The organism is Hydrogenophaga sp., assembly GCF_025699295.1.
Classification (GTDB): Bacteria; Pseudomonadota; Gammaproteobacteria; order Burkholderiales; family Burkholderiaceae_C; genus Hydrogenophaga.
Genome location: NZ_JAILWB010000016.1, coordinates 1 through 55,034, shown reverse-complemented (window position 1 = coordinate 55,034; position 55,034 = coordinate 1). Strand labels below are relative to the sequence as shown.

Here is a 55,034-nt window from a genome sequence, read left to right as displayed (position 1 = left end):
GCCAGCGTGCTGCCACCGTGGGTGTCGATGTCCGCGTCGATGTGGCTGCCCAGCTGCCCGATCACGGCGCGCGTGAAACGTACCCAGTCCACCGCCGGGTTCATCCGCGGGCGCCCGGGGTCGAGCAGGTCGCGGTTCTCGATGAAGAGCAGGGCCTGGACCACCACCGGCGGCACGCTGTCGAAGCTGTCAAAGCGGCGAAACGGGTAGCGGAAGGCGTGCAGCGGTTCGCGGCTGCAGTCGTACACCGTCAGGCCGGTGTGGGTTTTCTCCACATACGGCGCGAACCACCCGCGCGCCAGGTGGGCGCGCAGGGCATCGTTGTGGCGCGCCTGGGCCGAGACTTCGAAGCCGCGCGCCCGCAGCCGCTCGGTGAACCCGGGGATCTCGGTGTAGCCCATGCGCTCGTCGAAAGGGCCGTGCAGCGGGAACCGGAGGGAGTCGGACGGACCCGGGGCGACGTGGTGGTGCAGGGTGGCCGCGTGGCGGCTGAGTTCGCGGGCCTGCCAGTGCGAGGTCTGCGCCTCGTGACGCAGCAGCAGGGCCGTCACCGCGCCCAGCATGGCCAGGACCAGCAGCGCCCATTGCCACCAGGGCAGGCGCAGGCCCGTCGAACGCTGGTAGCCCGGCGGATCGCCGAGGCGCACCGTGTGCGGTTCGTTCCCGAAGCGTGGCTCGGACATGACAGACCCCCTTGCGGCAAGCCGGCCCGACGGGTCAGGGCGTCGTGATCCTGACTTGCGCTGGGGCCCATCTTGTTCCTCTCCGGCACCGATGTCACGCGCGCATTGCACGTTCGCGGGCTGCGGATCGGGCAGAAACGACGTAACGTGATGGCTGTCACAAAATCGGGTGGCGCCACGTCTACAACCCATGAGCCCTTCCGCCGACGACACCTTCCGCCGCCTTCGCCCGCGTCTGCAAGGCATTGCCTACCGCATGCTGGGTTCGTCCGCCGAGGCCGAGGAGGTGGTGCAGGACGCCTGGCTGCGCTGGCACGAGAGCGCGCACGACGGCCTGCAGAGCGCCGACGCCTGGCTGGTCACCATCACCACCCGCCTGTCCATCGACCGCCTGCGCAGCGCCCGGGTGCAGCGCGAGCACTACGTGGGCACCTGGCTGCCCGAGCCGCTGCTGAGCGCCGCCGCGCCCTCACCCGAACAGATGCTCGAACGCGCCGACGATGTGTCGGTGGCCTTTCTCGCGCTGCTGGAGCGGCTGGCGCCCGAGGCGCGCGCGGCCTACCTGATGCGCGAGGTGTTCGACGCCGACTACGGTGAAGTGGCCGAGGCCCTGGGCAAGACCGAGAGCGCGTGCCGCCAGATCGTGCACCGCGCGAAAGCACAGCTGCAGGACGAACGGCCGCGCCACGTGGTGCCGCGCGAGGCGCAGCTGCGCCTGCTGCGCGGCTTTGCCGAGGCAGCGGCCAGCGGCCGGTTCGCCGCGCTCCAGGGCCTGCTGGCCGAGGACGCGCAGCTCATCGGCGACGGCGGCGGCATCGTGCCCAGCTTCGGCGTTCCGCTGGTGGGCAGCCGGCGCATCGCGCAGCTGTTCTACGCCACGCACCGGCGGTTCGGTGACGCGGTGCGCTACGAGGTGGTGGTGCTCAACGGGCAATGGGGTTTGCTGCGCTTCATCGGCAACACGCTGGAATCGGCGCAGTCGTTCGAGACCGACGGCGAGCGCATCCTGACCCTGCACGTGCAGCGCAACCCGGACAAGCTCGCGCGCATGGCCGCCGCGCTGGGCCGCGACACCGGGCCGGTGGACAAGATTTGAAGTCGCCGCGCCGGCGGCTGTCACAAACCCGCGGGCTGCGGCGTCTTGTGTGTGTATCTCAACCACTTCAAGGACACACATGCACAACGCTCCCCGACTCCCCTGGACCCAGATCGCCCCCAAGGCCTACCAGGCCATGGCCGCCGTGAGCGCCACCACCGCCGCTTCCTCGCTCGGTCTCATCCTCATGGAACTCGTGAAGACGCGCGTCTCGCAGCTCAACAGCTGCGCCTTCTGCGTCGACATGCACGTGCGCGACCTGCGCAAGCACGGTGAAACCTGGCAGCGCATCAACAGTCTGTGCACCTGGCGCGAGGTCGGCCTGTACAGCGCGCGCGAACGCGCCGCCTTCGGCTGGGCCGAGAGTCTGGCGCGCACGGTGGAAGACCACAGCGACCGCGACGCCGAATTCAACACCCTCAAGGACCAGTTCAGCGACCAGGAAATCGTCGAGCTGACCTGGGTCATCGCCCAGATCGGCGTCTGGAACCGCATGTGCGTCGGCATGCGCGCGCCGGTGCCGGAAAAAGAGATCGCCTGAACCCCCGTCACCCTCCAGCATGCAAGGAACTCCCATGAACATCGTCATCCTCGGCGGCAGCGGCCTCATCGGAAAACAGCTCGCCGTCCGGCTCCAGCAAGCCGGCCACACGGTCACGCCCGCGTCCCCCTCCACCGGTGTCGACGCCGTCACCGGTGAAGGCCTGGACAAGGTCCTCGCGGGTGCGGACGTGGTGGTCGACGTGACCAATTCGCCCTCGTTCGAGGACGAGGCGGTGATGCACTTCTTCCGCGCTTCGACGCAGAACCTGCTGGCCGCCAGCGCACGCGCCGGCCTGGGGCATTACGTGGCGCTGTCGGTGGTCGGCTCCGAGCGCGTGCCCGACAGCGGTTACTTCCGCGCCAAGATCGCGCAGGAAGCGCTGATCAAGGCCGGCCCGGTGCCTTACACCATCGTGCGGGCCACGCAGTTCTTCGAGTTCCTGCCCGCCATCGCGCACGCCAACACCGAAGGCCGCACGGTGCGCCTGCCCTCGGCCCCGCTGCAACCCATGGCCTCGGCTGACGTGGCCGCCGAACTCGCCAGCGTGGCGCAGCGGGCGCCCCTGAATGGCACCTGTGAGGTGGCCGGGCCAAAGGCCATGGCGCTCGACGCCCTGATCCGCCAGCTGTTCGAGGCGCGCCGCGATGAGCGCGAGGTGGTGTCCGACCCCGCCGCGCGCTACTTCGGTTCGACACTGGACGCAAACTCCCTGGTGCCGGGGCATGGCGCCACCATCGTCCCGACATCGCTGGCGCAGTGGCTGGCCAGCGCGCCGGCAGCGCACTGAGCCACCGGTCTTCCCCGGTGGCGCCGGTCGGTGCGTGGCGTGTACGCTTGTGGGCCGCGCACTGCGCGCCCGTGGAAACCTGCCATGCACCTGATTCAGACCCGCGACGACGATGGCGTGCTCGAACTGCGCCTGAACCGGCCCGAACGCCTCAATGCGCTCTCGCTCGCACTGGCCCGTGACCTGCTCGCGGCGGTGCGCGAGGGCGTGGCCGACCCCGCCGTGCGCGCGATCCTGCTCAGCGGCGAGGGCCGCGCCTTCTGTGCCGGCAAGGACCGCGACGACCTGCCCACGCCGGCCTTTGTCGACACGCTGCAGGCGCTGGCGTCTGCCCTGGTGCACGCGCCCCAACCCGTGGTGACGGCGGCGCAGGGTTGGGTGGTGGGCGCGGGCTTCGAAATCATGCTCAACGGCGACCTCGTCGTGGCCGCGCGTGGCGCACGTTTCATGCTGCCCGAGGTGCAGGTGGGCCTGTTCGGCACAGGCGGCGTGGCTGCCCTGCTGCCGCGCCTGGTGGGCCTGCAGAAGGCCAAGGGCCTGCTGATGCTGGGGCAGGAGCTGAGTGCCACCGACGCGGAGCGCTGGGGCCTGGTGTGGCAGGTGGTCGAGGACGACGCCTTGCCTGCCCACGCGCTCGCCCTGGCGCGGCAGCTGGCGCGCGGCAGTCCGGCCCTGCTGGCCGAGGTCAAGCGGCTGGTGCATCGCGAACAGCTGGGCGATTTCGACGCCACGCTGGCGCGCGAAGCGCAGGTGCACGCGCGCCTTCAAGGGGCCGTGGCGGCGATCCGTCCGCGCGAGATCGACCACATCGTGCTGCGCGTGACCGACCTCGATCGCATGCTGCGCTTCTACTGCGATGCGCTGGGCTGCTCCGTGGAGAAGCGGCAGGAGAAGATCGGCCTGGTGCAGTTGCGCGCGGGGCGTTCACTGATCGATCTCGTGCCTGTGGACGGTGAACTGGGCCGCACCGGCGGGGCAGCCCCGGGGCGCGAAGGCCGCAATCTGGACCACTTCTGCCTGCGCGTGGAGCCGTTCGACGAGGCCACGATCCGCCAGCGCCTGCAGGCTCACGGCGCCGAACCCGGGCCGGTGGAGCAGCGCAACGGCGCCGAGGGCGAAGGCCCGTCGATCTATGTGAGCGACCCCGAAGGCAACGTGGTCGAACTCAAGGGGCCGCCGCAGGGTTGAAGCGGGCGGAGCGGGACGTGCGCAGGGGGGTGGCGCTGTCGTCGTCACGCCGTCGGCAGGCACCCGCCAGCTCCCGGCCCGGGATGCCGCCTAGCTCCCCACCAACCTGAAGGCAGGCAGGAGGCTCTCGCTCTCGTTGCGGTGTTCCAGGGCCTGCCGCAGGTTGTACTGCGCCACTTCGACGTGCTCGGCCGCGAGTGCCTGCGCACGCGTGCCCTCCCCGCGTTCGAGGGCGTCGAACAGCATGTGATGCTGCCGGTGCGCGTAGGTCATGGAGTCGCGGTCCAGGGCGAAGGCGCCCTGCGTGGGCAGCAGGGCGCTGGCGGCTGCAAAAGGCAGCTTGTTGTTGAGCTCGATGGCGCGCTGCAGCGCACGGTTGCCGCAGGCCTCGACGAGAAGCCCGTGGAAGCGGTCGTTCATGGCCGCATAGCGCGCGTATTCCTCCACCATCAGCGAGTGGGCGGCCACCACGCTGTCGCCTTCGTCCAGGCAGGACCGCAGCTCCCGCGCCAGCTGCCGGCCGAGCCCGTGCTCGGCCACCAGCCGGGCCACCATGCCTTCCAGGTGCCCGCGCACGGCGATGGCGTCCGCGATCTCTTGCGCAGTGTATTGGCGCACCACGTAGCCCACCGTCCCGTTCGCTTCGACCAGACCCTCCTGCTCCAGGCTCACGAGGGCAGCCCGCACCGGCGTGCGCGAGACGCCCAGCCGCTCGGCAAGGTGTTGCTCGCCCAGGCGCGCCCCGGGCGCGAATTCACCGCGCAGGACCAGGTCCCGCAGTTGCATGAGAACGGTCTTGTGGCGGTTCATGGAAGAAATGTACACAAATTTTTTAGAACGGTATACATTTGCCCTCTGAAAGGATTTGCAATGCGCGCTGTGCAGGACGAGTCGATCACCCAACCACGGGGCCACGTGGACAGCCCGGCCTGCCTGACCCTCTCGGGCGTCGGCAAGACCTTCGGCAGCGGCGCAGGGCAGACCGAGGCACTGGGGCACATCGATCTGGCGGTGCGCGAAGGCGAGTTCCTGGCCATCGTCGGGCCCTCCGGTTGCGGCAAGTCCACGCTGCTGCAGATCGCGGCCGGGCTGGCGCGGCCCACGCAGGGCGCCGTGCATTTCCATGGGGATGAGGTCACGGCACCGCCGCCCGGCATCGTTTACCTGTTCCAGCAGTACGGCAAATCGCTGTTCCCCTGGCGCACCGTGATCGACAACGTCGCGTTCGCGGTGGAGCACCTCGCGGGCATGGGCCGCGCCGAGGCGCGCGCCAGCAGCCGCCGCTACCTGGACATGGTGGGGCTGGCCGATTTCGCCGGGCATTACCCCGCGCAGCTCTCGGGCGGCATGCAACAGCGGGTGACGATCGCCCGTGCCCTCGCCGCGCAGCCCCGGGTGCTGTTGATGGACGAGCCCTTCAGTTCCGTCGACGCGCTCACACGGCTCGAACTGCACGCCATCGTGCAGGACCTCTGGCAGAAACACGGATTCACCGCGGTGCTGGTCACGCACGACGCGGACGAGGCCGTGTTCCTCGCCGACCGCATCGCGGTGCTCTCGGCCCGGCCCTCGCGCGTGGTCCAGGTGCTGGAGACCGGGCTGCCACGGCCGCGCGACCGCCTCGAGACGCCGCAGATGCCGCGCTACCTGGAACTGCGGCACGAGTTGCTGGCCATGCTGCTGGGGAAGCGGCCATGAGTGGGGGGCTGGCTTCCCGGCGGCTGCAGGGCTGGCTCGGCCCCGCGGTGCTGGTGTCGCTCGTGCTGCTGCTGGAACTCGCCACGCGCGCCGGCTGGGTCAATGCCGTGCTGGTGCCGCCGCCCACGGCCGTGGCGCAACGCGTCTTTGCGGTCGTGGCCGCCGGCAGCTTTCTTGCACCGCTGGGCAGCACCATGTACCTGCTGGCGGCGGCCTATGCGATCGGCTGCGTGCTGGCCATCGCGCTCGGCGTCTTCATGGGGCGGTTTCGCCCCGTGCACGGGCTGCTGGAACCGCTGGTGGAAGTCCTTCGCCCGCTGCCCAAGCCCGCCTTGCTGCCGCCGCTGATGCTGTTCCTGGGCCTGGGCGACACCATGAAGATCACGGCGGTCGCGCTGGGCGTTTTCTTCCCGGTGCTGATCAACACCGTCCAGGGTGTGCGCGGCGTTGATCCCGTGCTGGTGGACGTGGCACGCACCTTCCAGCATTCGCGCGCGGCGCTGCTGTGGAAGGTGGTGCTGCCTTCGGCCATGCCCCTCATCCTCGCGGGGATGCGCATCGCCCTGGGCATCGCACTGGTGCTGGTGGTGATCGCCGAGATGATGGCCGGCACCGGAGGCATCGGCTACCTGATCATCGACTTGCAGCGCTCGTTCCGCATCGTCGACATGTACGCGTGGGTCGTGATCCTCGCGGTGCTGGGCTATGCGCTCAACGAGGTGTTCGTGCGCATCGAGCGGCGCGCCATCCACTGGTCGGGTACGCGCACCGGCTGAACCCGTCATTCGAAATTCCCTTGCCCCCAACCCACCAGGAGAAGACGTGATGAGCCACCTCCCACTGCGCCGGCGGACCGTCGCCGCCACCCTCGCCGCCACCGCCCTCGGCCTGGCCACGCCGCTGGTGCGCGCCCAGACCACCAGAATCCGGGTCAGCACCATTCCCATCATCGACATCGCCCCGCTGCAGGTCGCGATCGCCAAGGGCTACTTCACCGCCGAAGGCATCGAGGTGGACACGACGCCGACGCAGGGGGGCGCCGCCGGCATTCCCGCGCTGGCCGCAGGGCAGGTACAGGTCGTGTTCAGCAACGTCGTCTCGATCATCCAGGCCGCCAAACAGGGCCTGGGCGTTCAGATCATCGCGCCGGCCAGCACCACGGGCGACGCGCCGCCGGACCAGGCGGCGCTGATCGCCAAAAAAAGCGCCACCTTCAAGACCGGCAAGGACCTCGAGGGCAAGCGCATCGCGGTGAACACCCGCAACAACATCATCTGGCTGTATGCGCGCGCCTGGGTGCGCGCCACCGGCGGCAACCCCGATGCCGTGACCTACCTCGAGGTGCCGTTCCCGCAGATGGTGGACGCCGTGCGCGGGGACCGCGTCGATGCGGCGTTCGCCGTCGAGCCGTTCGTCTCGGGCGGCGTCGCTGCCGACATGCAGGTGATCGGCTACCCCTACACCCAGGTGCAGAAGCACCTGCCGGCCGCGCAGTACGCGGCGAGCAAGACCTTCATCGAGCAGAACCCGAAGGTGATCGACGGCTGGGTGCGCGCCTACCAGAAGGGGGTGGACTGGGTGAACCAGAACCTGAAGTCCGAAGAGCTCTTCAACATCATCTCCGGCTACACCCGCATGCCCCCGCAGCTGATCGCCAAGCTGGGGGTGACTGCGTACGAGAAGGCCGTGGACCCCGCGGCACTGGTGCCGGTGGTGGACCAGATGCGGCGCAACGGCCTGCTGGAGGGCGAGTTCGACCCGAAGTCCATCCTCCACCGCACGGCCCTCAAGGCTTGAGGCCGAATCGCCCATGACGACGACAGAACAGGTGCTGGTCACCGGCGACATCGTGACGATGGACCCGGCGCGCCCGCGCGCGCAGGCCTTCGCGGTCCACGGCGGCCGCATCGTGGCTGTGGGGACGCGCGACGAAGCGCTCGCCGCGCTGGGCCCCATGCCGCGCGAGGTGCACTACCGCGACGGCACGGTGGTGCCCGGGCTGATCGACACGCACAACCACATGCAGTGGACCGCGATCCAGACGCGGCTGGTGGACCTGGCGCCAGCCCGCTCGATCGCCGACGTGCAGGAGGCGGTCCGGGCCTATGCGCAGCGCCACCCGCACAAGCCCTGGATCATGAGCGGCAGCGGCTGGCATGTGGTGAGCCTGCGCGAGGGCCGCTACCCCACGCGGCACGAACTGGACGCCGTGTGCGCGGACCGGCCCGTGTACCTGCCCCGCATCGGGCACGCGGGGGTGGCCAACACGCTGGCATTGCAGTTGGCCGGCATCGGTGCCGACACGCCCGATCCGCCCGGCGGACGTTTTGAACGCGAAGCGGATGGCCACCCCAACGGTGTGCTGCTCGAGCCGACGGCTTTCGAGCAGGTGGCGCGCCTCGTTCCACTGCCCGCCGTGGAGGAGCAGGCCGATGCCCTGCGCGACATGCAGCGCGCCTACCACGCCGCGGGCCTCACGGGCATCATGGACCCAGGCGTCACGCCGGAGATGTTGCGCCTGTACCAGATGCTGTGGCAGCGCGGCGAGCTCACGATGCGCACCGTGGCGATGCCGCTGGCGGATTCCAGCCTGCCCTTGCAGGAGAACCTGGACCGCATCGCGCATGCCGGGGTGGGCACGGGCTTTGGCGACGCGCGCCTGAAGCTGGGCGGGGTGAAACTGTTCCTGGACGGCGGCGCGTCACTGGGCACGGCGCTGATGCGGGAGCCCTACCCCGACGAGCGCTGCAACTGCGGCATCCAGGTGACGCCGACGGAGTCGTTCCGGCAGATCGCCTGGGCCTGCGCCCGGCAAGGCTGGTCGATGGGCGTGCACGTCGTTGGCGGCAAGGCGATCGACATCGCACTGGAGGTGTTCGCCGAGATCGACAAGGAGATCCCGCTGCGTCCGCTGCGTTTCAGCCTGATTCACGCCTACCTCTGGCCGGAGCAGCGCAACATCCGCGAAGCGGCGCGCATGGGCATCACGGTGGCGACGCAGTGCTCCATGCAGTACACCTTCGGGCCGCTGCTGGTGAAACGCTTCGGCACGGTGCTGATGTCGATGGCCACGCCCGTGCGCAGCTGGATCGACGGGGGCGTGGTGGTGGGCGGTGGTTCCGACTCGCCCGTCACGCCCTACCAGCCGCTGCTGGGGCTGTGGCAGGCGCGCACGCGCCACATCGCGGGAACGGACGAACCGGTGGGCCGCCTGCAGGCCGTGAGCGGTGAAGAGGCACTGGCCCTCTACACACGCGATGCCGCCTATGTGAGTTTCAGCGAGCACGAGCGCGGCATGTTGCGCCCCGGGCTGCTGGCCGACTGGACGGTGCTGTCGGTCGACCCCGTCACCTGCGACCCCGAGGCCTTGCGGGGCGCGCGCGTGCTGGCGACCGCCGTGGATGGCCAGCTGGTGCACGAGGCCTGACGCATGGACGCGCGCTGGTACCGGCTCTGGGGTGTGCTGCTGCTCGTGCTGCTGCTGGTGCTCTGGCAGGTGTCCGCGCTGTGCTGCGTGTCGAGCACCAACTGGCCGCCCGTGACCGAGATTCTGAAAGCGATCGTGACCGGGCTCGGCAGCGGGGAACTGGCGCAGGTGTTCGGCTCCACCTTGTGGCGCATGGCGGCGGGCTTCGCCATCGGATCGGCCGCGGGCGTGCTGCTCGGCGTGGTCATGGCGAGCTTCCCGGTCGCGAACGCCGCGCTGCGTTCCCTGGTGGAGCTGCTGCGCCCCATACCCATGCCAGCCATCGTGCCGCCGCTCATTCTGCTGCTGGGCATCGATGACGCGATGAAGGTGTTCGCGGTCTCGTTCGCGTGCTTCTTCCCGGTGCTGGTCAACACCATGGCGGGCGTGCGCGCGGTGGACCCGATTGCCCTGGACGTGGCGCGCACCTTCCAGGTGGGCCGGTTGCGAACGCTGGCCATGGTCGTGCTCCCGGCCAGCCTGCCCTTCATCCTGGCGGGACTGCGCACCAGCCTGGCGCTGGCGCTCATCGTGAGCGTGGTCGCGGAGATGATCGCCGGTTCCCAGGGGATCGGCTACTACATCATGACCATGCAGTACGCCATGCGGCCCAGCGACATGTACGCCGCGATCTTCCTGCTCGCGGCGCTCGGCTACGGCCTGAACCTCGCATTGCTCGCGATCGAACGCCGTCTGTTGCACTGGTGGCAGCGCTCGGGCGACTGAACCCAGGCGCCACGCAGGTGTGCGTCACCGCTTCAGTTCCGACAACTTCGACGTGACCTTGCTCCACGCGTCGGCGTCCGGCAGCGGCAGCTTGGTGCGCACGATCGGCTTCCATTCGCGCGCCAGCTCGGCGTTCAGGGCCGTGAAGTGCAACTGGTCGGGCGGCACATCCTCTTCGGCGTAGATGGCGTTGACCGGGCATTCCGGCACGCACACCGCGCAGTCGATGCAGTCGGCGGGATCGATGGCGAGGAAGTTCGGCCCTTCGCGAAAGGCGTCGACCGGGCAGACGTCCACGCAGTCGGTGTATTTGCAGCGTATGCAGGCTTCGGTGACAACGAAGGTCATGGATGTTCCCAGCCGGAATGGGCTGCTGCGGATGCAGCCAGTGGAGAGAGGTGGGTCATCTGCTCAGCCGTCCTTTCCGTCGAGGCGGGCCGTGACCAGCCAGGGCGAGAACACCATGAGGTACAGGGCAAACGCGAAGCCCCAGGCGGTTGCCGCGGCCACCAGCCAGATGACGAGATGCTGCGGCGCCAGCAGCGGCAGCAGGACCCTTGCCACAGCAGCGCAGGCCACCAGCAGGTACGCGGCTGTCTCGAGCCTTGAGGCCTGCAGTGGCCGCCCGGTGTGGCCGCGTGCGGTGCGGGTGATCATGCCGAGGATGAGCCCGCCGGTGGCGCCCACCGCCAGGGCGTGGATGCCGGAGGACACGCCCACCACGCCGAGCTGGGACAGCGCGAGCAGCGCAAGGCCGATGGGCAGCCACGCATAGGCGAGGTGCAGCACCCACAGAATGGGGCGCGAGCGTGTGCGCAACGGTTTCCAGCGCAGCAGGCGAAGGACATGCAGCAAGGCCGCGGCACCCAACGCCACGGCGCCGAAGACATGGGCCGGTGCCAGCACCCACAAAGCCAGCGCGATGGCCGTGGTGCCGAGCGTGGCCTGTTCCAGAACGGGTGGCACCTTCAGCCGCATGCCGGGCAACGCCGACTGGGTGAACGCCGGGATCACCCGCACGGCGATCACGCACTCGATCATCACGATCATCGCCAGCCCCGCGTGCAGGGCGCGAACCGGATCCACGTCGATCAGCCCGCTCACGGCGCCGTGAAACACCGCGTTGGCCAGGGTCAGCAACACGAGGATGAAGCCCAGTGGCAGGTTGCGCCCGCCGCCCGCGCGCAGGAGCAACGCGATGAAGATGCCGGCCACCAGCGGCAACAGCAGCAGGTCCAGCAGCGCATAGACCCCATACGGTGCGAAGACGGCTGCCAGCCGGGCCGCCAGCCACAAGCCCGCAAGCGCTGCCAGCACGGCGCCTCGTGGCGTTTCCAGGCCGGTCCAGGCTTTGCCCGCCGTCAGCAGAAAACCCACGATGACGGCAACCGCAAAACCGAACAGCATTTCATGGGCGTGCCAGAGCACCGGCGAGAGCGTCAGGTTCAAGGACACCTGACCCAGCAGGACGGCGATCCACAGCGGGATGGCGAGCATGCCGTATGCGGCGGCTCCCAGGTAGAACGGGCGAAAGCCGAGCCGCAGCAACGGCCAGCCTTGCGGCGATGGCAGGCGGGCCGAATCGGTGGCTATGGCTGTGGGCATGGGCAAGGGACGCATTCAATGGGGATCGGGGCCTGGAGCACATCCAGCTCAGGCGACGAGGTTAAATATTCATTTTGAATGCATCTTATAGGGGTCTGCTGACCAGGGCAAGGCAATACCCGCCAGGCCGGCATCAAAAAAGCACGCGGGTGCGCAAGGTACCGTCCACACCGGCCAGCCCGGACAGGGCGGTGTCGGCATGCGCGGCGTCGACATCGATCACCACATAGCCCACGTCGTCGCGGGTCTGCAGGTACTGCGCGGCGATGTTGATGCCGTTGTCGGCGAACACCCGGTTGATGGCCGAGAGCACGCCGGGCATGTTGTGGTGCACGTGCAGCAGGCGGCGCTTGCCGGGGTGGGCGGGCAGCGCCACCTCGGGGAAGTTGACCGACGAGGTGGTGGTGCCGTTGTCGCTGTACCGCACGAGCTTCTCCGCCACCTCATTGCCGATGTTGGTCTGTGCCTCCAGCGTGGAGCCGCCGATGTGCGGCGTCAGGATCACGTTGTCCAGGCCGCGCAAGGGCGAATCGAAGACGTCGGCGTTGCTCTGCGGCTCCTGGGGAAAGACGTCGATGGCGGCGCCGGCCAGGCGGTGCTCGCGCAGCGCGGCGGCCAGGGGCTCGATCTCGACCACGCGGCCGCGCGAGGCGTTGATGAGCACCGCGCCGGGCTTCATCTGCGCGATCTCGCGCTCGCCGATCAGCCATTCGGTGCTGGCGTTCTCGGGCACGTGCAGGCTGACCACGTCGGCGGTGCCCAGCAGTTCGGGCAGGGTGACCAGCTGGCGGGCATTGCCCAGCGGCAGCTTGCTGAGCACGTCGACGAAGACCACCTGCATGCCCAGCGCTTCGGCCAGCACCGAGAGTTGCGAGCCGATGGCGCCGTAGCCGATGATGCCCAGCGTCTTGCCGCGGATCTCGTGCGCGTTGCGGGCCGTCTTGAGCCAGCCGCCGCGGTGTGCCACCGTGCTCTTTTCGGGCACGCCGCGCAGCAGCAGGATGGCTTCGCCCAGCACCAGCTCGGCCACCGAGCGGGTGTTGGAAAACGGTGCGTTGAACACCGCGATGCCGCGCTGTCGTGCGGCCACCAGGTCGACCTGGTTGGTGCCGATGCAGAAGCAGCCGATGGCGATCAGCTTGGGCGCGTGGGCCAGCACCTCGGCGGTGAGCTGGGTGCGCGAGCGGATGCCGACGAAGTGCACATCGGCGATCTTGCGCCGCAGCTCGTCGTCGGGCGGCGAGCCCGCCATGGTTTCGATCTGGCTGTAGCCGGCCGCTTGCAGCGTGGCGGTGGCCGAGGGGTCGATGCCTTCGAGCAGCAGGAAACGGATCTTGCGCTTGTCGACCGAGGTCGTGGCGGCTTGGGGGCTGGAGGGGGGCGGGGCATTGCTCATGTCCGACCAATGTAGTCGGGATCAAGCGTCCTTGCGCAGAGCATCCCTATCCACCAACGGGGTCTGCGGATCCCGTCTCAGTAATGCGGCGGCAGCTCGTCGCGCGGGTCGCGCGCCGCGGGTGCGGCCTCGGGCTCGCCGCGCTGGCGCAGGCGGCTCACCTCGCGCAATAGCAGGTCGATCTGTTCCTGCTGGCGTGCCACCAGCTGGTTGAGCGTGTCGAGCAGATCGTCGGCATAGCTGGCCTTGATCTCGAGTTCGGTCAGGCGGTGTTCGGTGGCGTCGGGGTGGGAAGGGGTGGTGGCCGTCATGCCCTGTATTGGACGCGATGTCGGTCCGCGTTGCGAAGGCCTGTGCTAAAACCCGCGGCACCATGCGCCCTGCACACGTCCTCGCCGTCCACCTGAGCCCGGTGCACGCGTTCTCCAAGTCGATGGCCACGGCCATCACGCTGCTCGCCGGCCTGGGCGTGCAGGGCGACGCGCATTGCGGCGAAACCGTGCAGCACCGCTCGCGCGTGGCGCGCGACCCGACGCAACCCAACCTGCGCCAGGTGCACCTGCTGCAGGCCGAGCTGTTCGAAGAACTGGCGGGGCAGGGCCATACCGTGCGGCCCGGCGACATGGGCGAGAACATCACCACGCGCGGCATCGACCTGCTGGCCCTGCCCACGGGCACCGAGCTGCGCCTGGGTGCCGCAGCCGTGGTGCGCATCACGGGTTTGCGCAACCCCTGCGCGCAGATTGACCGCTTCCAGCCCGGCCTGATGGCCGCGGTGCTGGACCGCGCGCCCGGCGGTGCGCTGGTGCGCAAGGCCGGTGTGATGGCGGTGGTGTTGCGCGGCGGCGTGGTGGCCGAGCGCGATGGCATCGGCGTGCGGCTGCCCGCGGGGCCGCGCCTGCCGCTCAGCCCGGTGTAGCGCCGGGGCCACCCGTGGCCAGCGCCGCGGTCCACTTGGCCACTGCCGCCTCCAGGTCGTCGGCCGCCATCAGCGCGCGCACCACGCCGACGTTGCGCACACCCGCGGCCAGCACCTCGGGCAGGTTGCGCAGGTCGATGCCGCCGATCGCCATGTGCTGCACGTCGCGCAGCAGGCGCGCATACACGCGCAGGCGGCCCGTGCCCTGGGGCGCGGTGGCCATCTGCTTGAGCGTGGTGGGGTAGACCGCGCCCATGGCGATGTAGCTGGGGCTGTGGCGCTCGGCGATCAGCATCTCGGCATAGCCGTGCGTGCTCAGGCCCAGGCGCAGGCCGGCGTCGCGGATGGCGGCCAGGCCTTCGGGCGTCATGGCCTGCAGGTCTTCCTGCCCCAGGTGCACACCATGGGCATCGGCCTCGATCGCCGCTTCCCAGTGGTCGTTGATGTACAGGCAGGCGCCGGTGCCGCGCACGCCTTCGACGGCGGCGCGCACTTCGGCGCTGATCACCCGCGCGTCGCCGGACTTGAAGCGCAGCTGCACCGTGGGCACGCCCGCGCGCGCCATGCGCACCGTCCAGGCCGCATCGGGCATCACGGCGTACAGGCCGATGGCGCGGGGGCAGGGCGCGTAGGCCCGCTCGCGTGGGTGGGGCGCGATGTGGAAGTCGGCTGGCTCGTCAGGCCAGGCAGTCGGGTCGAACTGCCCGGTGCGTCGCGAGCGCGTGGCCCATGCGCGCGCGACGCACAGTGCGTCGGCGGGAATGAAACCGAGCGCGTGGCAGGCTTGCAGCGCGGCGGTGAACACCGGGTCATCCGACGCCGAGGTGGCGGGCTCCGCGCCCGCTGCCACGGGCAGGGCGAGCGTGGCCCGGTGCGCGTCGACGATGTCGCGCGCCATCTGCTCGGTGGTGCTGGAGAGGTTCATGCGTGGTGCCAGAACGGGGTGCCCAGCACCGGCGTGCTGGGCTGGGCGCTGGCCTGGGGCTGCATCGCGCCCGAGCGGTGCGCGGCGCGCCCGGCGCGCACCGCGTCGGCGAAGGCGCCGGCCATGTCCACCGGCGACTGCGCGAGCGCCACGGCGGTGTTGAGCAGCACGGCGTCATAGCCCCACTCCATCACGGTGCAGGCGTGCGAGGGCAGGCCCAGGCCGGCGTCGACAATCAGCGGCACGTTCAATCGCTCGCGCAGCAGGCGCATGGCATACGGGTTCACGGGGCCCTGGCCGGTGCCGATGGGCGCGGCCCAGGGCATCACCGCCTGGCAGCCCACGTCCACCAGGCGCTGGCACAGCACCAGGTCTTCGGTGCAGTAAGGCAGCACCTTGAAGCCGTCGTTGATGAGCTGGCGCGCGCAGTCCACCAGGTTGAGCGTGTCGGGCTGCAGGCTGTAGTCGTCGCCGATGAGTTCGAGCTTGATCCACGGTGTGTTGAACACCTCGCGCGCCATCTGCGCCGTGGTGATCACTTCCTGCGCGGTGTGGCAGCCTGCGGTGTTGGGCAGCACCGGCACGGCGAGCTCCTGCAGCAGCTTCCAGAATGCCGCACCGGCCTCCGGCTGCGCCGCGCCCTGGCGCCGCAGCGAAGCGGTGAGCATGGCGGGTTGCGCGCGTTTCACGGCGGCCTCGAGCGTGGCGGGCGAGGGGTAGCGCGAGGTGCCCAGCAGCAGGCGGCTGGTGAAGGTCTCGCCGTAGAGCATCAAAGGGTCGTCGTGGGTGAGTGGGGTCGTCATGTCCATGGTGTTGTCGGCCTCTCAGCCTCCCGTGATCGGGGCAATGATTTCGATGCGGTCGCCTTCCCCCAGCGCATGCTGCGCGTAGGCGGTGCGCGGCACGAACTGCAGGTTGACGGCGGCGGCAAACACGGCGGGGGTTTCCCATGCGCGCAGGGCGTCGGCCAGCGTGGCGCCTTCGGGCAGCTCGCGGGGTTCGTGGTTGATGAGCACGTTCATTCGGGCATTCTTTCAGCGGATCAGCGCCAGGCCAAGTTGTTCGGCCAGCGGTGAGTGGTCCTGGTCCACCAGTTCGAGCGCCGCGTCCAGCAGGGCGGGCGCAATCATGAACCCGTGGCGGTACAGGCCGTTGATCGCCATTCTGCGCGGTGCCGTCAGGCGCAGCGCGGGCAGGTTGTCGGCGAGGGTGGGACGCAGCTGCACGCCCAGTTCGATGATGCGCGCCTCGCCGAAACCCGGGTGCACGGTGTAGGCCGCGCTCAGCAGTTCCAGCGTGGAACGCACGCTGGCGGGCGAGAGGTCGTCGGACTCGATCTCGGTGGCGCCGATCACGAACAGGCCCCCGGGCTTGGGGGCGATGTAGAGCGGGTAGCGCGGGTGCACCAGGCGCGTGGGGCGCAACAGGCTCACGCCCGGCGCGTGCACACGCGCGACCTCGCCGCGCACGCCACGCAAGGCGTTCCACTGCGGCTGGGCCCCCAGACCGCGGCAGTCGAACAGCCAGGCACCGGGGCTCGCGTCCACCTCGGTGGGTGTGCGCGGTGTGTGCCAGTGCACCACCACGCCAAGCTCCTGCATCTGGTGCGCGAGCGCGGCCAGCAGCTCGCGGTTGTCGAGCTGGCCTTCATCGGGCAGGTACAGGCCTTGTGAAAATCGGTGCTCCAGCGCAGGCTCCAAGTCGGTGAGCCCGATAGCGTTCAGGCGCTGCGCCTGTGGCAGCGAGGGCAGGGCGGCACTGGTGCGCGCGAGCTGGCCGGCCAGGCGCTCGGCTTCGGCGGCGTCCTGCCGGTGCCACAGCACCAGCGTGCCCTGCTGCTGGAAGAACACCGGGCGTTCCAGCGTGGCCAGCAGTTGCGGCCAGCGGGAGAGCGCGTACTGGCCCATGCGCACCACGTTGAGTTCGGTCACGGCCGATTCGGCCAGGGGTGCGAGCATGGCGGCGGCCACGCGCGCGGCCGCGTGTTCCGCCTCGGGGCCACCCGCGTCGAACACCTCCACGCGCAGCCCGCGCCGTGCCAGCGCGCAGGCCAGCAGCCGGCCCATGAGGCCGGCGCCGAGCACCACCGCGTCCGGCTTCAGCATCGCCGGCCTCTGGCGCTGCAACAATGCGGGGCATGACGAACGAATCCCAACGCTACACCCGTATCCTGTCCATCGCCGGTTCCGACAGCGGTGGCGGCGCAGGCATCCAGGCCGACCTGAAGACCTTTGCGGCGCTGGGCTGCTATGGCATGACCGCCATCACCGCGCTGACGGCGCAGAACACGCTGGGCGTGAGCGCCATCCACGGCGTGCCGCCCGAGATGCTCAAGGCGCAGCTGTGCGCGGTGTTCGACGACATCGGCGTGGACGCGGTGAAGATCGGCATGCTGCACGCGCCCGACATCGTGCGCACCGTGGCCTGGGCGCTGAAGCACTACAAGGTGCAGCGCGTGGTGCTCGACCCGGTGATGGTCGCCACCAGTGGCGACCAGCTGATCACCCCCATGACCGTGCAGGTGCTGGTGGACGAACTGTTCCCGCTGGCCACGGTGGTCACGCCCAACCTGGACGAGGCTGCGCTTCTGCTCAGCCGTCCGATCGAGGCGGCGCACGAGCTCGAAACCGCCGCGCGCGACCTGCTCGCGATGGGCGCGCCCGGCGTGCTGCTCAAGGGCGGGCACCTGCCGGGGGATGAGGTGGCCGACCTGCTGGTGACCGGCTCCGGGCTGTCGCGGCGCCTCGCTTCGCCGCGCATCGCCAGCCGCAACACGCACGGCACGGGTTGCACGCTCTCGTCGGCCATCGCCGCGCACCTGGCCCTGGGCGAACGCCTGGAGCAGGCCGTGGTGCTCGCGCGCGACTACATCCTGCGCGCCATTGCCGAAGGCGCCGACGTGTACACCGGCGGCGGTCACGGCCCGCTCAACCACGGCTTTGCGCCCGTGGCGCAGATCAAAAAACCCCCCGTGTCGCCTTCGGCGCCACCCCCCTGAAGGGGGGCGACACCTGAGGCCCGGCAAAGCCGTTTCCTCGGTGTCCCTGGACGGCGTTGCAGCATGCATGCGCGTCAAGCCTGGGCCGGGGTGAGGCCACCGGCGCCGCGCGGCCGCGAGAGCGCGGCCAGCACGAAGGTGATGGCCAGCGTGGGCAGCGCGGAGCCGAACTCGGGTGCGAATTTCGCCAGCAGGTGGTAGCTTGCAATGCCCAGCAACCACAGCGCCGCGGCGCTCCAGTCCACCGTACGGGTCGCGCCGGTCACGGCCACGCCACTGCCCAGCCGGCCCAGGATCACGCCGTACAGCGGCACGAACACCGAGCTCAGCAGCAGCAGGAAGGGCTCCAGTGTGTGGATCGGCAGCACCAGCGCGAACGCGGTGCAGACCACGGCGAAGCCCAGGCCGGCGGCACGGATGCTCCAGCGCGGGCGCAGGCTGTGCACCGAGACCGCGCCCGAGTGCGCGTCGCCGTAGGCGTTGTCCATCTCGTCGAGCAGGATCAGGCCGAGCGCGATCAGGCCACCCTGCGCCAGCAGCAAGGCGGCCACGAGGTTGGTGCCCGGCTCCACCGTGCTCACCACCAGCACACCCAGCGCGTAGCACCAGATGTTGGCCAGCGCGTAACCGAGCCAGGTGCCGCCCAGCGTGCTGGCGGCGCGCTTGCCGTGGCGGGCGTAGTCCGCCACCAGCGGCAGCCAGGAGACCGGCATCGCGATCACCAGGTCCATGGCGGAGAACAGGCCCATGCCGCCGGTGCCGGGGCGGTTCCAGAACGCATCGAAACCCTGCGCGTGCATGCGCGTGCCGAACTGCCAGGTCAACCAGGCCAGCGAGGCGACCACCAGCGGCAGGCCGAAGCGGCTGACGAAACGGCGCACCAGCGTGAGCATGGAACCCGTCATGAGCGCGATCAGCACGCCCCCCCAGAGCAGCGTGGCCAGCAGCTTGCCGGACATGCCGTCGAGCAGGCCACCCGGTGCGGCGCCCAGCGCCTGCTGGAGGATGGCGACCGTGCCCTCCTGCATGATGACCAGCTCGAAGGTGGTCCAGCCGAGCAGCTGCGCGATGTTGAGCAGCACCGGCAGGCGGGCGAAGGCGCTGCCGTAGGTGGCATGCATCAGGCCCGCGCTGGACAGGCCGGTCTGGCAGCCCAGCCGCGCGGTCCAGGCCAGCAGGCCGGCACCGACCAGCGAACCCAGCACGATGGCCACGAGCGCGTCGCGCGTGCCCACGGCCGGCACCAGGTAGGCACCGATCTGCATGACCAGCAGGCCCGTGCCCAGGCTGAACCAGAGCGCCGCGTGCTCATGGAAGTGGAAGACCCGGTTGCCCTGCGGCACGGGGGTGAGGGCCTGGTTGGCCGGGGACGAAGAAGGGTCGGATGCCATCAATTTGCTCCATGCAATTTGAGGCAGGTGGGCTGGGCCGGAAGGCGCACCCGGGGCGCGTGATGAAGGCGGTGGGTGGTATCGGCCTGCTTCCCTGCGCGAGGATTACCTCAATCAGGTTCAAAGGGACTTTCTCAGTCGCGACCGGGGCAGAAACCCCGGTGCAACACCCCTAGCGGATATGCCTTGCGGCACGGGTGGGAGTATACGTTCGTGCCTGCCGGCAAGCCGTGCGCACCATGAAAAACGCCCCGCTGCCAGCGGGGCGTTGCGCGGTGCGGGCCGGGCGCCGTTCAGGCCAGCGAATCGGCCCAGATGTTGCGCGCCCAGGCCATGGCGTACTGGCCTTCGAGTTCGCTCGCGGCGGTGGAGACGCCACCCGATCCCGGCACCGGCAGCATCGTCTTCTTCTCGGCGTCGTAGCGGTGCACGCTGGCCACGTGCACCACGTCGCTGGCCGTGACGAAGCTGTAGCAGGTGTTGGCGTAGATCGGCAGCGACGGGGGTTCCTTGCCCTGCAGCAGCGAGACCACGGCGGCCGCGCAGGTCTTGCCGTGCTGGTTGGCCATGTGGCCCGATTTGGGCATGGCCGGCGCCCCCTGGATCGCGTCGCCCAGCACATGGATGTTCTTCGCCGCCTTCGATTCGAAGGTCAGGAAGTCCACCTCGCACCAGCGCGCGTTGGCGGTGGCCAGACCGGTCTTCACCGCGATGTCGCCCGCGCGCATGTTCGGGATCACGTTGGCCACGCCGGCCTTGAAGTCGTCGTTGAAGTCGAACTTCAGGGTGTTGGTGGCGGCGTCCACGTCGACCAGCCTGTGCTTGGGGCGGTAGTCGATCATGCCGTCGTAGTGGTCCTTCCAGGCCTTCATGAACAGGCCCTTCTTGGAGGTGATGTCGTCGTTGGCATCAAACACGACGACCTTGCTCTTTGGCTTGGCCTTCTTGAAGTAGCTCGCGACCATGCAGGCGCGCTCGTAGGGGCCGGGTGGGCAGCGGTACGGTGCCAGCGGAATGGAGAGCGCGTACACGCCGCCATCGGGCAGGGCCTCCAGTTGCCGGCGCAGCGCGACGGTCTGGGGGCCGGCCTTCCAGGCGTGCAGCACCTTGTCGGCGGCGCCGGGCTTGGCCATGCCGGGCAGGGTGTTCCACATGAAGTCGATCCCGGGCGAGAGGATCAGGCGGTCGTAGGACAGCTCGCCACCGCTGGCCAGCTTCACGGTGCGCTTGTCCGGGTCGATGCTGGCCACCATGTCGCGCACCACCTTCACGCCGTGGCGCTTGCCCAGGTTGTCGTAGGGCGTGGTGATCTCGGCCATGGTCTTGTGGCCGCCGAGCACGAGGTTGGAGATTGGGCACGAGACAAATGCCGCATTGGGTTCGACCAGCGTCACGTCGATGCTGTGGTCGGAGAAGAGTCGCACGTACTTGGCGGCGGTAGCGCCACCGTAGCCACCCCCGACCACCACGACCTTGCCACCGCTGCCCATGGTGGCGCAGCCGCTGAGCAGACCGAGGCTGGCGACGGCGGAGCCCGCGCCCAGCGTTTGAACGAATTGACGGCGTTGCATGGTATGGACTCCTTATTTCTTCTGGGCGGCGAAATAGCCGGCGATCTGGGCCAGTTGCTCGTCGGAGTAGCCCTTGGAGAGCTGGTGCATCACGGTCGCGGGCCGCTTGCCGTTCTTGAAGTCGAGCAGCTTTTGCAGCAGGTCGTCCTTGCTCTGGCCGGCCAGCGAGATGGTGCCCGGTTGCGCCCGGCCATCGGTGCCGTGGCAGTTGGCGCAGGCCGCGGCCCACACCTTGATCTGGTTGACCTGGGCGTGCGCGCCTGCCGCAGCGGCGCAGAACACGCCCGCCAGCAGCCAGTTCTTCGTTCTCTTCATCGTGGTCTCCTGAACGTTGTGAAACGGGGTCGCCAAAAACTGTAGCAATGAAGTGCCGCCAGCCATTGTGCATGGCGATGCTACACGGGCGGTCGACATCTTGTCCCGCAGGCCCTGGCGAGCGCCCCGGCGTGCATGCGCCGCGGCGCCCGCCGGCCTGGAAAGTCTGACCGCCTTCGCGAACTTGTTGGTGCGGGTTTGTACCAATCAGAATATCAGCAACTACTCATATAGTCGTTTCATCACGGCGATTGGCCATCGCGCATCACAAGGAATCCGCAAGTGTCCCAAGATTTGAACGACGTCATCGGGCGCGTTCTGCCCGCCCCCGAAAACCACCTCGGCGCCGACAAGCTGGAGCAGGCCCGCAAGGCGCGGCGCAGCTTCATGGGCAAGGCCCTCGCCATGGGCGCGGGCGCCGTCTCGGCCGCCGCGGGTACGCGCGCCCTGGCCGCCGAGGGCGAAGACGCCATCCTCAAGCTGCCGCCGCACAGCACCGGCCTGGGACAGCCCGTGGCCCTGCAAGGCTACGGCGCACCCAGCCAGTGGGAGGGCAACCTGCAGCGCCGCCAGAGCCCGGGCCTCACGCGCGTGCCGCAGGCCTCGGTGAGCTTCGCACCGCTGCAGGGCCTGTTCGGCATCATCACGCCCAACGGCCTGCACTTCGAGCGCCACCACCAGGGCTGGTGGGACATCGACCCGTCGAAACACCGCTTGATGGTCAACGGCCTGGTCAAGCGCGAACGCGTCTTCACCATGGACGACCTGATGCGCCTGCCCAGCGTCTCGCGCATCCACTTCATCGAATGCGGCGCCAACTCCGCGCCCGAGTGGGGCAACGTGGCCCTGCCTTCGGTGCAGTACACGCACGGCATGCTGAGCTGCTGCGAATTCACCGGCGTGCTGCTCTCCACGCTGCTGGAGATGTGCGGCTACGACAGGAAGAATGGCAAGTACGTGCTGGCAGAGGGTGCCGACGGTTCGTCCATGACGCGCACCATCGACATGGACCGCGCCATGGACGACTGCCTGGTGGCCTGGGGCATGAACGGCGAGATGCTGCGCCCCGAGAACGGGTACCCGCTGCGCCTGGTGGTGCCGGGCATCCAGGGCGTGAGCTGGGTGAAGTACCTGCGCCGCCTCGAAGTGGGCGACCAGAAATGGGCCACCAAGGACGAGGCCATCCACTACATCGACCACATGCCCGACGGCACGCACCGCCAGTACACCGGCATCCAGGAGTGCAAGAGCGTGATCACCACGCCCTCGGGCGGCCAGACGCTGCTCGACAAGGGTTACTACAACGTGACCGGGCTGGCCTGGTCGGGCCGGGGCACGGTCAAGCGGGTGGACGTCAGCGTGGACGGCGGGCGCAACTGGCGCACCGCGCGCCTGGAAGGCCCGGTGCTGCCCAAGGCGCTCACGCGCTTCAACATCGACTGGGTGTGGGACGGCCAACCCGCCGTGCTGCAGAGCCGCGCGATCGACAGCACGGGCTACGTGCAGCCCAAGATCAACCAGCTGCGCGCGGTACGCGGCACACGCTCGGTCTATCACCAGAACGCCATTCAGTCGTGGCGCGTCGCCGAAAACGGCGAAGTCTCCAACGTGCACGTCTATTGATGAAGCCGCTCATGCGAACCCTGCTGATCTGCCTGGCCACCGCGCTGGCAAGCGCCACCGCCCTGGCCCAGAACCCGCCCTGGCACGGCATCGGCCGCGATGCCACGAAAGCCGAGGTGAAGGCCTGGGACATCGACGTGCGCCCCGACTTCAAGGGCCTGCCCGCAGGGTCGGGCAGCGTGAAGCAGGGCGAGCGCCTGTGGGAAGCGCAGTGCGCGTCCTGCCATGGCAGCTTTGGTGAATCCAACGAGGTGTTCACGCCCATCGTGGGCGGCACAACGAAGGCGGACATCGAACGCGGGCGGGTGAAGAACCTGGAGCCGGGCAGCACCTTTCCGCAGAAGACCACGATGATGAAGCTGGCCACGGTCTCCACGCTGTGGGACTACATCAACCGTGCGATGCCCTGGAACGCGCCCAAGACGCTCACTGCCGACGAGGTGTATGCCGTGACCGCCTACATCCTGAGCCTGGCCGAAGTGGTGCCGGCCGACTTCACGCTGAACGAGCGCAACATCGCCGAGGTCCAGCAGCGCATGCCCAACCGCAACGGCATGGTGTTCCACGAGCCGCTGTGGAAGGTGGAAGGCAAGGGCGACGTGAAGAACGTGGCCTGCATGAAGAACTGCCCGGTGGAGCCGACCATCCGTTCCTCGTTGCCCGACTTCGCGCGCGACGCGCACGGCAACATTGCCGAACAGAACCGCGTGATCGGCCCGGTGCGTGGCGCCGACACGACCCAACCCGCGCCCACCGCGCCCGTGGGCAGCACGCCGCGCGCCATGCCGGTGGTGGTCGCCAGCGCAAAGCCCATCGCGAGTGATGTGAAGGCCTTGCTCGCCGCCAACAGCTGCACCGCCTGCCATGGCATGTCGCAGAAGATCGTGGGGCCGGGCTTCACCGAGATCGCGCTCAAGCACAAAGGGCAGGAGCGCCTGGAGGCCTACCTGGCCGTCAAGATCCGCGAAGGCGGCGTGGGCGTGTTCGGTGCCGTGCCCATGCCTGCGCAGCCGCAGTTGAGCGCGACAGAAGCCGCCGCCATTGCACGATGGATCGCGGCCGGCGCGAAGTGAGCCCGCAACGCGTGAGCAATCAGGCGTGCTTCTAAATATTTGCATTTACTCGTAAATACCAAGACCCCTCACCCCGTGCTGGCCGTAAGCTGCGCCCCTGCGCAAGGAATGTCCCAGCCTCTACACTCGATCGATTTTCTTTCTCTCATAGGACAGGAGCTCCCCATGAACAACTCACGCCGTGTCGCCCTCAAGACCACCGGGGCGTTCGCCACGCTGGTGTCGCTGGGCGTCATCACCCAGGGCCAGGCCCAGGCCGCCGTGGAGCGCGCCGGCTTCGAAGTGAAGACGCTGGCCGACGCGCTCAAGGCCGTGGGCGGCACGCCCGCCAACAGCGACCAGGTTACCGTGGTGGCGCCCGACATCGCCGAGAACGGCGCCGTGGTGCCTGTGGGCGCCGCCAGCAAGCTGCCCAACACCACCGAGATCTACCTGCTCGTCGAAAAGAACCCGATGCCCCTGTCGGCCGGCTTCATCATCCCCGCCGGCACGGCGCCCGAGGTGCAGACCCGCCTGAAGATGGGCCAGAGCAGCAACGTGATCGCGATCGTCAAGGCCGATGGCAAGCTGTATTCGGCCACCAAGGAAACCAAGGTCACGCTGGGCGGCTGCGGCGGCTGATCGCGCCCCACCCGACCGCATTGCATTCATCTCACTCACAGATTTCAGGAGTCCATCATGGCCGATCCGATGCGCATCCGCGCCGCTCTTGCCGGTGACGAAACCACCGTCCGCATTCTCATGTCCCACATCATGGAGCCCGGCACCCGCCGCGACGCTTCCGGCAACCTCATCCCGGCTCACTTCATCAAGGACGTGGTGGCCACCCACAACGGCAAGACGGTGCTGCAGGCCATGTTCAGTGGATCCGTGGCGCAGAACCCCTTCCTGTCGTTCAAGTTCAAGGGCGCCGCCAAGGGCGACAAGGTCGTCGTGAAATGGGTGGACTCCAAGGACGACAGCCGCACCGACGAAGCCACCATTGCCTGAGCGCGCGCCTGTGGACGGCGGGTCGCCATGGCCTGGCCGTCCTTGAGTTTTTCACCACGACAACGAGGAGACCCCCATGAAACTTCACCTGACACGAGGCCTGCTGGTGTCCACGGCCCTGGCCGCCGGACTGGGCGCAGCCCAGGCCCAGGACGCGACCGCAGAGGCCATCGCCAAGTACCGCGAGATGCTGCAGGACGGCAACCCTGCCGAGCTGTACGAGATGAAGGGTGAAGAGCTCTGGAAACAGAAACGGGGGCCAAAGAACGTGTCACTCGAGCAGTGCGACCTGGGCAAGGGCCCGGGCGTGATCAAGGGGGCCTTTGTCGAACTGCCCCGTTTCTTCAAGGACACCGGCCGTGTGCAGGACCTGGAGTCGCGGCTCGTGACCTGCATGGAAACCCTGCAGGGCTTCGATGGCGCGGCCATCGCCAAGACACCATTCCGCCGGGGTGAAATGGCCAACGTGACGGCGCTGGCCACCTATGTGGCCACGGCCTCCAAGGGCATGGAGTTCAACCTGCCGCAATCGCATCCGCAGGAAAAGCTGATGTTCGAAGCCGGCAAGCGCATGTTCTTCACGCGCGGTGGCACGCACGATTTCTCCTGCGCTTCCTGCCATGGCAGCGACGACAAGCGCATCCGCCTGCAGGACCTGCCCAATCTCACCAGGAACCCGGGCGACGGCATCGGCTTTGCCGCCTGGCCGGCCTACCGGGTCTCCAACGCGCAGATGTGGAGCATGCAACTGCGCCTGCACGACTGCTTCCGCCAGCAGCGCTTTCCCGAGCCCAAGTTCGGCAGCGACGCCACCATTGCGCTCGGTGTCTACATGGGCGTGAACGCCAAGGGCGCCGAGTCCGCCGTGCCCGCCATCAAGCGCTGAACCGGAGACCATTGACATGAAAAAGATCCACTTCGCCTACGCCTTGCTGCCGGTTGCCGCCATCGCGCTCTCGGGCTGCACCGCATCGCCCTCGGCCGCCGACTACGACAAGGCCGCCGCCGACATCATCAACAACTCGTTCCAGCCCCGCGGCATCGCCACGATGGACCGCCTGGCGCAGGACGACGCCAACCGCGAATGCGCGGCCGCCGACGTGGCAGGCAAGCCGATTGCCGAGGCCACCGCCAAGGCCATCGAGGCGGCCAACATGAAGACCGTGAAGTGGCCCAGCGACGGCAAGTTCCTGGGTGACTGGAAGGCGGGCGAGAAGATCGCGCAGAGCGGCCGTGGCCTGACCTGGTCCGACAAGGCCGACGCCGCCAATGGGGGCAACTGCTACAACTGCCACCAGATCAGCAAGGAAGAAATCTCCTTCGGCACCCTGGGCCCCAGCCTCTACAACTACGGCAAGCTGCGCGGCGTGACCGACCCGAACGCTGCCGGCAGCAAGGCGATCGTGGAATACACCTGGGGCAAGCTGTGGAACTCGCGCGCCTACAACGCGTGTTCGCAGATGCCGCGCGTGGGCCACAAGGGCATCCTCAACGAGGCGCAGCTCAAGGACGTGATGGCCCTGCTGCTCGACCCGGCCTCACCGGTGAACAAGTAGCGGCCGCTCCCCGGTCACCCTTCACGGGTGACCGGGGTATCCGGTCAAAAAAATTTCGCGCAAATATCAGCGTTCAATTATTGATAGGTCCAGAGATGAGTTTCAGCCGCCGTGAATTCATGCAGGTGCTCGCCGTGGCCAGCGCCACCGGCATGGCCCTCAACCAGCGCGACGTGCTGGCCGCGGCGCCCGGCGCTGGCGAGCGGCTGTATGACGTGCCCGCGTTCGGCAACGTGAGCTTTCTGCACTTCACCGACTGCCACGCGCAGCTCACGCCGATCCACTTTCGCGAACCCAGCGTGAACCTCGGCATTGCCGACGCGGTGGGCCGTCCGCCGCACATCGTCGGCGAGAAGCTGCTCAAGCAGTTCGGCATCAAGCCCGGCACCGCGCAGGCGCATGCGTTCACCTACCTGAACTTCAGCCAGGCTGCGAAGACCTACGGCAAGGTCGGCGGCTTCGCGCACCTGGCCACCCTGGTGAAACAGCTCAAGGCCAGCCGGCCCAATGCGCTGCTGCTCGATGGCGGCGACACCTGGCAGGGTTCGGCCACCTCGCTGTGGACCAACGGCCAGGACATGGTCGACGCCTGCAAGCTGCTCGGCGTGAACATGATGACCTCGCACTGGGAACACACCTTCGGCGCGAAGCGCGTGCAGGAAATCGTGGAGAAGGACCTCAAGGGGAACATGGAATTCCTCGCGCAGAACATCAAGACCACCGACTTCGAGGACATGGTCTTCAAGCCCTACGCGCTGCGCGAGATGAACGGCGTGCAGGTCGCGGTGATCGGCCAGGCATTTCCCTACACCCCCATCGCCAACCCGCGCTACATGGTGCCCGACTGGACCTTCGGCATCCAGGACGAGCACATGCAGAAGATGGTGGACGAGGTGCGCGGCAAGGGTGCGCAGGTGGTCGTGGTGCTCTCGCACAACGGCATGGACGTGGACATCAAGATGGCGGGCCGTGTGCGCGGCATCGATGCCATCCTGGGCGGCCACACGCACGACGGCATGCCCGCGCCCTTCGTGGTGAAGAACGGCGGCGGCCAGACGCTGGTGACCAACGCCGGATCGAACAGCAAGTTCCTCGGTGTGCTCGACTTCGATGTGCGCGGTGGCAAGGTGCAGGGCTTCCGCTACAAGCTGCTGCCCATCTTCTCCAATCTGCTGCCGGCCGATGCCGCCATGCAGGCGCACATCGACAAGGTGCGCGCACCGTACAAGGACAAGCTCGAAGAGAAGCTCGCCGTGACGGAAGACCTGCTGTACCGGCGCGGCAACTTCAACGGTTCATGGGACCAGCTCATCTGCGACGCGCTGATGCAGGACAAGGGCGCGGAGATCGCCTTCTCGCCCGGTGTGCGCTGGGGCACCTCGCTGCTGCCCGGCGACGTGATCACCTACGAACGCATGATGGACCAGATGGCGCTGACCTACCCGGCCACCACGCTCAACGAGTTCAGCGGCGAGCAGATCAAGACCATCCTGGAAGACGTGGCCGACAACATCTTCAACCCCGACCCCTACTACCAGCAGGGCGGCGACATGGTGCGCGTGGGCGGCCTGCAGTACACGGTGGCGCCCAAGGCCGCGATGGGCCAGCGCATCAACAACATGACCCTCAAGGGCAAGCCCATCGAGGCCGGCAAGACCTACAAGGTCGCGGGCTGGGCATCGGTGCAGGAAGGCGTGCAGGGCGAGCCGATATGGGACGTGGTCTCGGGCTACCTGCGCGGGCAGAAGGTCATCAAGGGCGTGAAGATCAACACGCCGCGCATCGTCGGCATGCAGGGCAACCCGGGCCTGGCCGCCTGAACGCAAAAAACCCGCCACCTGTAAAGGTGGCGGGTGTGAACAAGCCTTGGAGAGTTGTGGGCTTGGAAAATCAGAAGCTGTGGCGCAGGCCCATGGCGTAGCGGCCGTTGTCGGTCTTGACGCCGGCGGTCTCGCGCTCGCCATCCAGATAGGCCACGTACACGGTCGTGCGCTTGGACAGCGCGTAGGTGCCACCCAGTGCGAAGGCTGAGCCTTCGTAGACGGTGGCGCCGGCTGCATTCTCGGAGTCACCGCGGGCATAGCCGGCGGACACGGTGAACGCGCCGAACGGCACCGTCACGCCCAGCGACAGTTCCTTGTCCTCGTTGCCGGCATCGGTGTCCACCAACTGGTAGCTGCCCGAAATGCGGGCAACGCCGAAGTCGTAAGAAGCCGACAGGATGGTGTGGTCGGTGTTGTTGGCCACGTTGTCCGGACGCTGGTTCTGAATGGCCACGCCCACGGCCAGAGGACCACCGGTGTAGCGAACGTTCAAGGCGCCGATCTGCGCACCGGTGTCTTCGCTGAACGTGTAGTTGGCCGAAGCGCTGACGCCGCCAAAGCTGGGGGTGTCGTAGCGAAGGGTGTTGCCAGGACGGCCGGTGTACTGCCCGATGCCGCCGTACGCCACGTTGTATGGGGAGAAGACCGAGTCGTACAGGTTCTGAGACTGGCCCAGATCGAAGACGTCCTTGTAGGCCGAGTTCATCAGGCCCATGCGCACCGCGCCGAAGCCGCCCGACAGGCCCACCCACGAGGCGCGTGTGAAGCGCAGGCCGCCGATGTTGCCGTCGTCCACGGTCAGGGGTGCTTCGAGCTGGAAGTTGGCGCGAAGACCGCCGCCAAGATCCTCGGTGCCGCGGAAACCCAGGCGGCTGGTGGACAGGTCGCCGCTGGACATTTGGGTGGTGGACACACCGTTCACTTCCTGCGAACCGACCGACAGGTCGACGATGCCGTAGACGGTGACGCTGGACTGCGCCGATGCGGTGCCCGCGGCGGCCAGGGTGGCCAACGCGGCGAGAGCGATAAGGCTCTTTTTCATTTGGATGCTCCGATAAAACGATGCAGGGCTCTTTGCCCGTGCTCCCTGCACCATGCAGGAAGTAATTCGGAGTCTATGGGTCGAAAATAACGGGACCATTACCTCGGTGTAATGCAACAGGGGTTTCCCGATATTTACAACATTGGCCCCACAGACCCCAAGGGCTGTCATCGGCATGCAACAAAAACCGTAGCAACTAGAATGAGTTCCACCATGACACACGACATCATCGTTCTCGGCGCAGGCATGGTGGGTGTGGGTTGTGCACTGCATCTGCAGGCCCGTGGCCAGTCCGTCGCCCTGCTCGATCGGCGCGCGCCCGGCCTCGAGACTTCTTACGGCAACGCCGGCATCATCCAGCGCGAAGCCATCGCGCCCTATGCCTTGCCGCGCGAGCCGGGTTTCCTGCTCTCGGGCGCGGGCAACCGGCGCATCGACGTGCGCTACCGCGCGGCCGATGTTGCGCGCCTGCTCGGCCCCCTGTGGGCGTACTACCGCAACTCAGCGCCCGCGCCCCATGCGCGGATCTCGCGCGAGTACGAGACCCTGATAGCGCACTCGCTGGAGACGCACCAGCAGCTGATGCACGACGCGGGTGCGAACGATCTCGTGGCCGGCCAGGGTTACCTCATGCTCTACCGCGGCGAGCGCGCGCTGCAAGGCGCCTTCCAGGACGCCGACGCGCGCGTCCAGAGCGGCGTGCAGCACACCAAGCTCACGGGCGCGGACGTGGCCAGGGAAGAGCCCGCGCTGACGGGCGCGTTCGCCGGTGCCGTGCGCTGGACCGACCCCGTGGCCATCCGCAGCCCCGGCGACCTGGTGCAGGCCTATGCGCGCCTGTTCGAACAGCGCGGCGGCTCCGTGCACCTGGGCGACGCCATGACATTGCGCAGAACCGAAGCCGGCGGCTGGCAGGTGGACACCACTGGCGGCGCGACGCTGGAAGCGAAACAGGTGGTCGTGGCGCTGGGGCCGTGGACCATGCAGCTCACATCACGCTTCGGCTACAGCGCACCGGTGATCCCCAAGCGCGGCTACCACATGCACTACGCACCGCTGCCGGGCAAGCCGCTGAACAGCACCGTCATCGATGCCGAATACGGCTACGTGGTCGCGCCCATGAAAGACGGCCTGCGGCTCACCACCGGCGCCGAACTCGCGCGGCCCGACGCCCCCCGAACCTCTGGCCAGCTCGACGCCGCCGAACGCATCGCGCGCCAGACCTTCCCGCTCGGCGAACGCGTGGACCCCGAACCCTGGATGGGCACACGCCCCTGCATGCCCGACATGAAACCCGTCTTCGGCGCCGTGCCCGACGTGCCCGGCATGTGGTGCGCCTTCGGCCACGGCCACCAGGGCTTTACGCTGGGGCCCATCACCGGGGAACTGCTGGCAGCGATGATGGCGGGCGCGACACCAAGGGTGGACGTGGGGCCGTTTTCGCCGGGGCGGTTCGGGTAGAAGACGGTGGCTCGAGCGGCAACGCGCGGCATGTTCAGCGCGTCATGAGGTCGATGTAGGCCTGATAGCTGTAGTTGCGGTGCTTCTTCTGCCCGGTGAACTCGGTCACGATGCCCAGGCCTTCCAGCACCTTCACGGCGGCGTTGGCGGTGGGGAAGCTGGTATTCAAACGCTGCCGCACCTGCTCGACGGTGAATCGTGGCATCAGTGGCAGCAGTTCGAACAGGCGGTAGCTGGCCGGGGTGGACTTGGGTGCGTCCAGCAGGCGGCGGCGGTCGGCCGTCACCAGGCTGGCAATGGACACGATGGCGCGCTCGGCCTCAACTGCCGCCAGCTCCACACCTTCCAGGAAGAATCCGACCCAGCCTTCCCAGTCGCCTTTGGTGCGCACAGCAGAGAGGCGGCGGTAGTACTCGGCCTGGTGCTTCTTCAGATAGCCGCTGAGGTACATCAAGGGCTCGGGCAAGAGGCCCCAGGCCTCCATCAGCGCGGCGATGAACAGGCGCCCGATGCGGCCGTTGCCATCCAGGTAGGGGTGGATGGTCTCGAATTGTGCGTGCACCAGCGCCACCCGCACCAGGGGCGGGAGCGTGGGCTCCGGGTCGTGGATGAAGCGCTCCATCTCGCTCAGCAAGTCGGGCAGCTTTTCAGCCGGTGGCGGCACGAAAGCCGCATTGCCCGGGCGTGTGCCGCCAATCCAGTTCTGGGACTTGCGCAACTCACCAGGCTGTTTGCCCGAACCCCGGGCGCCATCGAGCAGCAGCCGATGCGCGTCATTGAGCAGGCGCATGCTGATGGGCAAGCCTCGCGGTTTGCGCAGGTTGTCGCGCACGAGGCGAAAGGCGCGCAGGTAGTTGGTCACCTCTTCCACATCGTCCGTGTTGCTCACGGCAAACCCCGCCTCCTCGTCAAAGAGGTCCGTCAGCGTCGCTTGCGTGCCCTCGATCTGCGAGGTGAGCAAGGCCTCCTTGCGGATGGCGCTGTAGAGCAGCCAGTCCACCGATGGCACCAGCCCCGATACGCCGGACAGGCGTGCCAAGGCGAGTTGAGCGAGGTGGTTGCGCTCCAGGATGGCGGCCGCCTCCAGGGGTGGCTTTGACGGCGGCAGCGGACGCGGCACGAAGGCCTTGACGGCTTCACCCAGGGTGGTGACGGTGACGTAGGTGCCGGTGGTGCGCATGGAATGAAAGCTTGCTTAAACAGAGGGTTGTCATATTAAAGCATTCTTTAATATGATTGGCCGGTATTCAAACAGGCTTTCATGGAAATTCAACCCATCCACACCGAAGCTGACTACAAGGCAACCCTCGTCGAGGTGTCTGCCTTGATGGAAAGCGACCCTGCGCTGGGCACGTCCGAGGGCGATCGGCTGGATGTGCTCACCACCTTGATCCAGGCCTACGAAGCCATGCACCAGCCCATCGATCCGCCAGCCCCCACCGAAGCCAACCACTTCCGCATGGAGCGGGCAGGGCCCGCGGCGAAAACCGCGCAATGACTTCCGTGATCCGGGATCGCTACGCTTTGACCCGTTGGGAAGTTCTTCAATGAATGGGCGGTCATTCTTGGAATCGATTGGCTTACCAGAATTGGTGGGACAGCTCTGGATCTCTTCAACCCGCACGCAGTCTCTTATCTCCCGGGGTAAAACTGTTCAGACAAGCGGGGCCACTTCTTGCTGAACGTATGCTTCAACGTCTAATTTTTTCTTCGGAGGATGCTCTATGTCGGAAAAAGCGGTGCTCGAACCAATTCGACGATCACTGTATTCCTCTTCGCCAGCTGGCTTGCTATATCACTACACGGGCTATCAAGCATTGCTTGGCATTGCCAAGTCAGCACAGTTGTGGGGGTCCGATATCCACTACTTCAATGACTCGTCTGAACTGAGGCACGCTGTTCGCGTCTTCGGGTTGGCCTTGACAACAGTGACAGCAGGCTCCAACTATCCGACCGACTTGGTGGAGCAGTTGCGCGCATGGATCGACATGAGGTTGGCCGATGGACATGGGCTATTTGTTGTTTGCTTTACGGAAGCGGGTAACCTGTTGAGTCAGTGGCGTGGCTATACCCCCCATGGGAACGGCATAAGCTTGGGATTTGATCCCGGCCATCTTGCTGACTGTGCTGCTGTGCAAGGGTTTCAGATTGGTCGGTGCGTCTACAGCAGAGACCAGCAACATGCCATAGGCTGCAAGGTTGTTGAAGGCTTCCTCAATTTCGCACATGCGGCTGGCCCAAAAGGTGAGTGCGAAGCGCACCCTTCGCAGTCCTACTACGCAAGCTTCTATTCGCTGGAGTTGGATTTGCTGAGCATCGCTGCGCTGCTGAAGAATCCCGCTTTCGAGGAGGAGCAGGAGTGGCGTGCAGTATCTGCAGTGCAGTCGAACTATGTAGAGCATGCCGCGCAGTATCGCGTCGGTCGAAATATGTTGATCCCCTACAAGCCTTTTTCGATTCGCAAAAGTCCTGATAAATCGATGCGAATTGAACACGTATTTCTCGGTCCTACCCCCGAGAACAATCTGGCAATGAGTTCATTGTCAAAATTTCTCGCTTGCCACGGCATGAACCCCAAAAAAGGTGTCACGGCTAGTCAGCTTCCGTATCGAACCACGTAGCAAACTCTTGGCCTTGGCAACACCTGAGGGAAGGCCACAATCGAGGAGTTACGCGCCGGCTACATAGAAAAAGCCCTGACTCTTGCGAATCAGGGCTTTTATATAGTGGTGCCGGAGAGATGAATCGAACACCCGACCTTCTCATTACGAATGAGCTGCTCTACCGACTGAGCTACACCGGCAACGCCCGGGATTATAGCCCGGTGGTGGTCAGGCTTCCCGGTGGTAGGCGGTCACGCGCTCGACTTCGTTCTTCGAACCCAGGATCACGCTGACGCGTTCGTGCAGCTTGGCGGGCTGGATGTCCAGGATGCGTTCCTTGCCGTTGGTGGCGGCGCCGCCGGCCTGTTCGACCAGCCAGCCCATGGGGTTGGCTTCGTACATCAGGCGCAGCTTGCCGGGCTTGTTGGGCTCGCGCTTGTCCCAGGGGTACATGAAGATGCCGCCGCGCGTGAGGATGCGGTGCACGTCGGCCACCATGCTGGCGATCCAGCGCATGTTGAAGTCCTTGCCGCGCGGGCCTTCGGTGCCGGCCAGGCATTCGTCCACATAGCGCTTCACCGGGGCGTCCCAGTGGCGCATGTTGCTCATGTTGATGGCGAATTCCTTCGTGTCGGGCGGGATCTGCACGTTCTCCTGGGTGAGCACGAAGGAGCCCTGCTCGCGGTCGAGGGTGAACATGGCCACGCCGTCGCCCACGGTCAGCACCAGCGTGGTCTGCGGGCCGTATACGCAGTAGCCGGCCGCCACTTGTTGCGCGCCGCGCTGCAGGAAGTCCTGCTCGCTGACGCCGGTGTGGCCTTCGGGCTTCTTGAGCACGCTGAAGATGGTGCCGATGCTGACGTTCACGTCGATGTTGCTGGAGCCGTCGAGCGGGTCGAACAGCAGCAGGTATTCGCCCTGGGGGTAGCGGTTGGGCACCACGTAGATGCTGTCCATCTCCTCGCTGGCCATGGCCGCGAGGTGGCCGCCCCATTCGTTGGCTTCGATCAGCACCTCGTTGGCGATGATGTCGAGCTTCTTCTGCACCTCGCCCTGCACGTTCTCGGTGGTGGCTGCGCCGAGCACGCCACCGAGGTCGCCCTTGTTGACGGCCTGGCTGATGCTCTTGCAGGCGCGCGCCACCACTTCGAGCAGCAGGCGCAGCTGCGAGGGGATGTGGCCGTCGACGCGCTGTTGTTCGACGAGGTAGCGGGTGAGGGAGATGCGTTTGTTGGACATGGGGTGGAATCCGTTCAGTCTGCCAGGGCGCGGGTGACGACCTCGCGCACGTCGTTGCTCAGGTCGGTCTTGGCGGCGACGCGGGCGATGGCTTCGCGCGCGGCGCTGCGGTAGGGCTCGGCGAGTTTCTTCCAGCGGTCGAGCGCGCGCGCCAGGCGGGCCGCCACCTGCGGGTTGAAGGCGTCGAGTTCGACCACGCGCTCGCTCCAGAACAGGTAGCCCGCCGCGTCCGCCCGGTGGAAGGCGCCCGGGTTGGCGCTGCAGTAGCTGAAGATCACGCTGCGCGCGCGGTTGGGGTTCTTGAGGTGGAAGTCCGGGTGCTTCATCAGCGCGCGCACCGCGGGCAGCACGTTGCCGCCACGGTCGGGCGCGCCGGCCTGCAGCGCAAACCATTTGTCGAGCACCAGGGCCTCGTCGCGGAACAGGGCGTGGAAGCGCGCAAGCGCGTCGCGGGCCAGCGCGTGCTCGCTCACCACCAGGGCCGACAGCGCGTTGAAGCGGTCGGTCATGTTGCCGGCGTCCTTGAAGTGCTGGTACGCCTTGCCGGGCCAGATCGGGTCACCGTTGTCGCGTGCCGCCAGGCACAGCATGGTGAGTGCCAGACCGGCCAGCGCCCGGCGCCCGGTGCTGCGCGGGTCGGGGCGGTAGGCGCCGTTGTCCTTGTGGGTGTCGAAGGCCCAGGCCCAGTCGTCCTGCAGGGCGGTGGCGAGCTGGGCGCGCATGGCTTCGCGCACCGCGTGCACGCGCTGCGGGTCCACCTCGGCGAGCTGCTCGGCGATGTAGGTCTCGCTCGGCAGCGTGAGCACGAGTTCCTTGAACGCCGCGTCCAGGTTCGGGTGGCGCAGCACGTCGCGCATGGCGCCGATGAAGGCGCCGTCCAGCGGCGCTTCAGGCGCAGGGCCGTCGCTCAGGATGGCCATGAGCGCGCGGCGCAGGGCCAGGCGCTGGCCGGCTTCCCAGCGGTTGAAGGGGTCGGGGTCGGACGCGAGCAGGGTGAGCAGTTGCGCGTCGGTGTAGTGGCAGTCGAGCACCACGGGTGCCGAGAAGCCGCGCAGCAGCGAGGGCACGGGCGCGCTGTCGAGGTTGACGAAGGTGAAGGTCTCGCTGGCCTGCGTGAGCACGAAGGTGCGGCTGCCCGCCTCGGGTGCACCCCAGTGGGCCAGCTGCAGCGGCAGTTCGCGACCATCGGCGCTCAGCAGGCCGAGCGACACGGGGATCACGAAGGGCTCCTTGGTGGCCTGGCCCGGGGTGGGTGCGCAGCTCTGCGTGAGGGTCAGCCGGTAGCTGCGGGTCTCGGCGTCGTACACGCCCTCGGCCAGCACGTGCGGCGTGCCGGCCTGGCTGTACCAGTGCTTGAACTGCCGCAGCAGGCGGGTCAGGTCGCTTTCGGGGTTGGCGTCGGCGATGGATTGGGCGAAGTCATCGCAGGTGACGGCCTGGCCATCATGGCGCTCGAAGTAGAGCTTCATGCCCCTGGCAAAGCCTTCGCGGCCGACCAGGGTCTGCATCATGCGCACGACCTCGGCGCCTTTTTCGTAGACGGTGACGGTGTAGAAGTTGTTGATCTCGGCGTAGCTGTCGGGCCGCACCGGGTGGGCCATGGGGCCGGCGTCTTCGGGGAACTGCGCGGTGCGCAGCACGCGCACGTCCTCGATGCGCTTGACCGCGCGCGCCGAGGGCTCGGCACACAGGTCCATGCTGAATTCCTGGTCGCGGAAGACAGTGAGGCCTTCCTTGAGGCTGAGCTGGAACCAGTCGCGGCAGGTGACGCGGTTGCCGGTCCAGTTGTGGAAGTACTCGTGGCCCACCACCGACTCGATGTTGGCGAAGTCGGTGTCGGTCGCGGTGGCGCTGTTGGCCAGCACGTACTTGGTGTTGAAGATGTTGAGGCCCTTGTTCTCCATCGCGCCCATGTTGAAGTCGGCGGTGGCGACGATCATGAAGCGATCGAGGTCGAGCGGCAGGCCGAAGCGGGCCTCGTCCCAGGCCACGCTGGCGATCAGCGAGTTCATGGCGTGTTCGGTCTTGTCCATGTCGCCGCGGCGCACGTAGACCTGCAGCAGGTGGTCCTTGCCGGCGCGCGAGCGGATGCGCTGTTCGCGAGCGACCAGCTGGCCCGCGACGAGCGCGAACAGGTAACACGGCTTCTTGTGCGGGTCGACCCATTTCGCGAAGTGCCGGCCCTCGTTGCCGGCACCTTCCAGGGGGCCTTCTTCCACCAGGTTGCCGTTGGACAGCAGCACCGGGTACTTCGCCTTGTCGGCGCGCAGCGTCACGGTGTAGCTGGCCATCACGTCGGGCCGGTCCAGGAAGTAGGTGATGCGGCGAAAGCCCTCGGCCTCGCACTGCGTGAAGAAGGTGCCCTGGCTGACGTACAGGCCCATGAGCTGCGTGTTCTTCTCGGGCACGCAGATGGTGAAGATCTCCAGGTCGAAGGGCTCGTGCCCCTCCGGCAGGCTCTCCAGCACGAGCTGGGTGCCGTCGATCCTGAACGAGCAGCCCGCGCCGTTGACCAGCACGCGCGCCAGGTTGAGCTCTTCGCCGTCGAGCCTCAGCGCCTGCACCGGCACGTCGGGGTTGCGGCGCACGCGCATGCGGTTGAGCACGCGGGTCTTGGCGGGGTCCAGGTCGAAGGTCAGGTCGACGGTGTCGATCCAGTAGGCCGGGGCGGCGTAGTCTTCGCGGCGGACGACGGTGGCGGGGCCTTCACGCAATGAGCTCATGGCGGGCTTTCTTGTTGGTCAGACACCCTGCTTGAGGGACGCTTCGATGAAAGGATCGAGGTCGCCGTCCAGTACCTTCTGGGTGGCGGAGATCTCGACGTTGGTGCGCAGGTCCTTGATGCGGCTGTTGTCCAGCACGTACGAGCGGATCTGGTGGCCCCAGCCCACATCGGTCTTGGTGTCTTCCAGCTTTTGCTGCTCTTCCTGGCGCTTGCGCAGTTCGTGGTCGTACAGGCGCGAGCGCAGGCGCTTCCAGGCCACGTCGCGGTTGCTGTGCTGGCTGCGGCCGTCCTGGCACTGCACCACGATGCCCGTGGGGATGTGCGTGAGCCGCACCGCCGAGTCCGTCTTGTTGATGTGCTGGCCACCGGCACCGCTGGCGCGGTAGGTGTCGGTGCGCACGTCGGCTGGGTTGATGTCGATCTCGATCGAGTCGTCGACCTCGGGGTAGACGAAGATGGACGCGAACGAGGTGTGGCGACCGCCGGAGGAATCGAACGGGCTCTTGCGCACCAGGCGGTGCACGCCGGTCTCGGTGCGGAACAGGCCGAAGGCGTATTCGCCCTCCACCTTGATGGTCGCACTCTTGATGCCGGCGGTGTCGCCCTCGGTCTCGTCCTCGACGGTGGTCTTGAAGCCCTTGCGTTCGGCGTAGCGCAGGTACTGGCGCAGCAGCATGCTGGCCCAGTCGCAGGCTTCGGTGCCGCCGGCGCCGGCCTGGATGTCCACGAAGCAGTTCAGCGGATCGGCCGGGTTGTTGAACATGCGGCGGAATTCAAGCTTCTCGACCTCGGCGGCCACCTTGGCGGCCTCGGCTTCGATGGTCATCAGGCCGGCGACGTCGCCGTCCTCGCTCGACATCTCGAACAGCTCGGTGTTGTCGGCGAGTTCACCGGTGAGCCGGTCCAGCACCAGCACCACGTCTTCAAGGGATTTCTTCTCGCGGCCCAGGTCCTGGGCACGCTTGGGGTCGTTCCAGACCGTCGGGTCTTCGAGGGCGGACTCGACTTCCTTCAGCTTCGATGCCTTGGCATCGTAGTCAAAGATACCTCCGGAGCTCGACCACGCGGGTGGTCAGGTCTTCGAGCTGGCTTCGGATGGCGTTGCTGCGTTCGGCTTCCATGGGACGGTTTCCTGCTGTCTGTGTTCAAAGACGGCGATTTTCTCACGGGAGGGGCCTTCGCTGGCGCGGCGGCCCGCCTCAGAACCGCCAGGTCGCCCCGGCCATGAAGGCGGCGGTGCCGAGCAGCTGGATCTCGAAGCTGGCGCCAGGCGCGAAGCGGTAGCCGATGGCCGGGATGATCACCGGCGAGAAGCCACCGACATTGAGCGGCACCTTGTCCTTGTACCTGCCCACGTAGCCATAGATGATGCCGGCGCTGGCCGAGACGTACAGCTCGGGCGCGCCCGGCAACAGGCCCGGCCAGGACTTGCCGACGAAGGCATAGGCCGAAGGCTGGCCGAAGGAATTCCGGAACAGGCTGAAGCCGCAGTAGCGGTTGTTGGGCAGCAGTCGGCTCAGGCTGACGGCATAGACCTGCTCGTGTTCCTCGTCGTAGGACCAGTGGTGGGTGTAGGGGGAGACGAAGACTTCGTAGCGCGGCGCGCTGGGTCCGGCGGGCGCAGGTTCGCCAAGCCCGGGGCAGAGTGACCAGTCGGTGGCCAGTGCCGGGGTGGACAGCGCCGCCAGCAGTGCAAGGGTGCACAGGATGCGAGGCCTGGGCGGGGAAGGGATGGCAAGCAAGGGCATTGCGCACCAGTATGCGCCCCGCCCGTCCGGGCAAGCGCATTGCATCTGCAACAAGCCGTACCCGGGCGCGAGAACGCCTCAGACCGCTGCGTTCAGGAATTCATCCATGAGCTGCGCCAGCTCGGCCGGCTGGTCGTGGTGCATCATGTGGCCCGCGTCGCGCACCACGGCGCTGCGCAGCTGTGGCACCGCCTGGATGCGTTCCTGGAACTGGGCCAGTGTGAATTTGCCCTTCCACCACAGGCCCAGGCTGTCGTCGCTGGCGGTCACCGAGAGCACCGGCGCGCTGATCTGTCGGTAGATTTCCAGCGTTTCGTCCACCCGGTACAGGTTGGCGTTCACCACCTTGTGGGCCGCATCGCCCAGGATCTCCCACTCACCCTCCGCATTGGGTGCGGCCCACTGGCGGGCCAGCCAGTCGGCCTTGTCGCGCGGCAGGCGCGGGTTGGTCTTCATCAGGCGCTGCGCCACGCCTTCGGCCGATGGGTAGCGCTTGAGCGAGGTCTCGCCCCGGTGCAGGGCCTTGAGTTCGTCCATCCACTGCGCGTAGCGGCGTGGTGCCTGCGAGGGCCTCGTTTCGGGCATGCCGAAGCCTTCCAGGTTGACCAGGCGGCGAATGCGCTGCGGCCGCACGCCGCTGTAGATCATGGCCACGTTGCCGCCCATGCTGTGGCCCACCAGATCCACCGCGCGTTCGCCGGTGTAGTGGTCGAGCAGGGTGTCGAGGTCGGCGAGGTAGTCGGGAAACCAGTAGTTGTCCGGTGCGGGGCCGACGGCGGTGGTCAGGCCGAAGCCGCGCCAGTCGGGCGCAATGATCCAGCGCTCGGTGCGCATGGCGTCGACCACGAACTGCCATGACGCGGACACATCCATCCAGCCATGCACGAGCACCAGCGGCGGCCGCGAGGCATCAGGCTGACCCCACTGGCGCACGTGGTAATTCAGGTTGCGCACCGGGACGAATTCGGTGCGGGAGGGCTTCAGGGCTTGGTACATTCGACCGATCATAGAGAACGAGATGGAGACAGGCCATGCGCCCGAGTCAAGCCAGAGACAAGCCCGCCACGGCGCCCGCCGACCTGTACGACAGCCTGCACCGCCGCTTTCGCTGGGAGGTGCCGACGCACTTCAACATGGCCGAAGTCTGCATGCGGCGCTGGGCCGAGGTGCCCGCGACGGCATCGCACACCGCGGTGATCGCCACCGCCCCGAACCAGCCCGACCACCGACACAGTTTTGCCGAGCTGATGGACCAGGCCAACCGGCTGTCCAACGCCCTGACGGCGCTCGGTGTGCAGCGCGGCGACCGCGTGGCCATCGTGCTGCCGCAGCGCTTCGAAACGGCGGTGGCCTACATGGCGGTGCTGCAGATGGGCGCGGTGGGCATGCCGCTGTCGCAGCTGTTCGGCCCCGATGCGCTCGAATACCGCCTGCACGACAGCGAAGCCGTGGTGGCCATCTGCGACCAGCCTTCGCTGCCCGCGCTGCTGGGCGTGCGCGACAACTGCCCGCTGCTGCGCGCCGTGATCGGCCTGGACGGCGACGGCACGCCCGAAGGCATGCGCGCCGACCTGGACTGGGCCGACCTGCTGGCGCAGGAGCCGGCCGCGTTCGCCCCCATCACCACGCTGGCCGACGAGGCCGCGGTGCTGATCTACACCAGCGGCACCACGGGCAACCCCAAGGGCGCGCTCATTCCGCACCGCGCGCTCATCGGCAACCTGAGCGGCTTCGTCTGCAGCCAGAACTGGTTCGGCTTCGATCCCTTCAATGCATCGGAGCCCTCGAAAGCGGTGTTCTGGTCACCCGCCGACTGGGCCTGGACCGGCGGCCTGATGGACGCGCTGCTGCCCACGCTGTACTTCGGCCGGCCCATCGTGGGCCACAACGGCCGCTTCAGCCCGCAGCTTGCCTTCGAATTGATGCAGCGCCACGGCGTGACGCACAGCTTCCTGTTCCCCACGGCGCTCAAGGCCATGATGAAGGCCGTGCCGAAGGTGCGGCCAACCTACCGCCTGAAGCTGCAGGCGCTCATGAGCGCGGGGGAGGCGGTGGGGGACGCGGTGTTTGCCTACTGCCGCGACCAGCTGGGGGTGACAGTCAACGAGATGTTCGGCCAGACCGAGATCAACTACGTCGTGGGCAACTGCGCGCGCCTGTGGCCGGCACGCCCTGGCAGCATGGGCAAGGGCTACCCGGGTCACCGCGTGGCGGTGATCGACGACGCGGGGTACGAATGCCCGGTGGGCGTGCCCGGCGATGTGGCGGTCCACCGCCTGGATGTGCACGGTGATCCGGACCCGATCTTCTTTCTGGGCTACTGGAAGAACGACGGCGCCACGCGCGCCAAGTACACCGGCGATCCGGCCAGCAGCTGGTGCCGCACGGGCGACCTGGCCACGCGCGATGCCGACGGCTACCTCTGGTACCAGGGGCGCGCGGATGACGTGTTCAAGGCCGCGGGCTACCGCATCGGCCCGAGCGAGATCGAGAACTGCCTGGTCAAGCACTCAGCGGTGGTGAACGCGGCGGTGGTGCCCAAGCCCGATGCCGAGCGCGGCGCGGTGGTCAAGGCCTATGTGGTGCTCGCGCCCGGGCATGTGGGCAACGATGCGCTGGTGAAGGTCTTGCAGGCGCACGTGAAGGGCATGCTCGCGCCCTACGAATACCCCAAGGAAATCGAGTTCATCGACGCCTTGCCGATGACGACCACGGGGAAGGTGCAGCGGCGGGTGCTTCGGTTGCAAGAGGAAGAACGGGCTCGTCTTGCTTCCTAGCGTGGCGTTTGCGCAGGGCCGCTGGTGCGTGTGGCCGTTCTCCGGCGCTTGCTCGCGGGCGTCTTCCCCGGTGCGCCTGAATTCCTTCGTCAACATCGCGTGAGTACGCCACCTCTGTGGCAACCGCGAATGGGGCGCCTGCGCCCGGCCACCCACACCATCGACCCCAGTGGTGTGAGGGTGCGCCAGCAAAGAGGCAGGGATGTCTTTCACTTGTAGGTTCACCTGCACCGACCTCTCGACGGATGGTGGGGTTCGCGGGCGCAGGCGCCCCATTCGCGGTTGCCACAGAGCATGAGTGAAGCAGCCGTGTTGATGAAGTGAAGGTGGCGTGCCCGGGCAGACGCCCGCGAGCAAGCGCCGGAGAACGCGGACCACGCCAGCCGTCAGCGCGAGGTCGCTGAGTGAAACACCACAGAAGACTCAAGCCAGAGGACGCCGAGACCGGGACTGATCCCGCGCCACCTCGATGAACTCCAGCACCTCGGCACGGGGTTGAGAACCCCGCCGCCACACCAGCCCCACATCCACCGTGGGCACCGCGTCGCGCAGGGTCCGCACCTCCACGTGCTCCGCGTCCAGCGTCCATGGGCGGTACAGAAAATCGGGCAGCACCGCCAGGCCCGCACCCACACCCACCAGCGAACGCACCGCCTCCAGCGACGAAGTGCGCAACACCGTGCGCGGCTTGAGCTGATGGCGCGCCCACACGCTGCGCATCAGCAACTCGATGCGGTCCGCCTGCAGCACCACCAGGTCGTGCTGCACGCACTCGGCCAGACCCACCTCGGACTGCGAGGCCAGCGGGTGGTCGGCCGCCATCCAGACCCGATTGGGCGAGCGGGTGAGCGTCTCCGCCACCAGCGCCTGCGGCTCGCCCAGCGCGTTGCTCACCATGATCGCGATGTCCAGTTCGCCGTTGATCAACAGGTGTTCGAGGAAGGGCGGGGCGTCTTCCACCACCTGCAGGTCCACGCCCGGGCAGGTGCGGCGAAAACGCGCGAACACCTCCGACAGGTAGTAACCCGCCACCAGGCTGGTCACACCGATGGTGAGCGCGCCGGCCAGCGGTGTGGCGCCCGGAGACACGCCGCGCGTGGCGTCGGCCACCGCTCCGATGACGCGCCGCGCCTTCACCTGGAAACGGTGGCCCTCGGGCGTGAGCCGCATGCCCTTGGGGCTGCGTTCGAACAGCACCAGGCCCAGCTCGTCCTCCAGCTCCAGCACGCTCTTGGTGATCGCCGACTGCGCGATGTTGAGCATGCGCGAGGCCGCGGCCACGGAGTCCGATTCCGCCACCGCCAGAAAGTAGCGGAACTGCTTGAGCGTGATGTGGCGGTTCATGGTGGTGCGCACCTCATCCGGGCGTTGCCCTGTTGCGGTGCAAAAAAGATATGGGTAAACCCTTGTTCTCTATTTTCGAGATAGCTTACCGCAGCAATATTGAATTTTGAAAGACGGCCCGGCCTTCCTACGATGCGCTGCAGTCGGCCCGCCGGGCGGTGGGCTGCGTTTCCGAAACCGTTCTCAAACCGAAGGTGATCGACCCATGAAACACGCACAACGCCCCCTTGCCCGCACCGTCGCGGGTCTCGTGACGACGGCCCTCACCCTGGCCACCCTCGCGCCCATGGCGCAGGCGCAGTCGGCCCTGAAACAACTTGGCAAAGGCGAAGGCCAGGTCGACATCGTGGCCTGGGCGGGCTACATCGAACGCGGCCAGACAGACAAGAACTTCGACTGGGTGACCGATTTCGAAAAGAAGACCGGCTGCAAGGTCAACGTGAAGACTGCCGGCACTTCCGACGAGATGGTCGCGCTGATGAACGAAGGCGGCTTCGACCTCGTGACCGCCTCGGGCGACGCCAGCATGCGCCTGATCGCCGGCAAGCGCGTGCAGCCCATCAACGTGGACCTGATCCCCAGCTACAAGACGGTGGATCCGCGCCTGCAGAAGGCGCCATGGCACTACGTGAACAACACCCACTACGGCACGCCCTACCAGTGGGGGTGGAACGTGCTCATGTACAACACCACGGTGTTCAAGGACAAGCCGCCGACCAGCTGGAACGTGGTGTTCGAGGAAACCACGCTGCCCGATGGCAAGAGCAACAAGGGCCGCATCCAGGCCTTCGACGGACCGATCTACATCGCCGATGCCGCGCTCTACCTGATGAAGAAGAACCCCGCGCTGGGCATCAAGGACCCGTACGAACTCAACGAAGCGCAGTACAAGGCCGCGCTGGACCTGCTGCGCGGCCAGCGCAAGCTGGTGGGCAAGTACTGGCACGACGCCTTCGTGCAGATCGACGACTTCACCAACGAAGGTGTGGTGGCGTCGAGCAGCTGGCAGTTCATGGCCAACATCCTCAAGAGCAAGAACCGCCCCGTGGCCACCGTGGTGCCGACCGAGGGCGCGACCGGCTGGGCCGACACGACCATGTTGCACGCCGAGGCGAAGAACCCGAACTGCGCCTACATGTGGATGGAGCATTCTCTCAACACCAAGCTGCAGGGCGACCTGGCGGCCTGGTTCGGCTCGGTGCCCGCGGTGCCCGCGGCCTGCAAGGGCAACAAGCTGCTGGGCGACCAGGGCTGCGCCAACCAGGGCTACAACAGCTTCGAGCGCATTTCGTTCTGGAAGACGCCAACGAGCAAGTGCACGACGCAGAACAACGCCTGCGTGCCGTACCACAAGTGGGTCTCGGACTACATCGCTGTATTGGGCGGCCGCTGATCACATGACTGTTGCTGTCACCCTGGAGGGCGTGTCCTGCGTGTTCGGCAGCGGCGCACAGACCGTGCGCGCTGTCGATCACGTGGACCTCACCATCGAAGGCGGGGAGTTCTTCACCCTGCTCGGGCCTTCGGGCTCGGGCAAGACGACCTGCCTGCGCATGATCGGCGGCTTCACGCTGCCGACCTCGGGGCGCATCCTGATCGGCGGACAGGACGTGTCGCACCTGCCGCCGTACGCGCGGCCGGTGAACACCGTGTTCCAGGACTACGCGCTGTTCCCTCACATGAACATCCGCGACAACGTGGCCTACGGCCTGATGGTGCAGGGCATGGAGAAGGCGCAGCGCCATGCCCGCGCCGAGCAGATGCTGGACCTGGTGCGGCTTTCCGGGGTGGGCACGCGCCGCCCCGGCCAGCTCTCGGGCGGACAGCGGCAGCGCGTGGCGCTGGCGCGCGCGCTGATCAACCAGCCACAGGTGCTGCTGCTCGACGAACCGCTGGGCGCGCTGGACCTGAAGCTGCGCGAGCAGATGCAGACCGAGCTGAAGGCCTTGCAGCGGCAACTGGGCATCACCTTCCTCTTCATCACGCACGACCAGCACGAAGCGCTGTCCATGAGCGACCGCATCGGCGTGTTCAACAACGGCCGGCTCGAGCAGGTGGGTGCGCCGCAGGCGATCTACAACCGCCCGGCCACGCGCTTCGTGGCCGAGTTCGTGGGCGCGGCCAATGTGTTCGACGGCGCGCGGGCGCGCGAGATCGCGGGTGTGGACAGCGTGATGTTGCGGCCCGAGCGCATCCGCATCGGCGCGGCGCCGCAGGCGCGCCTGAGCGGCGCCGTGATCGACGCGCAGTACTTCGGCTCGTTCTCGCGCGTGCGGGTCGACTGGGCGGGCGAGGCGGTGTCGGTGGACCTCAATCCCGAGCTGCATCCCGAGCTGCCGATGCCGGGTGACACCGTGCACCTGCACTGGCAGGCCGACGCGGTGCACCCGCTGCAGACCGCCGGGGCGGCGCCATGAGCGTGGCGCTGCCCGTGGTCACGCCCGTGCCGCCGCGCGGTGGCGCGTTGCGCTGGCTGTCGGACCTGCTCTACACGCGTCGCGGGCTGCTGCTGGCCGCGCTGCTCGGGCCGCCGCTGCTGTGGTTCGGCGTGGTGTACCTGGGCTCGCTGTTCGCGCTGCTGGCGAACAGCTTCTTCACCCTGGACGAGTTCTCCGGCGTGGTCGACCGCTCGCAACTCTCGCTGAACAACTTTCGCGAGATGACACAACCGGCCAACGTGGACGTGGTGCTGCGCACCGTGGCCATGGCCGTCAGCGTCACGCTGGCCTGCGGCGTGATTGCCTTTCCGGTGGCCTATTACATGGCGCGCTACGCACGCGGGCCGCAAAAGGCGCTGCTCTACATCGCCGTCATGCTGCCGCTGTGGTCGAGCTACCTGGTGCGACTCTATGCGTGGAAGCTGCTGCTGGCCAAGGAAGGCGCCATCAGCTGGGTGCTTGCCGAGGTGCACATGACCTGGCTGCTCGACGCCTTGCTGGCCACGCCCGGCATCGGCGGCAACTCGCTGTCGTTCTCGCGCCTGGGTACGTTCATCGTCTTCGTCTACATGTGGCTGCCCTTCATGATCCTGCCGATCCAGGCCGCCATCGAGCGCATTCCCGGCTCGCTGCTCGAAGCGTCGAGCGACCTCGGTGCACGATCAGGCACCACGTTCTGGCAGGTGATTTTTCCACTGGCCATGCCGGGCATCGCGGCCGGCTCCATCTTCACCTTCTCGCTCACGCTGGGCGACTACATCATTCCGCAGGTGATCGGCGACTCCACGCTGTTCATCGGGCAGGTGGTCTACCGCCAGCAGGGCGTGGCGGGCAACGTGCCGTTTGCGGCCGCGTTCTCGCTCGTGCCCATCGTCGTCATCGGAATCTACCTGTGGATCGCCAAACGCCTGGGGGCCTTCGATGCGCTCTGACCCGACCCGCGCCGGCTGGGGCCTGAAGGCCGCGACCTGGGCCGGCGTGCTGTTCCTGCACATCCCGCTGGCGCTCATCATCCTGTACGCCTTCAGCGCGGAAGACAAAAGCTATGTCTTCCCGCCGCCCGCGCTCACCACGCAATGGTTTGCAGCGGCCTGGGCGCGCGAGGACGTGTGGGACGCGATCGGCCTGTCGTTCCGCGTGGCGCTGGTGTCCACCGCGCTGGCCATGGTGCTGGGCACGCTGGCGGCGGCGGGCTTGGCGCGCACGCGCTTCTTCGGTCGCGACGCGATCTCGCTGCTGCTGATCCTGCCGATTGCCTTGCCGGGCATCGTCACCGGCATCGCGCTGCGCACCGCGTACCACACGGCCGAGATCCCGTTCAGCTTCTGGACCATCGTGGTCGGCCACGCCACCTTCTGCGTGGTGGTGGTCTACAACAACGCGGTCGCGCGGCTGCGGCGCACCAGCCCGTCGCTGATCGAGGCCTCCATGGACCTGGGCGCCGACAGCTTCCAGACGATCCGCTACGTGATCCTGCCGCAGCTCGGTTCGGCCCTGCTGGCCGGTGGCCTGCTGGCGTTTGCCTTGAGCTTCGACGAGGTGATCGTGACCACCTTCACAGCCGGCCAGCAGACCACGCTGCCGATCTGGATGCTGCAGGAACTCATTCGCCCGCGCCAGCGCCCGGTGACCAACGTGGTGGCCGTGGTCATCATCGCGCTGACCTTCATTCCGATCCTGGCGGCGTACTACCTCACGCGCGCCGACGAACAACCGGGCGGGCGCTGAGCCCGTCCCCCATTCCTCATTTCACCCAACGGAGAACACCATGGGAAAGACTCCCGATTTCCAGGTCCCGATGTCGACCGAGCTGTTCATCGATGGCCAGTTCGTGGCCGGCGAAGGCGAGCCCGAGCGCGTGCTCAACCCGGCCACGGGCGAGGTGATCGCCAAGGTGCCGGAGGCCTCGTACGAGCAGATCCACAAGGCCGTGCTGGGCGCGAGCCGCGCGTTCGACAGCTGGAGTGAGACCACGCCGATGGAACGCTCGCGCCTGCTGCTGAAGGTGGCCGATGCGATCGAGCAGCGCGCCGAGCAGTTCGCGCGCCTGGAATCGCTCAACTGCGGCAAGCCGTACGCGCGCGCGCTGGAAGACGAGATCCCGGCCATCGTCGACTGCTTCCGTTTCTTCGCGGGCGCGGCGCGCTGCATGACCGGATCGGTGGCGGGCGAGTACCTGCCGGGCCACACCAGCATGATCCGGCGCGACCCCATCGGCGTGGTCGGTTCCATCGCGCCCTGGAACTACCCGCTGATGATGGCCGCGTGGAAGTGCGCGCCCGCGCTCGCGGCGGGCAACACCGTGGTGCTCAAGCCCAGCGAGCAGACGCCGCTGACCACGCTGATGCTGGCGCGTGTGGTGGCCGACATCCTGCCCAAGGGTGTGTTCAACGTGGTGTGCGGTCGCGGTCAGAGCGTGGGCCAGCCGCTGGTGGAGCATCCCCTGGTGCGCATGGTCTCGCTCACGGGCGACGTGTCCACCGGCCGCAAGATCCTGCAGGCGGCCACGGGCACCCTCAAGCGCACCCACCTGGAACTGGGCGGCAAGGCGCCGGTGCTGGTGTTCGACGACGCCGACATCGAAGCCGTGGTGGAAGGCATCCGCACCTTCGGCTACTACAACGCGGGCCAGGACTGCACGGCCGCCTGCCGCCTCTACGCCGGCGCCAAGGTCTACGACCGGCTGGTGGCCGACCTCAGCAGCGCCGTCAAGACCATCCAGATGGGCACGCAGGACGAGGCCGGCGTGGAGCTTGGCCCGCTGATCACCGACCGCCAGCGCGACCGGGTGGCCAGCTTCGTGGAGCGCGCGCAGATGGTGGGCCACATGGAGGTCACGGCCGGAGGCAAGATGCGCGCGGGCAGCGGCTTCTTCTACGAGCCCACGGTGATTGCCGGTGCGCGGCAGGACGACGAGATCGTGCGCCGCGAGGTGTTCGGCCCGGTGGTGTCCGTCACGCGCTTCACCGACCCTGACGAGGCCGTGACCTGGGCCAATGATTCCGAGTACGGCCTGGCGTCATCGGTCTGGACGCAGGACGTCTCGCGCGCGCTGCGGGTGGCGCGCAAGCTGCAGTACGGCTGCACCTGGATCAACACGCACTTCATGCTGGCGAACGAAATGCCGCACGGTGGCATGAAGGCCAGTGGCTACGGCAAGGACATGTCGATGTACGCGCTGGAGGACTACACGGTGGCGCGGCACATCATGGCAAAGCTTTGAAGCTCCCCCCGCCGCGCTGCGCGCGACCCCCCTCAAGAGGGGGCGACACCTTGGCCCGGCGGAGCCGGTTCCTCGGTGTCTCTGGACTGGCGATCTCGCTCCGGCCATGAAAAAGCCCGGCGGTGCCGGGCTTTTTACTGCGTGAGGCCGTGTCAGCGTGCGGCGGTCTGGGCGGGTTCTGCGACGTAGATTTCCACGCGGCGGTTGGCGGCGCGGCCCTGGGCGGTGCCGTTGTCGGCCACCGGTTCGCGCGAGCCGCGGCCGTCGGTGGCGAAGCGTGCGGCGGACACGCCGCGCGCCACGAGGTAGTCGCGCGTGGCGTTGGCGCGGTCGAACGAGAGCGGGTTGTTCACCGCGTCGCTGCCGGTGCTGTCGGTGTGACCGACTATGGCGATCGCGGTCACGGGGTTGGCGTTGAGGGTGCCGGCAAACTGGTTGAGCACGCCCTGCAGCGTGGGGCTGACGGTGGAGCGGCCGACGGCAAAGCCGGCGTCGGCCGGCACGTCAAGCTTGAGGCGGTTGTCCGCCGTCTGGCTCACGCCGATGCCGGTGCCTGCCGTGGCGGCCTCCATCTGGCGCTTCTGTTCCTGCATGCGCGTCGACCAGATGTAGCCGCCCAGCGCGCCCGCGCCCGCGCCGATGACGGCGCCCTTGGCCGCGCCCTTGGAACCACCCGTTGCCGCGCCAAGCAACACGCCCGCGACGGCACCGATGCCTGCGCCTTTGGCGGAGTCCTGCTGGGTTTCGCTCATGTTGGCGCAGCCGCTCAGGGCCAGGGCCGCCACCAGCGTGGTGACGGTGAGTCCGCGTGTCAGTCGGGTATCGAGTCGTGTCATGGTGTTTTCTCCACTGTGTTGTTGATGGGGCAAGGCCGGAATGGCGTGTGCCGGTCCGGAGATCGGAGCACCGGCCTGCCTGTGTAGCCGATGCACTCTAAACTTATACCCTCGCCTGCTGGCGCGTCCGGCAATGTCAGATCGACGTTACAAATACTTGCATGAAAACAGTTCCATTGGGCAGCAGCGCGCTGCAGGTCACCCCCATCTGCCTGGGCACCATGACATTCGGCGAGCAGGTGGATGAGGCCACCGCCCACAACATCCTCGATCGCTCGCTCGAACGCGGGGTGAACTTCCTCGATGCGGCCGAGATGTATTCGGTGCCCGCGCGCGCCGAGACCTGCGGCTCGACGGAGACCATCGTCGGCAACTGGTTTGCGAAGCAACCCGGTGTGCGCGACAGGCTGGTGGTGGCCACCAAGGTGGCCGGCCCCGCGCGCGGCATGCCCTGGCTGCGGCCGGAGGTGTCGAAGGCGGGCATCATCGAGGCCTGCGAAGCCAGCCTGCGGCGCCTGCAGACCGACGCGATCGACCTGTACCAGATCCATTGGCCCGCGCGCAACGTGCCCGCCTTCGGCGCGCTGTACTTCGACCCCACCAGGGACAGGCCCGCGCCTTCGGTGCTGGAGCAACTCGAAGCCATGGCCACGCTGGTGCAGGCGGGCAAGGTCAAGGCCGTGGGCCTGTCGAACGAAACGCCCTATGGCGTGCACGAATTCGTGCGCCTGGCCGAGCAGCATGGCCTGCCGCGTGTGGCCACGGTGCAGAACCCGTACTGCCTCATCAATCGCAGCTACGAGAACGGGCTGGACGAAACCTGCCACCGCCTCGGCGTGTCGCTGCTGGCGTATTCGCCACTGGGCTTCGGCCTGCTCAGCGGCAAGTACGACCAGACCGGTCTGGTCGGCGACGCGGGCCGCATGGCTCTTTACGAATCGATGCGCAAGCAGCGCTGGGGCCGCCCCGAGGCACTGGACACCGCGCGGCGCTACAACGCGCTGGCGCGCGAGCACGGCCTGACGCCGTCGCAACTCGCGCTGGCCTTCTGCTACACCAACTGGCGCGTGGCCAGCACCATCATCGGCGTGACCACGCTGGCCCAGCTCGATGAATGCCTGGACGCCTGGGGCACCACGCTTTCGCCGGAATTGCTGGCCGCGGTCGACAAGATCCGCTGGGAACACAGGGATCCTGCCCAGTGAGCTGAACGTTGGCGAAGAAGTCACATGTCAGCGAAACGCCTGCCACCGCCTGGCTCCGGGCGCATGGTGTGGCGTTCACCGAGCACACCTACGAGTACCTGGAGCACGGTGGGGCGCAGCACAGCGCGCAGGTGCTGGGGCTCGACCCGTTCGCGGTGGTGAAGACCCTGATCATGCAGGACGAGGCCGGCAAACCGCTGGCGGTGCTGATGCACGGCAACCGCACCGTGTCCACGAAGAGCCTCGCGCGGCAGATCGGTGCCAAGTCTGTCGAACCCTGCAAGCCCGAAGTGGCCAACCGCCACAGCGGCTACTTCGTGGGCGGTACCTCGCCTTTCGGGCTCAAGCGCGCCATGCCGGTCTGGGTGGAGGCCACGGTGCTGGAGCAACCGAAGATCTGGATCAATGGTGGACGCCGGGGCTATCTGGTGGGCATCGATCCCGCCGTGCTCAGCGATCCGCTGGGCGCCCGGCCGGTGAGCTGCGCGCTGGCAGAATAGCCAGCCCTCGGCCGCACACGGATGCGGCCATCCACAAGAACGAGGAGATGCCCCATGGCAATGACCTACCCGCTGCTGGCCACCCTGGCCGCCTACCTGATCGGTTCGCTCTCGTTCGCCGTGCTGGTCAGCCGCCTCATGGGTCTGAACGACCCGCGCACCTATGGCAGCAAGAACCCGGGTGCGACCAATGTGCTGCGCTCGGGCAGCAAGGCCGCGGCCATCGTCACCCTGCTGCTCGACGCCTTCAAGGGCTGGCTGCCGGTGGCCGCCGTGAAGTGGTGGGGCGAGGCCTATGGCCTGGGCGAGGGCACGGTGGCGCTGGTGGGGATGGCGGCCTTCCTGGGGCACCTGTATCCGGTGTTCTTCCGTTTCCAGGGCGGCAAGGGCGTGGCGACGGCCGCTGGCGTCATCCTCGGCTTCGAGCCCTGGCTGGGCCTGGCCGCGCTGGCGACCTGGGTGATCATCGCCGGCTTCTTCCGCTATTCGTCGCTGGCGTCCATCGTCACGGCGGTGTTCGCGCCGGCGTTCTTCCTGCTGGGCCACCGCGTGGCCTGGGACGCGCCCGGCGTGCAGGTGCTGAGCCTGGCGGTGATGGGGCTGCTGCTGGTGTGGCGGCACGCGGAGAACATCAACCGGCTCATCGCCGGCAAGGAAAGCAGACTCGGAGCGAAGAAACCATGAGCGAACACCACATCACCCGCATCGGCGTGGCCACGCGCTACAGCGAGGCCGCCGTGTTCAACGGCGTGGTCTACCTCGCGGGCATGGTGCCCGAGCGCGGCGACACCGACATCCGGGGCCAGACCGAGGACGTGCTGGAGCAGGTGCGGCAGCGCCTGCTGGAGGCCGGCAGCGACAAGTCACGGATTCTGCGCACGCAGATCTTCCTGGCCGACATCGGCGAGATCGGCGCGATGAACGAAGTGTGGGACGCCTGGGTGGTGCCGGGAACCGCGCCGCCGCGCGCCACGGTGCAGGCCGCGCTGGCCAACCCGGCCTGGCGGATCGAGATCGTCGTCACCGCCGCGCAGAAAGCGCCCTGATCAGAACCGGCGCTGCAGCGTGAGCTGGTCGTTGTGGCGCTGCATCTGGAAGCGCGTGAGAAAGCTGTTGCCCAGCAGCACGAAAGCCATGGGCTGGGGCAGCACGATGGCGTCGACGCCATAGACCTGTGCCTCACCCACGCGGACCGAGTCCAGCTTCACCTGGTAGCCCGTGACGTTGCCGTTGGCGGTGCTCACGCTGACTTTCCTGCCGTTCTGGTAATTCAGGTTGATGCGCTGCGCATCGGAGGCGCTGAGGATGACCAGCGAAGCCCCGGTGTCGACCAGGAACTGCACGGCGCGGCCATTGATCTGGCCCGGTGGCATGAAGTGGCCCTGCGCATCGGCGGTGAGCACGATGCGCTGCTGCGCGCCCGCATCATCCGTGCGGGCCAGGCCTTTGCCCACGCTGACCGGCGCATCGCCCACCCTCAGGCTTTGCCGCTGGCCATTGATTTCCAGCACCGCCACCTCGCCCTGGGTGCTCAGCAGCTTCACACCCTGGTGGGTCTGGCCCGCGCTCAGGAAGCGCGGGGCGGCGCCATCGATGGTCACCAGTGCCTTGCCACCGGCCACACCGGAGAGCGCCACCTGCTGGGCAGAGGCAGGCCCTGCCAGAAGAAGACCCACTGCGAGCGCGAAGGCGCCTTGCCAGAGGCACCGCGGAACCGGCTTCGCCGGGCCGCAGGTGCAGCCCCCCTGGAGGGGGGTGACGCCGCAGGCGGCGCGGGGGGTGTTCAAGTCAATCCCTGAAGTTGTTGAAGGACAGCGGCAGGTCCTTCAACTCGCTGCGGATCAGCGCCATCGCGGCCTGCAGGTCGTCGCGCTTGGCGCCGGTCACGCGCACGGCGTCGCCCTGGATGGCGCCCTGCACCTTGAGCTTGCTGCCCTTGATCGCCTGCTGGATCTTCTTGCCGTCCTCGGTGCTGATGCCGTTGCGCACCTTGACCACCTGTTTCACCTTGTCGCCGCCGGCCTTCTCGACCTTGCCGACGTCCAGGAACCGCGCGTCCACGCCACGCTTGGTGAGCTTGGCGCGCAGCACGTCGTCGATCTGCTGGAGCTGGAACTCGGCGTCACCGTGCAGGATGATTTCCTTTTCCTTCTCCTTGAGCTCGATGGCCGCGCCCGTGCCCTTGAAGTCGAAGCGCGTACCGATCTCGCGCGTCACCTGGTCAACCGCGTTTTTCACCTCGACGAAATCGGCTTCGAGTACGGTGTCGAAAGAAGGCATGGCAATCAGTCCTGGGAGGGTGGGTGAGACAATCCGGGGATGGTAGTCGAGAACAACGTGGCGCTCCAGCCGTACAACAGCTTTGGCATCGTCGCGCGTGCCCAGCGGCTCGTGCGCGTGCGCGATGAGGCCGACCTGATCGGCCTCATGGCCAGCGCCGACTGGAACGCACTCACACGCGAGGCGCCGCCTTTCGTGCTGGGAGGTGGCAGCAACCTGGTGCTCACGGGGGACATCAAGCCGCTGGTGCTCAAGGTGGAAATTCGCGGGCGGCGTCTGCTCGAGGAAACGGCCCGGGGCTGGCTGGTGGAAGCCGGCGCGGGCGAGAACTGGCACGACACGGTGGGCTGGACGCTGGAACAGGGCTGGCCCGGCCTGGAGAACCTGGCGCTGATTCCGGGTTGCGTGGGCGCCTCGCCGGTGCAGAACATCGGCGCGTACGGCGTGGAGTTGCAGGACCGTTTCCACGAACTGGACGCGATCGACCTGCAAACGGGCCAGAGCTTCACGCTGGATGCCGCGCAATGCGGTTTTGGCTATCGCGATTCGGTGTTCAAGCACGCGCCGGCGGGCGGGAAGGGCATGGGGCTGGCGGGGCGGGCACTCATCACGCGCGTGCGCTTCTGGCTGCCCAGGCCCTGGAAGCCGGTGCTGGGGTATGCGGACCTGGAACGCAGGATGGCGGAGACCGGCATGGCAAACCCCGACGCGCGGCAGATCTTCGACTGGATCTGCGCGATCCGCCGCGCCAAGCTGCCGGACCCGGCGGTGATCGGCAACGCGGGCAGCTTCTTCAAGAACCCGACGGTGAGTGTGGAGCAGTGCGCGGACATCATCGCGCGCGATCCGAAGGTGGTGCACTACCCGATGGCGGACGGCAGCATCAAGCTGGCGGCGGGCTGGCTGATCGACGCCTGCGGGTGGAAGGGCCGGGGTGTGGGGAACGCGGGTGTGTACGAGAAGCAGGCGCTGGTGCTGGTGAACCGGGGTGGCGCCACGGGTGGTGAGGTGATGACGCTGGCCAAGGCGATCCAGACCAGCGTGTATGAGCGGTTCGGGATTTTGCTGGAGCCCGAGCCTGTGGTGGTCTGACGGGCGTTGCTTCACGCCGCCATTTCGCGACAGCATTCCTTCGAGGCCCGACGTCGCCGGGTGGCTGGCTCCGCTCATGTCCCCCGAGGCGGCTGCGCCGCCTCTCCTCCTTGACTTCGCTGCGCCAGCCACCCGGCGCCGTCGGGCC

56 protein-coding genes, 1 tRNA gene, 1 pseudogene and 1 riboswitch (1 of these 59 running past the window's edge) are annotated in these 55,034 nt (G+C 67.5%); of the genes and pseudogenes, 33 read left to right on the top strand and 25 right to left on the bottom strand.

What is annotated here, in order from left to right; translation table 11 throughout:
• Positions 1-683, bottom strand: partial view of a transglycosylase domain-containing protein gene (locus tag K5880_RS17110; RefSeq protein WP_297655029.1) — the beginning only. It extends 2,200 nt beyond the left edge of the window; 683 of the gene's 2,883 nt are visible here — the first part of the coding sequence; the start codon lies at positions 681-683; its stop codon lies off the left edge, out of view.
• 190 nt (positions 684-873) lie between these two features.
• Between K5880_RS17110 and K5880_RS17105 the strand changes: the two genes are divergently transcribed.
• The 5 genes and pseudogenes from K5880_RS17105 to K5880_RS17085 all read left to right on the top strand — a co-directional run bounded on the left by K5880_RS17105 (position 874) and on the right by K5880_RS17085 (position 4,298).
• The gene (locus K5880_RS17105) at positions 874-1,779 is read left to right on the top strand and encodes an RNA polymerase sigma-70 factor (protein WP_297655026.1); all 906 of its coding nucleotides are present in this window, start codon (positions 874-876) and stop codon (positions 1,777-1,779) included.
• 79 nt (positions 1,780-1,858) lie between these two features.
• Positions 1,859-2,320, top strand: a complete 462-nt coding sequence (locus K5880_RS17100) for a carboxymuconolactone decarboxylase family protein (protein WP_297655024.1) — start codon at positions 1,859-1,861, stop codon at positions 2,318-2,320.
• A 34-nt stretch (positions 2,321-2,354) separates the two neighbouring features.
• Positions 2,355-3,110, top strand: coding sequence for an SDR family oxidoreductase (locus K5880_RS17095; RefSeq protein ID WP_297655021.1), 756 nt, complete (start codon positions 2,355-2,357; stop codon positions 3,108-3,110).
• Between the two features lie 84 nt (positions 3,111-3,194).
• A pseudogene (locus K5880_RS17090) lies at positions 3,195-3,860 on the top strand (enoyl-CoA hydratase-related protein); the annotation flags it as partial.
• A gap of 33 nt (positions 3,861-3,893) precedes the next feature.
• Positions 3,894-4,298 (top strand): VOC family protein, encoded by a 405-nt coding sequence (locus K5880_RS17085; protein WP_297655197.1) that lies wholly within the window; start codon positions 3,894-3,896, stop codon positions 4,296-4,298.
• Between the two features lie 90 nt (positions 4,299-4,388).
• Here K5880_RS17085 and K5880_RS17080 read toward each other — a convergent pair whose 3' ends face one another.
• Complete coding sequence (locus K5880_RS17080) at positions 4,389-5,108, bottom strand: GntR family transcriptional regulator (RefSeq protein ID WP_297655018.1); 720 nt, start codon at positions 5,106-5,108, stop codon at positions 4,389-4,391.
• Positions 5,109-5,168: 60 nt separating this feature from the next.
• Here K5880_RS17080 and K5880_RS17075 point away from each other — a divergent pair, with 60 nt between their 5' ends.
• From K5880_RS17075 to K5880_RS17055, 5 genes are read left to right on the top strand one after another with little or no spacing between them, the layout of a single operon-like run.
• Positions 5,169-5,996, top strand: coding sequence for an ABC transporter ATP-binding protein (locus K5880_RS17075; RefSeq protein WP_297655015.1), 828 nt, complete (start codon positions 5,169-5,171; stop codon positions 5,994-5,996).
• Positions 5,993-6,772, top strand: a complete 780-nt coding sequence (locus tag K5880_RS17070; protein ID WP_297655012.1) for an ABC transporter permease — start codon at positions 5,993-5,995, stop codon at positions 6,770-6,772. The genes K5880_RS17075 and K5880_RS17070 overlap by 4 nt, the downstream gene beginning before the upstream one ends.
• A gap of 49 nt (positions 6,773-6,821) precedes the next feature.
• A complete protein-coding gene (locus K5880_RS17065; protein WP_297655009.1) occupies positions 6,822-7,793 on the top strand; it encodes an ABC transporter substrate-binding protein in 972 nt (323 codons plus the stop codon).
• Between the two features lie 13 nt (positions 7,794-7,806).
• On the top strand, positions 7,807-9,423 hold the full coding sequence (locus tag K5880_RS17060) for an amidohydrolase (protein WP_297655006.1): 1,617 nt from the start codon (positions 7,807-7,809) through the stop codon (positions 9,421-9,423).
• A 3-nt stretch (positions 9,424-9,426) separates the two neighbouring features.
• Complete coding sequence (locus K5880_RS17055) at positions 9,427-10,188, top strand: ABC transporter permease (protein WP_297655003.1); 762 nt, start codon at positions 9,427-9,429, stop codon at positions 10,186-10,188.
• Positions 10,189-10,212: 24 nt separating this feature from the next.
• On the opposite strand, the gene fdxA is transcribed toward K5880_RS17055, so the two are convergent.
• The 4 genes from fdxA to K5880_RS17035 form a co-directional block, all read right to left on the bottom strand.
• Positions 10,213-10,536, bottom strand: coding sequence for a ferredoxin FdxA (gene fdxA / locus K5880_RS17050; RefSeq protein WP_297655000.1), 324 nt, complete (start codon positions 10,534-10,536; stop codon positions 10,213-10,215).
• 63 nt (positions 10,537-10,599) lie between these two features.
• Positions 10,600-11,793 carry an NnrS family protein gene (locus K5880_RS17045; protein WP_297654997.1) on the bottom strand — a complete coding sequence of 398 codons (1,194 nt, stop codon included), beginning with the start codon at positions 11,791-11,793 and terminating at the stop codon, positions 10,600-10,602.
• A 133-nt stretch (positions 11,794-11,926) separates the two neighbouring features.
• The gene (gene serA / locus K5880_RS17040; protein ID WP_297654994.1) at positions 11,927-13,189 is read right to left on the bottom strand and encodes a phosphoglycerate dehydrogenase; all 1,263 of its coding nucleotides are present in this window, start codon (positions 13,187-13,189) and stop codon (positions 11,927-11,929) included.
• Positions 13,190-13,266: 77 nt separating this feature from the next.
• Positions 13,267-13,500 (bottom strand): SlyX family protein, encoded by a 234-nt coding sequence (locus tag K5880_RS17035; RefSeq protein ID WP_297654991.1) that lies wholly within the window; start codon positions 13,498-13,500, stop codon positions 13,267-13,269.
• 62 nt (positions 13,501-13,562) lie between these two features.
• On the opposite strand from K5880_RS17035, the gene K5880_RS17030 reads away from it, so the two are divergent.
• On the top strand, positions 13,563-14,108 hold the full coding sequence (locus tag K5880_RS17030; protein ID WP_297654988.1) for an MOSC domain-containing protein: 546 nt from the start codon (positions 13,563-13,565) through the stop codon (positions 14,106-14,108).
• On the opposite strand, the gene K5880_RS17025 is transcribed toward K5880_RS17030, so the two are convergent.
• Genes K5880_RS17025 through K5880_RS17010 form a run of 4 tightly spaced genes read right to left on the bottom strand, consistent with a single transcriptional unit; the run spans position 14,095 to position 17,138 of the window.
• Positions 14,095-15,033, bottom strand: coding sequence for a thiamine phosphate synthase (locus tag K5880_RS17025; protein ID WP_297654985.1), 939 nt, complete (start codon positions 15,031-15,033; stop codon positions 14,095-14,097). The two genes, K5880_RS17030 and K5880_RS17025, sit on opposite strands and share 14 nt — an antisense overlap.
• On the bottom strand, positions 15,030-15,836 hold the full coding sequence (locus K5880_RS17020) for a thiazole synthase (RefSeq protein WP_297654982.1): 807 nt from the start codon (positions 15,834-15,836) through the stop codon (positions 15,030-15,032). The genes K5880_RS17025 and K5880_RS17020 overlap by 4 nt, the downstream gene beginning before the upstream one ends.
• 21 nt (positions 15,837-15,857) lie before the next feature.
• The gene (thiS, locus tag K5880_RS17015; RefSeq protein ID WP_297654978.1) at positions 15,858-16,055 is read right to left on the bottom strand and encodes a sulfur carrier protein ThiS; all 198 of its coding nucleotides are present in this window, start codon (positions 16,053-16,055) and stop codon (positions 15,858-15,860) included.
• A 12-nt stretch (positions 16,056-16,067) separates the two neighbouring features.
• Complete coding sequence (locus tag K5880_RS17010; RefSeq protein WP_297654975.1) at positions 16,068-17,138, bottom strand: FAD-dependent oxidoreductase; 1,071 nt, start codon at positions 17,136-17,138, stop codon at positions 16,068-16,070.
• A gap of 23 nt (positions 17,139-17,161) precedes the next feature.
• Between K5880_RS17010 and thiD the strand changes: the two genes are divergently transcribed.
• On the top strand, positions 17,162-18,031 hold the full coding sequence (gene thiD, locus K5880_RS17005) for a bifunctional hydroxymethylpyrimidine kinase/phosphomethylpyrimidine kinase (RefSeq protein ID WP_297654972.1): 870 nt from the start codon (positions 17,162-17,164) through the stop codon (positions 18,029-18,031).
• A 74-nt stretch (positions 18,032-18,105) separates the two neighbouring features.
• Here the strand turns inward: thiD and K5880_RS17000 are convergent, their stop codons facing one another.
• From K5880_RS17000 to K5880_RS16990, 3 genes are all read right to left on the bottom strand, one after another.
• Positions 18,106-19,422, bottom strand: a complete 1,317-nt coding sequence (locus tag K5880_RS17000) for a cytosine permease (RefSeq protein WP_297654969.1) — start codon at positions 19,420-19,422, stop codon at positions 18,106-18,108.
• 74 nt (positions 19,423-19,496) lie between these two features.
• A riboswitch (TPP riboswitch) is annotated at positions 19,497-19,606 on the bottom strand.
• Between the two features lie 109 nt (positions 19,607-19,715).
• A complete protein-coding gene (locus K5880_RS16995; RefSeq protein WP_297654966.1) occupies positions 19,716-20,993 on the bottom strand; it encodes an NAD(P)/FAD-dependent oxidoreductase in 1,278 nt (425 codons plus the stop codon).
• A gap of 12 nt (positions 20,994-21,005) precedes the next feature.
• Entirely contained in the window at positions 21,006-21,308 is a 303-nt protein-coding gene (locus K5880_RS16990; RefSeq protein ID WP_297654964.1) for a c-type cytochrome, read from the bottom strand.
• Between the two features lie 318 nt (positions 21,309-21,626).
• Here K5880_RS16990 and soxC point away from each other — a divergent pair, with 318 nt between their 5' ends.
• The 7 genes from soxC to soxB all read left to right on the top strand — a co-directional run bounded on the left by soxC (position 21,627) and on the right by soxB (position 28,370).
• Positions 21,627-22,931 (top strand): sulfite dehydrogenase, encoded by a 1,305-nt coding sequence (gene soxC, locus K5880_RS16985; protein ID WP_297655195.1) that lies wholly within the window; start codon positions 21,627-21,629, stop codon positions 22,929-22,931.
• Positions 22,932-22,942: 11 nt separating this feature from the next.
• Complete coding sequence (locus K5880_RS16980) at positions 22,943-24,004, top strand: c-type cytochrome (RefSeq protein WP_297654961.1); 1,062 nt, start codon at positions 22,943-22,945, stop codon at positions 24,002-24,004.
• A gap of 165 nt (positions 24,005-24,169) precedes the next feature.
• Entirely contained in the window at positions 24,170-24,625 is a 456-nt protein-coding gene (gene soxY / locus K5880_RS16975) for a thiosulfate oxidation carrier protein SoxY (RefSeq protein ID WP_297654958.1), read from the top strand.
• A 57-nt stretch (positions 24,626-24,682) separates the two neighbouring features.
• Positions 24,683-24,994, top strand: a complete 312-nt coding sequence (gene soxZ / locus K5880_RS16970) for a thiosulfate oxidation carrier complex protein SoxZ (protein WP_297654955.1) — start codon at positions 24,683-24,685, stop codon at positions 24,992-24,994.
• Positions 24,995-25,070: 76 nt separating this feature from the next.
• Positions 25,071-25,880: a sulfur oxidation c-type cytochrome SoxA gene (gene soxA, locus K5880_RS16965; protein WP_297654952.1), complete on the top strand. Its 810-nt coding sequence runs from the start codon at positions 25,071-25,073 to the stop codon at positions 25,878-25,880.
• 16 nt (positions 25,881-25,896) lie between these two features.
• Positions 25,897-26,550, top strand: coding sequence for a sulfur oxidation c-type cytochrome SoxX (soxX, locus tag K5880_RS16960; protein ID WP_297654949.1), 654 nt, complete (start codon positions 25,897-25,899; stop codon positions 26,548-26,550).
• 95 nt (positions 26,551-26,645) lie between these two features.
• Positions 26,646-28,370, top strand: coding sequence for a thiosulfohydrolase SoxB (gene soxB / locus K5880_RS16955; protein WP_297654946.1), 1,725 nt, complete (start codon positions 26,646-26,648; stop codon positions 28,368-28,370).
• Positions 28,371-28,440: 70 nt separating this feature from the next.
• On the opposite strand, the gene K5880_RS16950 is transcribed toward soxB, so the two are convergent.
• Positions 28,441-29,415, bottom strand: a complete 975-nt coding sequence (locus K5880_RS16950; RefSeq protein WP_297654943.1) for a porin — start codon at positions 29,413-29,415, stop codon at positions 28,441-28,443.
• 213 nt (positions 29,416-29,628) lie between these two features.
• Here K5880_RS16950 and K5880_RS16945 point away from each other — a divergent pair, with 213 nt between their 5' ends.
• The gene (locus K5880_RS16945; RefSeq protein ID WP_297654940.1) at positions 29,629-30,876 is read left to right on the top strand and encodes an FAD-dependent oxidoreductase; all 1,248 of its coding nucleotides are present in this window, start codon (positions 29,629-29,631) and stop codon (positions 30,874-30,876) included.
• 34 nt (positions 30,877-30,910) lie between these two features.
• On the opposite strand, the gene K5880_RS16940 is transcribed toward K5880_RS16945, so the two are convergent.
• A complete protein-coding gene (locus K5880_RS16940; protein ID WP_297654937.1) occupies positions 30,911-32,056 on the bottom strand; it encodes a Fic family protein in 1,146 nt (381 codons plus the stop codon).
• Between the two features lie 81 nt (positions 32,057-32,137).
• Between K5880_RS16940 and K5880_RS16935 the strand changes: the two genes are divergently transcribed.
• Positions 32,138-32,374 (top strand): hypothetical protein, encoded by a 237-nt coding sequence (locus tag K5880_RS16935; protein ID WP_297654934.1) that lies wholly within the window; start codon positions 32,138-32,140, stop codon positions 32,372-32,374.
• A 226-nt stretch (positions 32,375-32,600) separates the two neighbouring features.
• Positions 32,601-33,497 carry a DUF2971 domain-containing protein gene (locus K5880_RS16930; protein WP_297654931.1) on the top strand — a complete coding sequence of 299 codons (897 nt, stop codon included), beginning with the start codon at positions 32,601-32,603 and terminating at the stop codon, positions 33,495-33,497.
• 106 nt (positions 33,498-33,603) lie between these two features.
• Here the strand turns inward: K5880_RS16930 and K5880_RS16925 are convergent.
• From K5880_RS16925 to K5880_RS16900, 6 genes are all read right to left on the bottom strand, one after another.
• Positions 33,604-33,679, bottom strand: a tRNA-Thr gene (locus K5880_RS16925).
• A gap of 28 nt (positions 33,680-33,707) precedes the next feature.
• The gene (locus tag K5880_RS16920; protein ID WP_297654928.1) at positions 33,708-34,718 is read right to left on the bottom strand and encodes a class 1 fructose-bisphosphatase; all 1,011 of its coding nucleotides are present in this window, start codon (positions 34,716-34,718) and stop codon (positions 33,708-33,710) included.
• A 14-nt stretch (positions 34,719-34,732) separates the two neighbouring features.
• Positions 34,733-37,441, bottom strand: a complete 2,709-nt coding sequence (pepN, locus tag K5880_RS16915) for an aminopeptidase N (RefSeq protein ID WP_297654926.1) — start codon at positions 37,439-37,441, stop codon at positions 34,733-34,735.
• An 18-nt stretch (positions 37,442-37,459) separates the two neighbouring features.
• A protein-coding gene (gene prfB / locus K5880_RS16910) for a peptide chain release factor 2 (protein ID WP_297654923.1) occupies positions 37,460-38,564 on the bottom strand; the annotation gives its coding sequence in 2 pieces (ribosomal slippage) (positions 37,460-38,482 and positions 38,484-38,564; 1,104 coding nt in all).
• 78 nt (positions 38,565-38,642) lie between these two features.
• Positions 38,643-39,191: a hypothetical protein gene (locus tag K5880_RS16905; RefSeq protein ID WP_297654921.1), complete on the bottom strand. Its 549-nt coding sequence runs from the start codon at positions 39,189-39,191 to the stop codon at positions 38,643-38,645.
• Positions 39,192-39,269: 78 nt separating this feature from the next.
• The gene (locus K5880_RS16900; protein WP_297654918.1) at positions 39,270-40,187 is read right to left on the bottom strand and encodes an alpha/beta hydrolase; all 918 of its coding nucleotides are present in this window, start codon (positions 40,185-40,187) and stop codon (positions 39,270-39,272) included.
• A gap of 35 nt (positions 40,188-40,222) precedes the next feature.
• Here K5880_RS16900 and K5880_RS16895 point away from each other — a divergent pair, with 35 nt between their 5' ends.
• Positions 40,223-41,968 (top strand): AMP-binding protein, encoded by a 1,746-nt coding sequence (locus tag K5880_RS16895; protein WP_297654916.1) that lies wholly within the window; start codon positions 40,223-40,225, stop codon positions 41,966-41,968.
• A 423-nt stretch (positions 41,969-42,391) separates the two neighbouring features.
• Here the strand turns inward: K5880_RS16895 and K5880_RS16890 are convergent, their stop codons facing one another.
• The gene (locus K5880_RS16890) at positions 42,392-43,312 is read right to left on the bottom strand and encodes a LysR substrate-binding domain-containing protein (RefSeq protein ID WP_297654913.1); all 921 of its coding nucleotides are present in this window, start codon (positions 43,310-43,312) and stop codon (positions 42,392-42,394) included.
• Positions 43,313-43,517: 205 nt separating this feature from the next.
• Between K5880_RS16890 and K5880_RS16885 the strand changes: the two genes are divergently transcribed.
• The 5 genes from K5880_RS16885 to K5880_RS16865 all read left to right on the top strand — a co-directional run bounded on the left by K5880_RS16885 (position 43,518) and on the right by K5880_RS16865 (position 48,973).
• Positions 43,518-44,705, top strand: coding sequence for an ABC transporter substrate-binding protein (locus K5880_RS16885; RefSeq protein ID WP_297654911.1), 1,188 nt, complete (start codon positions 43,518-43,520; stop codon positions 44,703-44,705).
• 4 nt (positions 44,706-44,709) lie between these two features.
• On the top strand, positions 44,710-45,729 hold the full coding sequence (locus tag K5880_RS16880; RefSeq protein WP_297654909.1) for an ABC transporter ATP-binding protein: 1,020 nt from the start codon (positions 44,710-44,712) through the stop codon (positions 45,727-45,729).
• The gene (locus tag K5880_RS16875; RefSeq protein WP_297654906.1) at positions 45,726-46,682 is read left to right on the top strand and encodes an ABC transporter permease; all 957 of its coding nucleotides are present in this window, start codon (positions 45,726-45,728) and stop codon (positions 46,680-46,682) included. The genes K5880_RS16880 and K5880_RS16875 overlap by 4 nt, the downstream gene beginning before the upstream one ends.
• On the top strand, positions 46,672-47,478 hold the full coding sequence (locus K5880_RS16870) for an ABC transporter permease (protein WP_297654903.1): 807 nt from the start codon (positions 46,672-46,674) through the stop codon (positions 47,476-47,478). Before K5880_RS16875 ends, K5880_RS16870 begins: the two co-directional genes overlap by 11 nt.
• Before the next feature lie 70 nt (positions 47,479-47,548).
• Entirely contained in the window at positions 47,549-48,973 is a 1,425-nt protein-coding gene (locus tag K5880_RS16865; protein ID WP_297655192.1) for a gamma-aminobutyraldehyde dehydrogenase, read from the top strand.
• A 152-nt stretch (positions 48,974-49,125) separates the two neighbouring features.
• Here K5880_RS16865 and K5880_RS16860 read toward each other — a convergent pair whose 3' ends face one another.
• Entirely contained in the window at positions 49,126-49,809 is a 684-nt protein-coding gene (locus K5880_RS16860) for an OmpA family protein (RefSeq protein WP_297654900.1), read from the bottom strand.
• Between the two features lie 161 nt (positions 49,810-49,970).
• Here K5880_RS16860 and K5880_RS16855 point away from each other — a divergent pair, with 161 nt between their 5' ends.
• The 4 genes from K5880_RS16855 to K5880_RS16840 are packed head-to-tail and all read left to right on the top strand — an operon-like array spanning position 49,971 to position 52,560.
• On the top strand, positions 49,971-51,014 hold the full coding sequence (locus K5880_RS16855) for an aldo/keto reductase (RefSeq protein ID WP_297654897.1): 1,044 nt from the start codon (positions 49,971-49,973) through the stop codon (positions 51,012-51,014).
• 8 nt (positions 51,015-51,022) lie between these two features.
• A complete protein-coding gene (locus tag K5880_RS16850) occupies positions 51,023-51,514 on the top strand; it encodes an aminoacyl-tRNA deacylase (RefSeq protein WP_297654894.1) in 492 nt (163 codons plus the stop codon).
• Between the two features lie 54 nt (positions 51,515-51,568).
• Positions 51,569-52,198 (top strand): glycerol-3-phosphate 1-O-acyltransferase PlsY, encoded by a 630-nt coding sequence (gene plsY / locus K5880_RS16845; protein ID WP_297654892.1) that lies wholly within the window; start codon positions 51,569-51,571, stop codon positions 52,196-52,198.
• Complete coding sequence (locus K5880_RS16840) at positions 52,195-52,560, top strand: RidA family protein (protein ID WP_297654890.1); 366 nt, start codon at positions 52,195-52,197, stop codon at positions 52,558-52,560. Before plsY ends, K5880_RS16840 begins: the two co-directional genes overlap by 4 nt.
• Here the strand turns inward: K5880_RS16840 and K5880_RS16835 are convergent, their stop codons facing one another.
• Both K5880_RS16835 and K5880_RS16830 read right to left on the bottom strand, forming a co-directional pair.
• Positions 52,561-53,301 carry a TIGR02281 family clan AA aspartic protease gene (locus K5880_RS16835; protein ID WP_366883144.1) on the bottom strand — a complete coding sequence of 247 codons (741 nt, stop codon included), beginning with the start codon at positions 53,299-53,301 and terminating at the stop codon, positions 52,561-52,563.
• A gap of 1 nt (position 53,302) precedes the next feature.
• Positions 53,303-53,794, bottom strand: a complete 492-nt coding sequence (locus K5880_RS16830; protein ID WP_297654887.1) for a YajQ family cyclic di-GMP-binding protein — start codon at positions 53,792-53,794, stop codon at positions 53,303-53,305.
• Positions 53,795-53,833: 39 nt separating this feature from the next.
• Between K5880_RS16830 and murB the strand changes: the two genes are divergently transcribed.
• Positions 53,834-54,886 (top strand): UDP-N-acetylmuramate dehydrogenase, encoded by a 1,053-nt coding sequence (gene murB / locus K5880_RS16825; protein WP_297654884.1) that lies wholly within the window; start codon positions 53,834-53,836, stop codon positions 54,884-54,886.
• Positions 54,887-55,034: the final 148 nt, after the last annotated feature.

Coding starts and splice junctions, on each gene's coding strand:
- K5880_RS17070 (WP_297655012.1), top strand. CDS start 5,993: ATGAGTGGGGGGCTGGCTTCCCGGCGGCTGCAGGGCTGGCTCGGCCCC.
- K5880_RS16840 (WP_297654890.1), top strand. CDS start 52,195: ATGAGCGAACACCACATCACCCGCATCGGCGTGGCCACGCGCTACAGC.
- K5880_RS16930 (WP_297654931.1), top strand. CDS start 32,601: ATGTCGGAAAAAGCGGTGCTCGAACCAATTCGACGATCACTGTATTCC.
- K5880_RS17010 (WP_297654975.1), bottom strand. CDS start 17,138: ATGCTGAAGCCGGACGCGGTGGTGCTCGGCGCCGGCCTCATGGGCCGG.
- soxY (WP_297654958.1), top strand. CDS start 24,170: ATGAACAACTCACGCCGTGTCGCCCTCAAGACCACCGGGGCGTTCGCC.
- K5880_RS17020 (WP_297654982.1), bottom strand. CDS start 15,836: ATGACGACCCCACTCACCCACGACGACCCTTTGATGCTCTACGGCGAG.
- K5880_RS16945 (WP_297654940.1), top strand. CDS start 29,629: ATGACACACGACATCATCGTTCTCGGCGCAGGCATGGTGGGTGTGGGT.
- K5880_RS16980 (WP_297654961.1), top strand. CDS start 22,943: ATGCGAACCCTGCTGATCTGCCTGGCCACCGCGCTGGCAAGCGCCACC.
- K5880_RS17035 (WP_297654991.1), bottom strand. CDS start 13,500: ATGACGGCCACCACCCCTTCCCACCCCGACGCCACCGAACACCGCCTG.
- K5880_RS16885 (WP_297654911.1), top strand. CDS start 43,518: ATGAAACACGCACAACGCCCCCTTGCCCGCACCGTCGCGGGTCTCGTG.
- K5880_RS17055 (WP_297655003.1), top strand. CDS start 9,427: ATGGACGCGCGCTGGTACCGGCTCTGGGGTGTGCTGCTGCTCGTGCTG.
- K5880_RS16900 (WP_297654918.1), bottom strand. CDS start 40,187: ATGTACCAAGCCCTGAAGCCCTCCCGCACCGAATTCGTCCCGGTGCGC.
- K5880_RS16860 (WP_297654900.1), bottom strand. CDS start 49,809: ATGACACGACTCGATACCCGACTGACACGCGGACTCACCGTCACCACG.
- K5880_RS16855 (WP_297654897.1), top strand. CDS start 49,971: ATGAAAACAGTTCCATTGGGCAGCAGCGCGCTGCAGGTCACCCCCATC.
- K5880_RS16870 (WP_297654903.1), top strand. CDS start 46,672: ATGCGCTCTGACCCGACCCGCGCCGGCTGGGGCCTGAAGGCCGCGACC.
- soxZ (WP_297654955.1), top strand. CDS start 24,683: ATGGCCGATCCGATGCGCATCCGCGCCGCTCTTGCCGGTGACGAAACC.
- K5880_RS16830 (WP_297654887.1), bottom strand. CDS start 53,794: ATGCCTTCTTTCGACACCGTACTCGAAGCCGATTTCGTCGAGGTGAAA.
- K5880_RS17030 (WP_297654988.1), top strand. CDS start 13,563: ATGCGCCCTGCACACGTCCTCGCCGTCCACCTGAGCCCGGTGCACGCG.
- serA (WP_297654994.1), bottom strand. CDS start 13,189: ATGAGCAATGCCCCGCCCCCCTCCAGCCCCCAAGCCGCCACGACCTCG.
- K5880_RS16950 (WP_297654943.1), bottom strand. CDS start 29,415: ATGAAAAAGAGCCTTATCGCTCTCGCCGCGTTGGCCACCCTGGCCGCC.
- thiS (WP_297654978.1), bottom strand. CDS start 16,055: ATGAACGTGCTCATCAACCACGAACCCCGCGAGCTGCCCGAAGGCGCC.
- pepN (WP_297654926.1), bottom strand. CDS start 37,441: ATGAGCTCATTGCGTGAAGGCCCCGCCACCGTCGTCCGCCGCGAAGAC.
- K5880_RS16875 (WP_297654906.1), top strand. CDS start 45,726: ATGAGCGTGGCGCTGCCCGTGGTCACGCCCGTGCCGCCGCGCGGTGGC.
- murB (WP_297654884.1), top strand. CDS start 53,834: ATGGTAGTCGAGAACAACGTGGCGCTCCAGCCGTACAACAGCTTTGGC.
- K5880_RS17060 (WP_297655006.1), top strand. CDS start 7,807: ATGACGACGACAGAACAGGTGCTGGTCACCGGCGACATCGTGACGATG.
- plsY (WP_297654892.1), top strand. CDS start 51,569: ATGGCAATGACCTACCCGCTGCTGGCCACCCTGGCCGCCTACCTGATC.
- K5880_RS17075 (WP_297655015.1), top strand. CDS start 5,169: ATGCGCGCTGTGCAGGACGAGTCGATCACCCAACCACGGGGCCACGTG.
- soxB (WP_297654946.1), top strand. CDS start 26,646: ATGAGTTTCAGCCGCCGTGAATTCATGCAGGTGCTCGCCGTGGCCAGC.
- K5880_RS17100 (WP_297655024.1), top strand. CDS start 1,859: ATGCACAACGCTCCCCGACTCCCCTGGACCCAGATCGCCCCCAAGGCC.
- K5880_RS16995 (WP_297654966.1), bottom strand. CDS start 20,993: ATGCAACGCCGTCAATTCGTTCAAACGCTGGGCGCGGGCTCCGCCGTC.
- K5880_RS17045 (WP_297654997.1), bottom strand. CDS start 11,793: ATGCCCACAGCCATAGCCACCGATTCGGCCCGCCTGCCATCGCCGCAA.
- K5880_RS16905 (WP_297654921.1), bottom strand. CDS start 39,191: ATGCCCTTGCTTGCCATCCCTTCCCCGCCCAGGCCTCGCATCCTGTGC.
- K5880_RS16895 (WP_297654916.1), top strand. CDS start 40,223: ATGCGCCCGAGTCAAGCCAGAGACAAGCCCGCCACGGCGCCCGCCGAC.
- thiD (WP_297654972.1), top strand. CDS start 17,162: ATGCGGGGCATGACGAACGAATCCCAACGCTACACCCGTATCCTGTCC.
- K5880_RS16865 (WP_297655192.1), top strand. CDS start 47,549: ATGTCGACCGAGCTGTTCATCGATGGCCAGTTCGTGGCCGGCGAAGGC.
- K5880_RS16940 (WP_297654937.1), bottom strand. CDS start 32,056: ATGCGCACCACCGGCACCTACGTCACCGTCACCACCCTGGGTGAAGCC.
- K5880_RS16990 (WP_297654964.1), bottom strand. CDS start 21,308: ATGAAGAGAACGAAGAACTGGCTGCTGGCGGGCGTGTTCTGCGCCGCT.
- fdxA (WP_297655000.1), bottom strand. CDS start 10,536: ATGACCTTCGTTGTCACCGAAGCCTGCATACGCTGCAAATACACCGAC.
- K5880_RS17095 (WP_297655021.1), top strand. CDS start 2,355: ATGAACATCGTCATCCTCGGCGGCAGCGGCCTCATCGGAAAACAGCTC.
- K5880_RS17000 (WP_297654969.1), bottom strand. CDS start 19,422: ATGGCATCCGACCCTTCTTCGTCCCCGGCCAACCAGGCCCTCACCCCC.
- soxA (WP_297654952.1), top strand. CDS start 25,071: ATGAAACTTCACCTGACACGAGGCCTGCTGGTGTCCACGGCCCTGGCC.
- K5880_RS17025 (WP_297654985.1), bottom strand. CDS start 15,033: ATGAACCTCTCCAGCACCACCGAGCAGATGGCGCGCGACATCGTCGAC.
- soxX (WP_297654949.1), top strand. CDS start 25,897: ATGAAAAAGATCCACTTCGCCTACGCCTTGCTGCCGGTTGCCGCCATC.
- K5880_RS16935 (WP_297654934.1), top strand. CDS start 32,138: ATGGAAATTCAACCCATCCACACCGAAGCTGACTACAAGGCAACCCTC.
- K5880_RS17080 (WP_297655018.1), bottom strand. CDS start 5,108: ATGAACCGCCACAAGACCGTTCTCATGCAACTGCGGGACCTGGTCCTG.
- K5880_RS16880 (WP_297654909.1), top strand. CDS start 44,710: ATGACTGTTGCTGTCACCCTGGAGGGCGTGTCCTGCGTGTTCGGCAGC.
- K5880_RS17065 (WP_297655009.1), top strand. CDS start 6,822: ATGAGCCACCTCCCACTGCGCCGGCGGACCGTCGCCGCCACCCTCGCC.
- K5880_RS16890 (WP_297654913.1), bottom strand. CDS start 43,312: ATGAACCGCCACATCACGCTCAAGCAGTTCCGCTACTTTCTGGCGGTG.
- K5880_RS16920 (WP_297654928.1), bottom strand. CDS start 34,718: ATGTCCAACAAACGCATCTCCCTCACCCGCTACCTCGTCGAACAACAG.
- K5880_RS17105 (WP_297655026.1), top strand. CDS start 874: ATGAGCCCTTCCGCCGACGACACCTTCCGCCGCCTTCGCCCGCGTCTG.